The sequence below is a fragment of the Bradyrhizobium sp. AUGA SZCCT0176 genome (assembly GCF_018130145.1).
Taxonomy (GTDB): domain Bacteria; phylum Pseudomonadota; class Alphaproteobacteria; order Rhizobiales; family Xanthobacteraceae; genus Bradyrhizobium.
On record NZ_JAFCMB010000009.1, the window covers coordinates 172650 to 230320 of the forward strand.

50 protein-coding genes (2 of these 50 cut by a window edge) are annotated in these 57671 nt (G+C 62.5%); 24 read left to right on the forward strand and 26 right to left on the reverse strand.

Going from position 1 to position 57671, the window contains the following annotated elements; translation table 11 throughout:
* Positions 1-569, reverse strand: partial view of a histidine phosphatase family protein gene (locus JQ600_RS22120; protein ID WP_212385875.1) — the 5' portion only. Its footprint begins 31 nt before the window's first position; the window shows 569 of its 600 coding nt (coding positions 1-569); it begins with the start codon at positions 567-569; its stop codon lies beyond the left edge, outside the window.
* A gap of 255 nt (positions 570-824) precedes the next feature.
* On the opposite strand from JQ600_RS22120, the gene JQ600_RS22125 reads away from it, so the two are divergent.
* Together JQ600_RS22125 and JQ600_RS22130 are read left to right on the forward strand one after the other, a co-directional pair.
* Complete coding sequence (locus JQ600_RS22125; protein ID WP_209846728.1) at positions 825-1313, forward strand: RNA polymerase sigma factor; 489 nt, start codon at positions 825-827, stop codon at positions 1311-1313.
* Between the two features lie 76 nt (positions 1314-1389).
* Positions 1390-2163 (forward strand): anti-sigma factor, encoded by a 774-nt coding sequence (locus JQ600_RS22130; RefSeq protein WP_212385874.1) that lies wholly within the window; start codon positions 1390-1392, stop codon positions 2161-2163.
* A 359-nt stretch (positions 2164-2522) separates the two neighbouring features.
* Here the strand turns inward: JQ600_RS22130 and JQ600_RS22135 are convergent, their stop codons facing one another.
* Positions 2523-3479: a DnaJ C-terminal domain-containing protein gene (locus JQ600_RS22135; RefSeq protein WP_212490094.1), complete on the reverse strand. Its 957-nt coding sequence runs from the start codon at positions 3477-3479 to the stop codon at positions 2523-2525.
* 149 nt (positions 3480-3628) lie between these two features.
* Positions 3629-4027, reverse strand: coding sequence for an RT0821/Lpp0805 family surface protein (locus JQ600_RS22140; protein ID WP_409363250.1), 399 nt, complete (start codon positions 4025-4027; stop codon positions 3629-3631).
* 128 nt (positions 4028-4155) lie between these two features.
* On the opposite strand from JQ600_RS22140, the gene pdxH reads away from it, so the two are divergent.
* Together pdxH and JQ600_RS22150 are read left to right on the forward strand one after the other, a co-directional pair.
* The gene (gene pdxH, locus JQ600_RS22145; RefSeq protein ID WP_212269680.1) at positions 4156-4797 is read left to right on the forward strand and encodes a pyridoxamine 5'-phosphate oxidase; all 642 of its coding nucleotides are present in this window, start codon (positions 4156-4158) and stop codon (positions 4795-4797) included.
* Between the two features lie 19 nt (positions 4798-4816).
* The gene (locus tag JQ600_RS22150; protein WP_212035354.1) at positions 4817-5569 is read left to right on the forward strand and encodes an SDR family NAD(P)-dependent oxidoreductase; all 753 of its coding nucleotides are present in this window, start codon (positions 4817-4819) and stop codon (positions 5567-5569) included.
* Between the two features lie 120 nt (positions 5570-5689).
* On the opposite strand, the gene JQ600_RS22155 is transcribed toward JQ600_RS22150, so the two are convergent.
* Together JQ600_RS22155 and JQ600_RS22160 are read right to left on the reverse strand one after the other, a co-directional pair.
* Positions 5690-5920 (reverse strand): hypothetical protein, encoded by a 231-nt coding sequence (locus tag JQ600_RS22155; protein ID WP_212269681.1) that lies wholly within the window; start codon positions 5918-5920, stop codon positions 5690-5692.
* A gap of 230 nt (positions 5921-6150) precedes the next feature.
* The gene (locus tag JQ600_RS22160) at positions 6151-7128 is read right to left on the reverse strand and encodes a magnesium transporter CorA family protein (RefSeq protein WP_192735137.1); all 978 of its coding nucleotides are present in this window, start codon (positions 7126-7128) and stop codon (positions 6151-6153) included.
* A 389-nt stretch (positions 7129-7517) separates the two neighbouring features.
* Here JQ600_RS22160 and JQ600_RS22165 point away from each other — a divergent pair, with 389 nt between their 5' ends.
* Positions 7518-8201 carry a L,D-transpeptidase gene (locus tag JQ600_RS22165; RefSeq protein WP_192735138.1) on the forward strand — a complete coding sequence of 228 codons (684 nt, stop codon included), beginning with the start codon at positions 7518-7520 and terminating at the stop codon, positions 8199-8201.
* Positions 8202-8639: 438 nt separating this feature from the next.
* Here JQ600_RS22165 and JQ600_RS22170 read toward each other — a convergent pair whose 3' ends face one another.
* On the reverse strand, positions 8640-9791 hold the full coding sequence (locus JQ600_RS22170; RefSeq protein ID WP_212385871.1) for an extensin family protein: 1152 nt from the start codon (positions 9789-9791) through the stop codon (positions 8640-8642).
* Between the two features lie 82 nt (positions 9792-9873).
* Here JQ600_RS22170 and JQ600_RS22175 point away from each other — a divergent pair, with 82 nt between their 5' ends.
* The 3 genes from JQ600_RS22175 (at position 9874) to JQ600_RS22185 (ending at position 13916) form a co-directional block, all read left to right on the forward strand.
* On the forward strand, positions 9874-11502 hold the full coding sequence (locus tag JQ600_RS22175; RefSeq protein WP_212385870.1) for a fatty-acid--CoA ligase: 1629 nt from the start codon (positions 9874-9876) through the stop codon (positions 11500-11502).
* Between the two features lie 520 nt (positions 11503-12022).
* On the forward strand, positions 12023-12922 hold the full coding sequence (locus JQ600_RS22180; RefSeq protein ID WP_249133411.1) for a LysR family transcriptional regulator: 900 nt from the start codon (positions 12023-12025) through the stop codon (positions 12920-12922).
* Positions 12923-13070: 148 nt separating this feature from the next.
* Complete coding sequence (locus tag JQ600_RS22185) at positions 13071-13916, forward strand: DUF1499 domain-containing protein (RefSeq protein WP_212269685.1); 846 nt, start codon at positions 13071-13073, stop codon at positions 13914-13916.
* A gap of 165 nt (positions 13917-14081) precedes the next feature.
* On the opposite strand, the gene JQ600_RS22190 is transcribed toward JQ600_RS22185, so the two are convergent.
* The 7 genes from JQ600_RS22190 to JQ600_RS22220 all read right to left on the reverse strand — a co-directional run bounded on the left by JQ600_RS22190 (position 14082) and on the right by JQ600_RS22220 (position 23984).
* Positions 14082-15884, reverse strand: a complete 1803-nt coding sequence (locus JQ600_RS22190; protein ID WP_212269686.1) for a sulfatase-like hydrolase/transferase — start codon at positions 15882-15884, stop codon at positions 14082-14084.
* A gap of 952 nt (positions 15885-16836) precedes the next feature.
* Positions 16837-17766 (reverse strand): MBL fold metallo-hydrolase, encoded by a 930-nt coding sequence (locus tag JQ600_RS22195; protein ID WP_212385869.1) that lies wholly within the window; start codon positions 17764-17766, stop codon positions 16837-16839.
* A gap of 195 nt (positions 17767-17961) precedes the next feature.
* A complete protein-coding gene (locus JQ600_RS22200) occupies positions 17962-19176 on the reverse strand; it encodes an acyl-CoA dehydrogenase (RefSeq protein WP_212269688.1) in 1215 nt (404 codons plus the stop codon).
* 157 nt (positions 19177-19333) lie between these two features.
* The gene (gene ribB, locus JQ600_RS22205; RefSeq protein WP_212035364.1) at positions 19334-20410 is read right to left on the reverse strand and encodes a 3,4-dihydroxy-2-butanone-4-phosphate synthase; all 1077 of its coding nucleotides are present in this window, start codon (positions 20408-20410) and stop codon (positions 19334-19336) included.
* Positions 20411-20742: 332 nt separating this feature from the next.
* Positions 20743-21582, reverse strand: a complete 840-nt coding sequence (locus tag JQ600_RS22210; RefSeq protein WP_212385868.1) for a hypothetical protein — start codon at positions 21580-21582, stop codon at positions 20743-20745.
* 9 nt (positions 21583-21591) lie between these two features.
* Positions 21592-22080 carry a hypothetical protein gene (locus tag JQ600_RS22215; RefSeq protein WP_212269690.1) on the reverse strand — a complete coding sequence of 163 codons (489 nt, stop codon included), beginning with the start codon at positions 22078-22080 and terminating at the stop codon, positions 21592-21594.
* Positions 22081-22262: 182 nt separating this feature from the next.
* On the reverse strand, positions 22263-23984 hold the full coding sequence (locus JQ600_RS22220; RefSeq protein ID WP_212269691.1) for a cation:proton antiporter: 1722 nt from the start codon (positions 23982-23984) through the stop codon (positions 22263-22265).
* 351 nt (positions 23985-24335) lie between these two features.
* Between JQ600_RS22220 and JQ600_RS22225 the strand changes: the two genes are divergently transcribed.
* Both JQ600_RS22225 and JQ600_RS22230 read left to right on the forward strand, forming a co-directional pair.
* Positions 24336-25580, forward strand: coding sequence for a PLP-dependent aminotransferase family protein (locus tag JQ600_RS22225; RefSeq protein ID WP_212385867.1), 1245 nt, complete (start codon positions 24336-24338; stop codon positions 25578-25580).
* Between the two features lies 1 nt (position 25581).
* A complete protein-coding gene (locus JQ600_RS22230) occupies positions 25582-26481 on the forward strand; it encodes a DMT family transporter (RefSeq protein WP_312010853.1) in 900 nt (299 codons plus the stop codon).
* 23 nt (positions 26482-26504) lie between these two features.
* On the opposite strand, the gene JQ600_RS22235 is transcribed toward JQ600_RS22230, so the two are convergent.
* Both JQ600_RS22235 and JQ600_RS22240 read right to left on the reverse strand, forming a co-directional pair.
* The gene (locus JQ600_RS22235; RefSeq protein ID WP_212490095.1) at positions 26505-27548 is read right to left on the reverse strand and encodes a beta-propeller fold lactonase family protein; all 1044 of its coding nucleotides are present in this window, start codon (positions 27546-27548) and stop codon (positions 26505-26507) included.
* A gap of 124 nt (positions 27549-27672) precedes the next feature.
* On the reverse strand, positions 27673-28953 hold the full coding sequence (locus JQ600_RS22240) for an amidohydrolase family protein (RefSeq protein WP_212269695.1): 1281 nt from the start codon (positions 28951-28953) through the stop codon (positions 27673-27675).
* A 336-nt stretch (positions 28954-29289) separates the two neighbouring features.
* Between JQ600_RS22240 and JQ600_RS22245 the strand changes: the two genes are divergently transcribed.
* Positions 29290-29526, forward strand: coding sequence for a hypothetical protein (locus JQ600_RS22245; RefSeq protein WP_212385863.1), 237 nt, complete (start codon positions 29290-29292; stop codon positions 29524-29526).
* Between the two features lie 88 nt (positions 29527-29614).
* Here JQ600_RS22245 and JQ600_RS22250 read toward each other — a convergent pair whose 3' ends face one another.
* Positions 29615-30787 carry an acetyl-CoA C-acyltransferase gene (locus JQ600_RS22250; protein ID WP_212385862.1) on the reverse strand — a complete coding sequence of 391 codons (1173 nt, stop codon included), beginning with the start codon at positions 30785-30787 and terminating at the stop codon, positions 29615-29617.
* A gap of 101 nt (positions 30788-30888) precedes the next feature.
* Entirely contained in the window at positions 30889-31707 is an 819-nt protein-coding gene (locus tag JQ600_RS22255; protein WP_212385861.1) for an aldo/keto reductase, read from the reverse strand.
* Positions 31708-31843: 136 nt separating this feature from the next.
* Between JQ600_RS22255 and JQ600_RS37260 the strand changes: the two genes are divergently transcribed.
* The gene (locus JQ600_RS37260; protein WP_283813476.1) at positions 31844-31972 is read left to right on the forward strand and encodes a hypothetical protein; all 129 of its coding nucleotides are present in this window, start codon (positions 31844-31846) and stop codon (positions 31970-31972) included.
* 10 nt (positions 31973-31982) lie between these two features.
* On the opposite strand, the gene JQ600_RS22260 is transcribed toward JQ600_RS37260, so the two are convergent.
* Together JQ600_RS22260 and JQ600_RS22265 are read right to left on the reverse strand one after the other, a co-directional pair.
* Positions 31983-32396: a hypothetical protein gene (locus JQ600_RS22260; RefSeq protein ID WP_212385860.1), complete on the reverse strand. Its 414-nt coding sequence runs from the start codon at positions 32394-32396 to the stop codon at positions 31983-31985.
* 145 nt (positions 32397-32541) lie between these two features.
* A complete protein-coding gene (locus JQ600_RS22265) occupies positions 32542-36015 on the reverse strand; it encodes an indolepyruvate ferredoxin oxidoreductase family protein (protein WP_212385859.1) in 3474 nt (1157 codons plus the stop codon).
* A gap of 211 nt (positions 36016-36226) precedes the next feature.
* Between JQ600_RS22265 and JQ600_RS22270 the strand changes: the two genes are divergently transcribed.
* The 4 genes from JQ600_RS22270 (at position 36227) to JQ600_RS22285 (ending at position 38980) form a co-directional block, all read left to right on the forward strand.
* Positions 36227-37171: a hypothetical protein gene (locus JQ600_RS22270; protein WP_212385858.1), complete on the forward strand. Its 945-nt coding sequence runs from the start codon at positions 36227-36229 to the stop codon at positions 37169-37171.
* Positions 37172-37215: 44 nt separating this feature from the next.
* Positions 37216-37770 carry a carboxymuconolactone decarboxylase family protein gene (locus JQ600_RS22275; protein WP_212385857.1) on the forward strand — a complete coding sequence of 185 codons (555 nt, stop codon included), beginning with the start codon at positions 37216-37218 and terminating at the stop codon, positions 37768-37770.
* A 1-nt stretch (position 37771) separates the two neighbouring features.
* Positions 37772-38572 (forward strand): SDR family NAD(P)-dependent oxidoreductase, encoded by an 801-nt coding sequence (locus JQ600_RS22280; protein WP_212385856.1) that lies wholly within the window; start codon positions 37772-37774, stop codon positions 38570-38572.
* A 183-nt stretch (positions 38573-38755) separates the two neighbouring features.
* Positions 38756-38980 carry a hypothetical protein gene (locus tag JQ600_RS22285; RefSeq protein WP_212269704.1) on the forward strand — a complete coding sequence of 75 codons (225 nt, stop codon included), beginning with the start codon at positions 38756-38758 and terminating at the stop codon, positions 38978-38980.
* A gap of 13 nt (positions 38981-38993) precedes the next feature.
* Here JQ600_RS22285 and JQ600_RS22290 read toward each other — a convergent pair whose 3' ends face one another.
* Genes JQ600_RS22290 through JQ600_RS22300 form a run of 3 tightly spaced genes read right to left on the reverse strand, consistent with a single transcriptional unit; the run spans position 38994 to position 41928 of the window.
* Positions 38994-39377, reverse strand: coding sequence for a cupin domain-containing protein (locus JQ600_RS22290; RefSeq protein ID WP_212385855.1), 384 nt, complete (start codon positions 39375-39377; stop codon positions 38994-38996).
* 27 nt (positions 39378-39404) lie between these two features.
* Positions 39405-40109 carry an SDR family oxidoreductase gene (locus JQ600_RS22295; protein WP_212385854.1) on the reverse strand — a complete coding sequence of 235 codons (705 nt, stop codon included), beginning with the start codon at positions 40107-40109 and terminating at the stop codon, positions 39405-39407.
* 19 nt (positions 40110-40128) lie between these two features.
* Positions 40129-41928 (reverse strand): thiamine pyrophosphate-binding protein, encoded by a 1800-nt coding sequence (locus JQ600_RS22300; RefSeq protein WP_212269707.1) that lies wholly within the window; start codon positions 41926-41928, stop codon positions 40129-40131.
* 203 nt (positions 41929-42131) lie between these two features.
* Between JQ600_RS22300 and JQ600_RS22305 the strand changes: the two genes are divergently transcribed.
* The 5 genes from JQ600_RS22305 (at position 42132) to JQ600_RS22325 (ending at position 49003) form a co-directional block, all read left to right on the forward strand.
* Positions 42132-43025, forward strand: coding sequence for an IclR family transcriptional regulator (locus tag JQ600_RS22305; RefSeq protein WP_212214214.1), 894 nt, complete (start codon positions 42132-42134; stop codon positions 43023-43025).
* A 165-nt stretch (positions 43026-43190) separates the two neighbouring features.
* Entirely contained in the window at positions 43191-44435 is a 1245-nt protein-coding gene (locus JQ600_RS22310) for an ABC transporter substrate-binding protein (protein ID WP_212035385.1), read from the forward strand.
* Between the two features lie 84 nt (positions 44436-44519).
* Positions 44520-45395, forward strand: coding sequence for a branched-chain amino acid ABC transporter permease (locus tag JQ600_RS22315; RefSeq protein ID WP_212385853.1), 876 nt, complete (start codon positions 44520-44522; stop codon positions 45393-45395).
* Positions 45392-47929, forward strand: a complete 2538-nt coding sequence (locus tag JQ600_RS22320) for a branched-chain amino acid ABC transporter ATP-binding protein/permease (protein WP_212385852.1) — start codon at positions 45392-45394, stop codon at positions 47927-47929. Before JQ600_RS22315 ends, JQ600_RS22320 begins: the two co-directional genes overlap by 4 nt.
* Before the next feature lie 114 nt (positions 47930-48043).
* Positions 48044-49003 (forward strand): sugar ABC transporter substrate-binding protein, encoded by a 960-nt coding sequence (locus tag JQ600_RS22325; RefSeq protein ID WP_212385851.1) that lies wholly within the window; start codon positions 48044-48046, stop codon positions 49001-49003.
* A 58-nt stretch (positions 49004-49061) separates the two neighbouring features.
* Here JQ600_RS22325 and hemC read toward each other — a convergent pair whose 3' ends face one another.
* Entirely contained in the window at positions 49062-50051 is a 990-nt protein-coding gene (hemC, locus tag JQ600_RS22330) for a hydroxymethylbilane synthase (RefSeq protein ID WP_212466795.1), read from the reverse strand.
* Positions 50052-51042: 991 nt separating this feature from the next.
* Between hemC and JQ600_RS22335 the strand changes: the two genes are divergently transcribed.
* The 3 genes from JQ600_RS22335 (at position 51043) to JQ600_RS22345 (ending at position 55402) form a co-directional block, all read left to right on the forward strand.
* Positions 51043-52293 (forward strand): multidrug effflux MFS transporter, encoded by a 1251-nt coding sequence (locus tag JQ600_RS22335; protein WP_312010852.1) that lies wholly within the window; start codon positions 51043-51045, stop codon positions 52291-52293.
* Positions 52294-52469: 176 nt separating this feature from the next.
* The gene (locus tag JQ600_RS22340) at positions 52470-52622 is read left to right on the forward strand and encodes a hypothetical protein (RefSeq protein ID WP_212490096.1); all 153 of its coding nucleotides are present in this window, start codon (positions 52470-52472) and stop codon (positions 52620-52622) included.
* 785 nt (positions 52623-53407) lie between these two features.
* Complete coding sequence (locus JQ600_RS22345; RefSeq protein ID WP_212385848.1) at positions 53408-55402, forward strand: AI-2E family transporter; 1995 nt, start codon at positions 53408-53410, stop codon at positions 55400-55402.
* On the opposite strand, the gene JQ600_RS22350 is transcribed toward JQ600_RS22345, so the two are convergent.
* The 3 genes from JQ600_RS22350 to JQ600_RS22360 all read right to left on the reverse strand — a co-directional run.
* Positions 55389-56261 carry an alpha/beta fold hydrolase gene (locus JQ600_RS22350; protein WP_212385847.1) on the reverse strand — a complete coding sequence of 291 codons (873 nt, stop codon included), beginning with the start codon at positions 56259-56261 and terminating at the stop codon, positions 55389-55391. The genes JQ600_RS22345 and JQ600_RS22350 overlap by 14 nt on opposite strands.
* Before the next feature lie 59 nt (positions 56262-56320).
* Positions 56321-56761 (reverse strand): SgcJ/EcaC family oxidoreductase, encoded by a 441-nt coding sequence (locus JQ600_RS22355; protein ID WP_212264174.1) that lies wholly within the window; start codon positions 56759-56761, stop codon positions 56321-56323.
* Between the two features lie 99 nt (positions 56762-56860).
* Positions 56861-57671 carry the 3' portion of a ketopantoate reductase family protein gene (locus tag JQ600_RS22360; RefSeq protein WP_212264175.1) on the reverse strand. 251 nt of this gene lie beyond the right edge of the window, so only the last 811 of its 1062 coding nucleotides appear in the window; its start codon lies off the right edge, out of view; it ends in the stop codon at positions 56861-56863.

The following is a 57671-nucleotide window of genomic DNA, read 5'->3' on the forward strand; positions in this document are numbered from 1 at the left end:
AAGACGTAAACGGCGCCCTGCTCGATGGTCAGGTCGGCGGCGCTGAGCGGCGTCTCGATGCCGAGCGCCACCATCAGGGCCCGCGCCGTGCCGCCATGCGCCACTGCGACGGTGTCGGCCGCCACCGACGCATACCAATCCTGCATCCTCGCCTGCACGTCGACATAGCTCTCGCCGCCCGGCGGCGACACCGTCCATTTCTCGGCCTGGCGCTTGGCATAGAGATCGGGGTCGCGCAGCTGTATCTCTGGCAGCGTCGCGCCTTCCCACTCGCCGTAGCCGATCTCGCGCAAACGGTCGTCGAGCGCGTAGCCGTCGCGCGGCAGCTTCAGTGATCCGCGCACCAGCTCCATCGTCGCGCGGGCGCGGATCAGCGGGCTCGCGACAAACGAAAGCTCGGATCTGTCGCGGCCATGGCGGGCGAAGAGATCGCCGAGGACATTGCCGGCATGGGCCGCCTGCCTGCGGCCGAGATCGTTCAGCGGAATGTCCTGCACACCCTGTAGCCGCCCTTCGGCATTCCACGATGTCTCGCCATGGCGAATGTAATAGATGACAGGCGCAGGCATCGGACTGGCGGCTATTCCTCAGGCAACGAATGGGAGAGCGCGCGGCATGCGGCTTCCAGTCGCGCTTGGCATTACGGTTGGAGGTACACCAGCACTCCAGCGGGGTACAGTCCAGATCCGCTTGAGGGTAATCCTGGGATTACCCTTGGGTTTAACGCTGTCTTGCGCGAGCCTCAATGGGCGGAATAGACGCATCGATTGGGTGTTATGCTGGTTAAGGCGTTCGCGCCGGAATGACCTGAATATCTGGTGACAATGACCGCGTTTCGCCAAAGTGTCGAAGCCATGATCCCGGCGCTGCGCCGCTACGCGCGTGCGCTCGCGCGCGACGCCGATATCGCCGACGATCTGGTGCAGGACACGCTGGTGCGCGCGTTGCGTTCGGAACGGTTGTTTCTCGGCGGCGACGTCAGGAGCTGGCTCTATACGATCCTGACCAACCTCAACAAGAACCGGCGGCGATCGCTGGCGCGGCGGCCGCAATTCATGCCGCTGCTCGACAACAACCCGGACGCCAGCGGGACCGAAGCGGAAGGCCGCGACATCGCCCGTGCGTTGTCGACGCTGGTGGAAGAGCAGCGCTCGGTGCTGCTGCTGGTGATGCTGGAAGGGTTGAGTTACCGCGAGGTCGCCGACATCCAGGGCGTACCGATCGGGACTGTGATGTCCCGGCTTGCCCGGGCGCGCGCGCACGTCAAAGCCTCGCTCGAGGGCGAGCGCACCGCGCTCAGACGGGTGAAGTGATGCAGGCGATGCAAACAGGACGCGTGATAGCAGGCGATAGGCAGATTCAGATCACGAGTAGACAGAGACGACGACGATGACCGACCCCCATATTCCCGTCACCGAAGACGAACTGCATGCTTACGTCGACAACGAGCTGCCGGCGGAGCGCCGCGGCGATGTCGAAGCGTGGCTCGCGGCGCACCCCGACGATGCGGCGCGCGTGCGGTCGTGGCGCACGATGGCGGAAGCGCTGCATGTCCGCTACGACGGCATCGTCGACGAGGCGGTGCCGAGGCGGCTCGAGATCGAGCGGCTGGTGCGCCAGCCGCGCAAATGGTTCTACGGCGCGATTGCCGCAACGCTGGCGGCATTCATTGTCGGCGGCGGTGTCGGCTGGATGGCGCGCGGGGCTGCAGCAGCACCCTCGGCGCTGCAGAGTTTCACGACGGATGCGCTCGATGCGCACCGGCTCTATGTGGTCGAAGTGCGCCATCCCGTCGAAGTACCCGGCAGCGAACGCGCGCATCTGCAGGCATGGCTGACCAAGCGCTGCGGCTGGCTGGTGCGCGCGCCGGAATTGACCGCGGCGGGATTGAAGCTGGTCGGCGGGCGGCTGTTGCCCGGCGCCACCGGGCCTGCCTCGTTCATGATGTATGAGAGCGCATCGGGCGAGCGCTTCACGATCTACACGGCAAAGTCGGAAGCCGAGGCGACGCAGATGCGATTTTCGTCGGAGGGCAAGGAGAGCGCCTTGTTCTGGGCCGATCGCGGCGTGGCCTATGTGGTGGTGAGCAGCGTCGGCGACCGTGGCCGACTGACGCAGATCGCCCAATCGGTGTATGACCAGATGGAAAAGACCGGGGGTTGAGCGCCCTCACCATCCCGGTTGAACAAGCTTGTTGTTTGATGCGCTTTCCGTGCGCGAGCCGGTGTCCGTCCCGCATCAAGTGCGGGGCAGGTCTCGCTCGAAAACGCTATACGTCAAGCCGTTTGTCCCAATTCTGACATCGAAAATCTGGAATCAAGACATCGGCGCGTCTCATTATCGCACTGGGTGATCACGCGAAAATGAGCGGCGCTCGATCCGCCGATCGGCGCAAGCGGCCTCGATCGGGGTTTGGTACCGCGCTGGTCCCCCTTTCGAGGCCGCCCTTTTTAAGGGAAGCACCTGAATTGTATCGGGAAATGGCCTGCCGCACTCCGCTGTTTTATTAGACCTGTTTTTGGTCAGCCGAAATCGCTGCGCGGATTGTAAGGGTGGCCGTCGCGCCACTTTTGCATCAATGCTTCAAGCTCGGCATCGTTCCCGTCAGGAAGAATAATCCTTGTCGTGACGAACAGGTCGCCGGTCGCGCCTGCCTTCGGCAGCCCCTTGCCCTTGAGACGGAAGGTGCGACCGCTGGAGGTGTTCTTCGGGATCGGAAACTCGACCGCGCCGCCGAGGGTCGGCACCCGAATCTTCGCCCCGAGCACCGCCTCATAGAGCGTGATCGGCAGATCGAGCCGCAAGTCGCTGCCGTCGATCTTGAAGAAGGGATGCGGCGCAATGCTGACGGTGATCAGGAGGTCGCCCGGCGGATGGCCTTGCGCGGTCTCGCCCTGGCCTTTCAGCCGGATTTGCTGACCGGCGGCGACGCCTGCCGGAATTTTGACGTTGAGCTCCTTGCCGTTCGGCAAGCGGACGCGCTTCTCGGCCCCCTTGACCGACTCCTCCAGCGACACCGTCATGGCGACGCTGAGATCGAGATCGAGGCCGATCCCGCCGGTATCGAATTCAAATCCTCTGCCACTGCCGGGACGTTGCCCGTGGGCCGCGCCGCCGAACATGCTGTTGAGGATGTCCTCGAAGCCGCCACCGCCGCCGGGGCCGCCGCCGCTGCGGAAAGTGTGGCTTTCAAAGCCGCCGCCCGGACCGCCGGCACGGCCGCGCGGGCCGCCGCCGGGAAAGCCCTGAAAGCGCGGCTTGCCCTCGGCGTCGATCTCACCGCGATCGAACTGCTTGCGCTTGTCCTCGTCGCCGATGATCTCGTTGGCCGAGTTGATCTCGGAAAAACGCGCCGCGGATTTCGGATCGTTGGTGTTGTTGTCGGGGTGATGCTTCTTGGCGAGCTTGCGGTAAGCACTCTTGATCGCCGCAGCGCTGGCGCCCCGCGGCACCCCCAAGACCTCATAGGGGTCGCGCATCCGTCACGTCTCCTTCACGGGAAATCGGTTCTAACCAAAGGGCTATATGCCCGCTTTGCCTTCATCTGGGGAGCCAGTTGCATTTTTGCAACTGCCGATGCCCCTGAAAACGGACCCTCAAAACGGGCCCTCAAGATTCTTGGGCTAGCTTAGCTCCGTTTCCAGGGCTTGAGGGTACGAATTTCCCATCGACCTTGTTCACCCCTGCAGGCGGCGCCCTGCAGCCAGCTTTCGGCCCGATCCTTGACGTAGCTGGCCAGGAAATCCCGGCAGGTACGGCCATCGTCCGAGGCATAGGCTTGGGACAGCGGCGTTACCGAACCCCGCGCGCCGGTTTCGGGGTTTTCCCAGGGCTGGCTGGAATCCTTGCCGCCCTTGGTCAATACATCGGAGGCGGCCGTGCGGGCAAAGGCGAGATCGCTCTCGGTCGGTACCGGAGGGGCGGCCTGGGGCGTCACCGACCCAGTCACGTCTTTTTCTTCCAGCTTGGCGAGAGCGTCGGAGCGGGACAGGCTGCAACCGCCCGCGCCGAGGCCGATCAAAATCATGGTCATCACCGCGCCAGCCGGCCGGATCGCGGATAGGCCAACGCGTCCCCATGTCCTATATAGGGCGAACCTATACTGGGGCTGTAGCGCGCTCTCTAACGCGAACGGACGCAACTGGAACTCCTGGCATGACCGACACAACCTCCATCAAACACCCGACACCGTTAACATCGGGTGATTTTACCGCCGCCGAGGAACCATTTGCGTTGTTCGGTGCGTGGTTCGCCGAAGCCGTGAAGGCAGAGCCGAACGATCCCAACGCGATGTCGCTCGCAACCGTCGATGCCGACGGACTTCCCGATGTCCGCATGGTGCTGATGAAAGGCTATGATGCGGATGGTTTCGTGTTCTACAGCCACATCGCCAGCCAGAAGGGCCGCGAACTCGCCGCAAATCCTAAAGCGGCTTTACTATTTCACTGGAAATCGCTGCGCCGTCAGGTGCGCATCCGCGGCAACGTGTCGCCCGTGACGCCGGAAGAAGCCGACGCCTATTTCGCCACCCGCCCGAAGCAGGCGCAGATCGGCGCCTGGGCCAGCAAGCAGTCGCAGCCGCTGGAAAGCCGCTTTGCCTTCGAACAGGCGATCGCGCTGGTTGCCGCCAGGCACGTCATCGGCGAGGTGCCGCGTCCGCCAGGCTGGAGCGGCTGGCGCATTGAACCGGTCCGTTTCGAATTCTGGCACGACCGTCCGTTCCGCCTCCACGACCGCATTGAATTCCGCCGCGACGCGCCGGTCCAGCCATGGACTAAAATGCGGCTCTACCCCTGACGCCGAAAGCCTGAAAGACATGTCGACTTCCACCAATGCGCCGCGACGCACGCTGCTCCTGACCGGAGCGAGCCGCGGCATCGGCCATGCCACGGTGATCCGCTTTTCATCGGCGGGCTGGCGCGTCATCACCTGCTCGCGGCATCCCTTCCCCGACAACTGCCCGTGGGACGCCGGGCCTGAGGATCACATCCAGGTCGATCTTGCCGACCATGCCGATACCACGCGGGCAATTTCGGAAATCCGCGAACGCCTCGAAGGCGGCGCGCTGCACGCGCTGGTCAACAATGCCGCGATTTCGCCGAAGACCGCTGAAGGCACGCGGATGGGCACCATGGATACCGACATCGAGACCTGGAGCCATGTTTTCCGGGTGAATTTCTTCGCGCCCATCATGATGGCGCGCGGGCTGATCGAGGAATTGAAGGCCACCAAGGGCTCGGTGGTGAACGTCACCTCGATTGCGGGCTCGCGCGTGCATCCGTTCGCGGGCGTGGCCTATGCGACGTCCAAGGCGGCACTTGCGTCACTCACACGTGAAATGGCCTCCGATTTCGGCCGCGTCGGCGTCCGCGTCAATTCGATCGCGCCGGGCGAGATCGACACCTCGATCCTGTCGCCGGGCACCGAGAAGATCGTCGACCAGCAGATCCCGATGCATCGGCTCGGAACGCCGGACGAGGTGGCCAAGATCATCTACGTGCTGTGCACCGAAACCAGCTCGTACGTGAACGGCGCCGAGATCCACATCAACGGCGGCCAGCACGTCTAGAGCAATCGGTTCTGATTGAATCAGAACCGAAGCTCTAACTCCTTGGCGCGTTTTCTTTGCGCGAACCGGTATGCACCCGGATCAAGTCCGAGGGCATGCTTCGCGAAAACGCTGGCGCCTTCACTCCGCGTAAAACTTGCTCCGCGTTTTCCTTGGCGCGGTTCGCACATCATGCGTCTCGACGTTGAAGGCGCTGGAGCATTCGTCTTCGTTCTCGCCATCGGCAAGCGAAGCGCCGCAATGCCGGCAGAGCCGCGCCGCGATCGCCTGCGCCTTGCCAACGATGCGGCCCTGCTGGTAGCGCGCAAAATCGATGACGTTGCGGGGTGACGTTATGAATTTTTCAACCATTGCTGTCCTCGCGGCTTATGACTGCGTTATCGCAGAAAGCCGTCGCGCAAAGGTTCATCGCGACGCTCAAATTTTACTCGTACAATTGGGGCAGCTTCCTGTTTTTTTTGAAGGTGCATGAATGCCCCCGAGATCATGCGCGCGCCTTAACATCTCGGTTACTACGGCCACCTCGGTGACAACAGTCACCTCGGTGACGACAGTCACCGTGGCGAACAATCAGGTTGTGCCTACAGCCACTTCTTCCATCTGAAAAGAAAGTAAGGCAGCACAGCTGCCATGAGCATCATCACCAGCGCCATCGGATAGCCGTGCGCCCATTCGAGCTCCGGCATCGCCTTGAAATTCATGCCGTAGATCGAGGCGATCAGCGTCGGCGGCATCAAGACCACGGCCATCACCGAGAACAGCTTGATGATGTTGTTCTGCTCGAGATTGACGACGCCCAGCATGGCGTCGAGCACGAAGGTGATCTTGTTGGAGAGGTAGGACGCGTGGTCGGTCAGCGAGGCGACGTCGCGCTGCATGGTCTTGAGCTGCTCGCGCATGTCCTTGGACCATTTGACGCCTTCCATGACAGCCGAGAGGAAAGTGACGACGCGGCCGACCGAGACCAGGCTCTCGCGGACCTTCGAGGTCAAATCCCCCTTGCGCCCGATCGCGATCAGGATCTGCGAATATCGCTTGGCCTGGCCGTGACGCTCGCTTTCGGGTTCGAAGATATCATGGGAAACCTGATCGACGTCGGCGCCGACCTTCTCCAGAATGTCGGCGCAACGGTCGATCACCGCGTCGACAAGTTCCATCAGCACCATTTCGCCTGTTATGCCCGGCATGCACGACCGCCCCAGCTTGTTCTCCACCAGCGCAAACGGCTTCGGCATGTCGTAGCGCACGGTTACCAAGCGGTGACCGGCCATGATGAAGGTGACGGCCGTCGTCCGCGGCATATCGGTGTCGGAATGGCACATCAGCGTCGCGGTCATGTAGCGCGCGCCGTTCTCGATATAGAGCCGGCTGGAAATCTCGATCTCCTGCATGTCCTCCCGGGTCGGCACCGCGATCCCGGTCAGCCGCTCCACGGCGCGGTCTTCCTCGCTCGTCGGTTTCACCATGTCGATCCAGACCGCGGCTTCCGGCAAAGTCGCCGGTTCTGGCACCTCGACTTTCTTCAGGGTGGATTCAGAGGGGACATACACTGACAACATGGGAAACTCCGGAACAGGGCAGTCTTTTGGTCCTGACGTGTCGTCACGCGAACCCGGGACCCGCTCCCGCGCGACACCGCCACCCAGCGGACTAAACGCGATTCTGGCAAGCGCTTGATGACTGGCGTATTAACCCCCCATCCACATTTATGGCGGTGGGGTGGCGGTAGCGTGGCCACGATTCGGCAAGGACGCCAGCGTTGCCTATAAATCAACCGGAAATCGAAAAACTTGCGGCAAAAAAGCCACAGCCAGGCTCTCGCAGCGCCGAACAAGCGTCTAAGCACTGGAATAATTACCGGTTTTTGCCAATAATGGGATTATTGGAATCGTGGCGTTTGCGACGCAATTTGGCGCGTAACCGCAGTATTGTCGATTGGAAGTGCGCAATGACGTCGCTGAAGGCAAAGTTGGGAATTCTGGCTGCAGGGCTGATGTTGTCAGGCTGCATGCAGACCACGAGCTATCAGGCTGCGCCGGAGGCGACGCTCAAGCCGAATGACAAGGCCCAGCTTGCAAAGGCGCGTTACGCCAAGGTTGCCGTGGCCGAACCGTTCCGCCGCGCCATCGTCGACTATCACCGCCGCGAACTGCCCGGCACGATCGTGGTCGATTCCGACAACCACTATCTTTACCTGGTGCAGGACGGCGGCAAGGCGATCCGTTACGGCATCACCGTCGGCGAAGAAGCCTTGGCCTTCTCCGGCATTGCCAAGGTCGGCAACATGGCGGAATGGCCGAAATGGACGCCGACCGCTGATATCCACAAGCGCATTGAAGGCCTGCCCGCGTCGGTGCCTGGCGGCGTCGACAATCCGCTCGGCGCCCGCGCGCTCTATCTTTACCAGGGCGGCCGCGACACGCTGTTCCGGATTCACGGCACCAACCAGCCGGAATATATCGGCGCATCGATTTCCTCGGGCTGCATTCGCATGACCAATGAGGACGTCATCGACCTTTACAGCAAGGTCAAGCAAGGCACGATCGTGGTGGTGCTGGACCCCAAGCAGGGTGACTCGCCGTACAATTCGAAGATGGCGCTCCAGGGCGGCGGCAGCTCGATAACGCAATAGCGGACTGCATCCGATCGCAACAAGATCAAAACGCCGGCCTTGCCGGCGTTTTTTTATTTGTCGGTCGGTGTCGCGGAGAACACGCGGCTGGCGGGGCTGAAACCTATGGGCGTGGCCAAAATGTCGGCCAAAATCCACGGGGGCCGCGGCCATGCGGCCAGAAAGACACAGCCGTCTCCCGCAGCAAGCCCAGCTGGCACGTAAACGCTGGAATTACGGCCGATTGCAACAGTAATGCGGCCAATGAATCGTCACGTGTAGGGCACGACTGGCGCGCTAGAGTCTTATCGGTTCTGATGGAATCAGAACCGAAGCTCTAGACTCTTGTTTTGACGCGTTTTCTTCACGCGAACCGGTATCCACCCCCGGATCAAGTCCGAGGGCATGCTTCGCTCGAAAACGCTCTAACCGACGACAAATGACGCCGCACAAGGACAATCAAGAGCGCCTGTTTTGCCGGCGTTTTTTTGTTGCGGGCTTTGGCTTGGGCTCCACTTCCACCGCATCGGATTTCTCATCCGCCGGGGCCGCGCTGGATTTCCCCGCAGCGGGTTTGGCAGCGTCCGATTTGGCCGCATCGGATTTGGCGGCAACCTCGCGCGGCGGCGCCTCTTCCGGCCGCTCGGCCGGCATCAGCGGGGCTCTCTGCGGCAGCGGGTCCCACACGTTCCACTGGCAGATCCGGTAGTTATTCCGCCGTTCCATGAGGTCGAGATGGATGTGGTCCTCGTGGTACCAGTCCGACCCCGGTCCCAGCACCGTCGAGAACCGCGCGCACGCCGAATGCAGCACGGCTTCGCGCAGCTCGCGCGGCACATTGCGATCGGTGAGCGAGATTGAGCGGCCATTGGCGAGCTTGAGGGCGCGGACGTCGAGCGCATTGGCGCGGCCGTGTTCGGAGAGTCTTGCGCCGACGATACGGTTGCGGCCGCGGCATTCGAACGAGTCGAAATTGTCGAGATCACTGATCGTGCTGCCGAGGCGCCCCGCCAGCGGCGCGATGTCGGTCCGGATCCAGTCCACCAAAGCAGAGGCCATCGCGCAGCGCAGGATCGCCGCCGGCTTCACCGAGACCTGACGCTTGTCCGGCAGCACGATCGCCTCGAGCCGCACCAGATCCTCGCCCCCGCAGCCGCCGGCGCCACGGATGTCGGGAATGCTGGGAGCGATGGCGATGGCCTCCGTCAGTGCCAGCCGGCAGGCCGAGGGCGGAGGTGGCTGGGGCGCGGCCTGTTCGGTGGGCTTGCCTTCCTTTGTGGTCTCCTTGGCCGTTTCCTTGGCAGCTTCCTTGGAGGACTCGTCAGCCGTCGGCTTGGCGGGCTCAGCGGTTGGTGCATCGGTCGGGCGCGGTCGCGGCAGCGGTACCGCCGCACGGTGGACCTTTCCACGCTGCCTCGGCGGATGGATCCCGAACAGATCGCCCCAAGGCGACTGCCACGCCGGCTGCCGGGACGTTTTCGCGGCCAGGGCCAGGTCGGAGAGCAGACCGAGCAAAAGCAGGCCCGCCGCAACGGTAACCATTGCCGCCGCCGTGCGACCAAAGGCGCCATAAGCCCATTTTCGGCTTGCTTTCTCCGCGCTACAGTTCATGTCAATTCCATGATCGCACGCCAAAACACCAGCACTTTGGCGGATCATGCGCGAGACAATAACCTTTGGGAGGGACGTGCGTATGCTCGGATTGATGCAAGACTGGCCTTTGCTTTGCCACCGGATTATCGAACACGCGGCGCAGTATCACGGTACGCAAGAGGTCGTCACGCGGTCGGTCGAAGGGCCCATTCATCGCACCAATTACGCCGAAATTCGCGATCGTGCGCTGAAAGTCTCGCAGCGCCTCGACCGCGACGGCATCAAGCTCGGCGACCGCGTCGCCACCATCGCATGGAACACCTGGCGCCACCTTGAAGCCTGGTACGGCATCATGGGCATCGGCGCGATCTGCCATACCGTCAACCCGCGGCTGTTCCCCGACCAGATCGCCTGGATCATCAACCATGCGCAAGACCGCGTGGTGATGACCGATCTCACCTTCATTCCGATCCTGGAAAAGATCGCCGACAACCTGCCGAGCGTCGAACGCTATATCGTGTTCACCGACAAGGCCCACATGCCGCAGACCACGCTGAAGAACGCGGTCGCCTATGAGGACTGGATCGCGGAAGCCGACGGCAAGTTCGAGTGGAAGACCTTCGACGAGAATACCGCAGCCGCGATGTGCTACACCTCGGGTACCACGGGCGATCCAAAAGGCGTGTTGTATTCGCACCGCTCCAACGTGCTGCACGGGTTGATGGCCAACAATGTCGACGCGCTCGGCACCAGCGCCGCCGAGACAATGCTGCCGGTGGTGCCGTTGTTCCACGCCAACAGCTGGGGCATCGCGTTCTCCGCGCCCTCGATGGGCACCAAACTCGTGATGCCGGGCGCCAAGCTCGACGGTGCTTCAGTTTATGAGCTTCTCGACACCGAGAAGGTCACGCACACCGCCGGCGTGCCGACGGTGTGGCTGATGCTGCTCAATCACATGGCCGCCGGAAACCTGAAGCTGCCCCACCTGAAGAGCGTGGTGTGCGGCGGCTCGGCGATGCCGCGCTCGATGATCAAGTCCTTCGTCGACATGGGCATTCGCGTGCGCCACGCCTGGGGCATGACCGAGATGAGCCCGATCGGCACCGTGGCGGCGCAGAAGCCGCCGTTTGCCGAACTCGCCGGCGAGGAGCGGCTCGATATCCTGCAGACCCAAGGTTATCCGCCGTTCGGCGTGCAGATGAAGATCACCGACGATGCCAACAAGGAGTTGCCGTGGGACGGCAAGACCTTTGGCCGGCTCAAGGTCGCAGGACCTGCGGTCGCGAAGGCCTACTTCAAGGTCGATAGCGAGATTCTCGACGAGCACGGCTATTTCGACACCGGCGACGTCGCGACCATCGACCAGCACGGCTACATGCGGATCACCGATCGCTCCAAGGACGTTATCAAGTCTGGCGGCGAGTGGATTTCATCGATCGATCTGGAGAACCTCGCGGTCGGCCATCCCGCGGTGGCGGAGGCCGCCGTGATCGGCATCTATCATCCCAAATGGGACGAGCGCCCGCTCCTGATCGTGCAACTGAAGGCCGGCCAGCAGGCAAGCCGCGAGGACATCCTGAAATTCATGGATGGCAAGATCGCGAAATGGTGGATGCCGGACGACGTGGCTTTCGTCGAGGGCATTCCGCACACTGCGACCGGCAAGATCCTGAAGACCGCGCTGCGCGACCAGTTCAAGAGCTACCGTTTCCCGAACGCTGCGGCCTAAAACATTGGTGCACCTCTCCCGCTTGCGGGGGAGGTCGACGCGCGAAGCGCGGCGGGTGGGGGTCTATCCACCTGGAAAGCTCGTCGTGTGGATAGACCCCCACCCCGCCCTCCCCCGCAAGCGGGAGAGGGAGCGCAGTTCCTTCGCGGCTGCCTATTCGACCTAATCTTATCCCACCCTATCCTCGGAGGGGCGCATTCGACCGGATGCGCCCCGACCGGCCCAGGGACCCACCCAAGACACGCCAGATCGACGACCACATCGCCCGCAGGCTGCGGGCTGTGTCCTGCACGGCGGCAACGACGGCCGCGTCCCGCTCGTGGTGAGCGATCCTGCCGTAAGCGGCGATATCGGGGCTGCCGTCCGGATGGCGCAGCGCACCTTCAACAGCCCTTACGTGACCGTGCAGCTTCTTCTCCCAAGACATAGCGACCGCTCCTTCATTGACTGCGACCACTATTATTACGTTTCCAACGTGATATAATCGGCTAGTATTTATATTCACTCGTGAAACAAATTCATGAATATCAATGCAGCCTCGGCCGAGATGAATGGGTTCGTGCGGGTGGTCGAGCGGGGCAGCTTTGCGGCCGCGGCAGACGATCTCGGCCTGACCCCCTCTGCCTTGTCCAAGCTGGTCACGCGCATCGAAGACCGGCTGGGTGTGCGCCTGTTGACCAGGACCACGCGCAGGCTCGCCCTGACTGCCGAGGGCGATCTGTTTCTGGCCCGGAGCCGGGACATCCTCGCATCGATCGAAGCCGCCGAAGCCGAGGTAACGGCGGCAAGCCGGCTGCCACGTGGTCATTTGCGGATCAGCGTCGGGACAGCCCTCGCCAAACAGATACTCGGGCCCGCCCTTCCTGTTTTCCTTAGCCATTATCCAGACATCAGCGTCGAGCTTCATGTTTCGGACCACCAGGTCGATCTGGTTGCCGAGCAAGTCGATGTCGCCATCCGCTCCGGCGCACTCGGCGATTCAACCCTCATGGCGCGCAAGCTCGGTGACGCGACAAGGGTCGTTTGCGCCAGTCCGCTCTATTTGAAGCAACACGGATCGCCGCGCGTGCCGGCCGATCTGCTGCAGCATAATTGCCTGACGCTACCCGGGCCGGCGTGGTCGCAATGGCCCTTCCACACCCATGAAGGCATCAATCGCCTCGCCGTGTCAGGCACATTTACCAGCGACAGTGCCGACCTGCTGCTCGATATGGCGGTAGCCGGGCTCGGCATCGCCAGGTTGGCGGATTTCATGGTCGCGCGGGCGATACAGCAAGGCACCCTCGTTCCGCTGCTCGGAGACAGCCACATCCCCGAGACGTTTCCGATCCACGCGCTGACGGTCCCGGGCCGCCACCGCGCTCCGCGCATCAAGGCCTTTATCGACTTTGTGGCCACGCAGTTCGGGCGCCCGGCATGATGCGCCATGACGCTCCTTGCACCACCATTTGGACTGATTTTCCGGCGCAAGCTGCTTTCCACAGGTGCGGAAAATGCGCTAGTTCAGGGCGCCGGGTCTCCAGTATTGCGACCGGAACGGCAGCTGAATTCATGATGGAAGTTTGAGGATGGCCCGCAGGTTTTCCGCTCCCTACCAGACGGAGCCCGTGTCCAGCCTCGCCACATGGGCGCGCAACCTCGCACTGTTCTCACTGATTGCGGTGGTGGTCTCGATCATGATCGTCCGCTTCGGCTTCCTCGAGATGAAGCCGGCGCTGGCGACGTTCTTCGGCGCGCTGGCCTTGGCCGGCCTTTCCATCCTGGTCGGCCTGGCCGCGTTTGCCGCGATCTGGCAGAACGGTTCGCGCGGCATGGGCCGCATCCTGCTGGCGCTATTGCTCGACGCCGCCATCCTCGCCTACCCCGCCTATCTGGCCCTGCAATACCGCAAGTTGCCGCGGATCTACGACATCACCACCGATTCGATCGACCCACCGCGGTTCGAGGCGTTGGCGCGGCTGCGCGCCGGCGAAGGCACCAATCCGGCCGTCTATGCCGGGCTCTATTCAGCCGAGCAGCAGGCGATCGCCTACCCTGATATCGAGACCGTGGAGCTGGAGGTCCCGCCGCAGCGCGCCTACGAGATCACGCTCGCGCTGATCAACAAGCGCAAATGGCGCGTGGTCGACGAACGCCCGCCGCAGGCGCGCCGCGAAGGACGCATCGAGGCGATCGCGCAAACGATGATCATGGGATTTCGCGAAGACGTCTCGATCCGGATCAAGGCCGACGGCGAGGATTCCCGCGTCGATATCCGCTCCGCATCGCGCTATTTCGACAGCGACCTCGGCAGCAACGCCTCACGCATCACCAAGCTGATCGCGGACATCAACACCGTGGCCGACACCAAGCCGGCCGCGAAGAAACCGGCGGCGCCGGCGAAGGTGCAGGCCAAGACGGTGAAGAAACAGTAGCTCGCTGGCCGCGCTCCCTCGCCCCCGTGCGTGCGATGGGCGCAGAACGGGTCTCCGAGATTATCCCCTAACCGGACATGACGCAGTCAGATTCTCGTGCGGGAATGCACCTTGCCAAGGTGATCGCCATCGGCTTGCAGCCCGGCGTAAATTCATCTCCCAGGTTCAGGCGCCTGACATTGTTTCCGCCGTGACCTCCCAACCGGCATCTATGCCACCGGGAAGCATCTGCCCGCGATCCTCACCAACCTCTGCGTCGATCAACCGATTGAGCTTCTCGTTCATGGCGACAACGAGTTCCCGGTGTTGCTTGCTATTCATCGCGAGATTGTTCATTTCGTAAGGATCGGCTCTCACATCGAACAGCTCTACGTCGTTCATCAGGTAAAGGTCTTCGAAAGTCGTGGGGCGGTTGTGTTGCTTCGGCGAAAAATAGCGCGTGAATTGGTACCGCCCATCGAACACCGACCGTACCGCGCCACGCTTCATCATGTCGGGGCGGATGCCCGCACTTTTGAGATCGCTCGATTTGCCTCCCTGTTGCATGTAGGTAACGGCTTTGTTGAGAAAATCCCCGTCGAGGTAAGCGAACATGTTGTAGTTGAAGAGCGCGCCGTCGCGAACGGCCGTGAACTCGGCGCGCTGAGGAGCCGCGAGGAGTCCGGACAAGTCCTTTCCGGGAAGGTCTTTGACAATCCTGGCCCGTTTGTCCGGTGCGACCGCACTAAGCCCTATCAGCGTCGGCGCGATATCCACGTGCGACGTGACGGCCCGACACTGCTGCCCGCCGGCGTGCGCGGGGTGAGCGATGATCAACGGTACGTTGTTTTGCTCGCGGTACGAGACTGCACCCTTGGCGTGAAGTTGATGCGCGCCGTCCATGTCGCCATGATCGGCGGTCAGGATCACGATCGTCTTGTCGGCAAGACCCGAGGCGTCCAACGCGGCGAGAACGGTCTCGATGTTGCGATCCACATCGCGCATGCAATTCAGATAATAGTTGTGGCGCCGGCGCCAGCGAGCATCCTCGTTCGGGATGTGGCCGACCAGCGCGTCGTGGGCCCTCAGGAAATCACGATGCGCCGGAGGGCGGCCCGGCGCGTCAAGTGCCTGAAAGTGGCTCGCCGGGAGCTTGAAGTCCCACTGCTTGGCATAGAGCGGATCGACCGGGTCGCGCGCGACGCGCTTGATGCCGCTTTTTGTCTGGACAACCGTGCCGGGGGCATCGGTGTTGTAGTACATTACATCATGCGGGTTGACGAGGTTGACGGCGAGAAACCAAGGCTTGTTTTCCTGTGAGAGATCGCGTGCCTTGCCGCGCAGCCAGTTGACGCCCATTGCAGCGATGATCGCGTCGTGCAGGTATCCGCCCCGCGTGTGTGCGATGATGTCGCCCACGCCGAAATAATCGGCGAAACCGTACGCCTCCATCTCCTCCGTGAAAATCTTGGTCAGATGGCCATGTTCGTTGACCGTCTCAAATTCCCTGGTCAGATGCCACTTGCCCTTGTAGGCCGTGTAGTAGCCGGCGTCGCGCATCATATCGCCAAGGGTCGGAATCTCGGTCGACATGCTCTCGATCCAGGGGAAATTCGTGTTGTCGAACATTTTCGTGTGCTGGATGTGCCGCCCGGTATAGAGCACCGAGCGGGAAGGCGTGCACACGCATGAACCGATGCGGTGATTGACGAACGTTGTGCCTCGTTTCATCAATCGTTCGTGTGCAGGCAACCGATAACCCGCCGGGAGTTCTCCTGGCCGGAACAATCGCTCCTGGTCGACCAGGAGGAACAGGATGTTGTAGGGCTGCGCGCTCTCGCGGGCTGCCTTGGTCGAGCCAACGGCCGCGTGGACTTGCCCGCTCGTATCGGCCGCGGCGCCGAGTCCCAGAGCCACCGCACCCATTCCAGCCGTGCGCAGGAAGCCTCGACGCGAGTCAGCCGGGCCCTGCGGATGATCGTTACTCATGTCCTCTCCTTTTCTTGGTCAGGAGGCTTGCGGTAGAGTTGATCTTCAGTCGGTCGATCTTGCCCATTGAACTTGAAGGGAGCGCGGTCTTGGGCCGCCTAGCAAAGTCCAGGCACACGCAAGTTGTTCGCCAAGATCGTTCAATTTACCGCGCGGCAGCAATCGGAATGAGGTGCCTGGCCCCACCTGGACGGAGCACTCACCAGTCTGGCGCAAGGATCGAGCGGTAGCTATGCAAAAAGCAGCCAAGCCTGCGGCATCATGTCCGTAGTTGGGCACTTTCCGGACATGGCGAGATGTCCGACTTGAGTCTGTTATGCACAGCAAAGCGGACGTCGCCGGCCCACCAAGAAACCGGCCAGCCGGCCAAGGCGCAAGCCAACCCTAGTGTCCTAAATGCAAGATGATAGAGTGTCGTAATTCGCAGTATGACCGGTGAGGACACCATGGGATGGTTTGACCGGCTGTTTGGAAGAACCCCGGGGCCTACTAGCCAACTCTTTGCCAGATTCAGAAAGAAATCACGGGCACCAACTGATCCTGATCTTCTGAAGATTGCCAAAGACCGAAAAGGGCATGTTTCACGGAGAGCTGTGAGAGATGAGTATAATCGGCTGCTCTTGGAGAAGTACTCGCACGATAAGGATTGATTTCTAGTTCCATCTAGTGGCGCAAGCTTTTGTAAGCCCGCCTCAGCGGGCAGCCCCTATCTTGACGTCGCTTGCTAGCCCGTAGCAGGAAATGACGAGATGTCCGACTTGAGTCTGTTATGCGCAGCAAAGCGGACGTCGCCAGCCAAGGCGCGGGCCAAGACAGTGAAGAAGTGAGGCACTACCGTCATTCCGGGGCGACACGAAGTGTCGAACCACAGATGCGCAATTGCGCATCGGGGAATCTCGAGATTCCGGGTTCGTGCTTCGCACGCCCCGGAATGACGGACGGATGGATGGCCCTACGAAGAAGCCATCCGATAGGTCCCGCCGATCACGGGATCGCCGTCGGTCGCCACGATGCCGCGCGACACCAGATCTTCCAGGTGCGCCAGCACCGAATAGCCGGCTGCACCGCTCAGCCGCGGATCGAGGCCGATATAGATCGCGCGCACCATGGTCGGGATGTCGGTCTCGCCCTTGACAAGGCGATGCAGGATCGAGGCTTCGCGCGCGCGGCGGTGCCGGGTCAGGAAACGCACAAAGCGCGGGCCTTCCGGAATTTCCGGCCCATGGCCTGAGAAATACAGATCCTCAGGGCGGCTTTCCAGCCGCGCCAGCGAATCCATGTAGTCGATCATCGAGCCATCCGGCGGGGCCACGATCGAGGTCGACCAGCCCATCACGTGGTCGCCGACGAAACTGATCTTTCGCTCGGGCCAGGCGAACGCCAGATGATTGGCGGTGTGGCCGGGGGTCGCCACCGCTTCCAGCGCCCAGCCGGAGCCTTCGATGGTGTCACCGTCCTTGACCTCGATGTCCGGCCGGAAGTTGCGATCGGCCCCCGATTCCGGATTGTGCTTCTCGCTCTCGAAGCGCGGCCGCGAGGCGCGGTGCGGTCCCTCGGCGTAGACAGGCGCGCCGGTCGCGGCCTTGATCCGCGCGGTGTTCGGCGAATGGTCGTTGTGGGTATGGGTGACCAGGATATGTGTCACGGTTTCGCCGCGCACGGCGTCCAGCAGCGCGTTCGCGTGCGCCTCGTTGTTTGGCCCGGGATCGATGATCGCGACCTTGCCCTTGCCCACGATGTAACTGACCGTGCCGGTGAAGGTGAAGGGGCTCGGATTGTTGCAGAGCACCCGACGTACGCCGGGCCGGGCTTCGTCGACGACGCCCGGCAGGAGCGGAAAGTCGCGGTTGAACGGGATGGTTTCGTTGTCGGTTTCGGCCATGGGAGTTCCTGCACGCTGTCACCAAGCTACAGTCGTCATACCCCGCGAAGGCGGGGTATCCAGTAAACGCCGGCGTTCGAGACTAAACGGGAGGTCTCTGGGATACTGGATCGTCCGCCCCCCGTGCGCAATTGCGCACTCGGGCGGACGATGACAGCTAAGTTTGACGCCACCTCGGGTGCCCTGTCCAAGGCCTTACGAAAACGCCTGGATGCCCGTGATCGCGCGGCCCAAAATCAGGGCGTGGACGTCGTGGGCGCCTTCATAGGTGTTGACGGTTTCCAGGTTCGAAGAGTGACGCATCACGTGATATTCGATCTGGATGCCGTTGCCGCCGTGCATGTCGCGGGCGACGCGGGCGATGTCGAGCGCCTTGCCGCAATTGTTGCGCTTGACGATCGAGATCATCTCCGGCGCCACCTTGCCTTCGTCCATCAGACGGCCGACGCGCAACGAGGCCTGCAGGCCCAGCGAGATCTCGGTCTGCATGTCGGCGAGCTTCTTCTGCACCAGCTGGGTTGCCGCCAGCGGCCGGCCAAACTGCTTGCGCTCGAGCGTGTATTGCCGCGCGCGCGCCATGCAGTCTTCGGCGGCGCCCATCACGCCCCAGGAGATGCCGTAGCGGGCGCGGTTGAGGCAGCCGAACGGCCCCTTCAGGCCGGATACGTTGGGCAACAGCGCGCTCTCCGGCACCACCACGCCGTCCATCACGATCTCGCCGGTGATCGAGGCGCGCAATGAAAGCTTGCCGCCAATTTTCGGCGCCGACAGGCCCTTCATGCCTTTTTCCAGGATAAAGCCGCGGATCTGGTTGTCATGCGCGGCCGATTTCGCCCAGACGACAAAGACGTCGGCGATCGGCGCGTTGGAAATCCACATCTTGCTGCCGGTCAGCCGGTAGCCGTCGGAGACCTTCTCGGCGCGCGTCTTCATGCCGCCGGGATCGGAGCCGGCATCCGGCTCGGTCAGGCCGAAGCAGCCGACCCATTCGCCGGTCGCGAGCTTGGGCAGATATTTCTTGCGCTGGCTGTCGTCGCCGTAGGCGTAGATCGGGTGCATCACCAGCGAGGACTGCACGGAGTTCATCGAGCGATAGCCGGAATCGACGCGCTCGATTTCGCGCGCCACCAGGCCATAGGCGACATAGCTTGCACTGGCGCAGCCATATTCTTCCGGCAGCGTGATGCCGATCAGGCCGAGTTCGCCCATCTCGTTGAAGATCTCGCGATCGGTCTTTTCCTCGAGATAGGCCTTGGTGACGCGCGGCAGCAGCTTGTCCTGCGCATAGGCACGCGCGGTGTCGCGGATCATGCGTTCGTCTTCGGTAAGCTGCTCGTCGAGCAGGAACGGATCGTCCCACTGGAAACCCGCGGATGTCGGTTTGTCCTTGGACTGAGGGCGCACGCTCATAAAAATCCCTTTCGCATCACTGTCCTCATTGGAATTGGCGGCCAAATTAGTGCGCTATCGTCCGAAGCGCAATTGAATTGGGCATCGCCGTCATTCCCCGATGCGCAATTGCGCATCTGGGGGCGCGCGGCAGCGCGCCCCGGAATGACGACTGGAGTTACCCCTCGAGCCGTTCGTTGGAGACGATCTCGATCCCGAAACCGGACAGTCCCTTGTAGTCGTGGACCGACGACGTCAGATGCCGGATCGAAGTGATGCCGAGATCGCGCAATATTTGCGCACCGACGCCGACTTCACGCCATTGCCGGTTACGATCGGCCTCGGCGGATTTCTGTTCGCCGACCGGCTCGACCGGAACGCCGGCGGCGCCGTCGCGCAAATACACCAGCACGCCGCGGCCGGCCTGCTTGAAATGGTTCAGCACGATCTGCATGCGCGCCTGGCCGGTGAACAGATCCTTGACGATGTTGGGCTTGTGCAGCCGCGTCAGCACGTTCTTGCCGTCGCCGATGCCGTTATAGACGAAGGCGGCGTGCGCGATCTCATCGAACGGCGAACGGTAGGCGTAGCCCTGCAGCGGCCCGATCGGGCTATCCGTCGTAAAGGTCGCGACCCGCTCGATCAGCTTCTCGCGCGCCTGACGGTAGGCGATCATGTCAGCGATCGTGACGTGCTTGAGCTTGTGGGTGGCGGCGAATTTTGCGACCTGCACGCCCTTCATCACGGTGCCGTCGTCGTTCATCAACTCGGAGATGACGCCGACCGGCGGCAGGCCGGAGAGCTTGCAGAGATCGACCGCGGCCTCGGTATGACCGGAACGCAGCAGCACGCCGCCGTCGCGGGCGATCAGCGGAAAGATATGACCGGGCCGGGCAAAATCACTGGCGCCGGCATTCGGGTTGGCCAGCGCCCGGCAGCAGGAGGCGCGCTCGTCCGCCGAAATCCCGGTGCCGCCATCGGGCTTGTAGTCGATCGAGACGGTGAAGGCGGTGGTGTGGTTGGAATCATTATGCGCGACCATCGGATCGAGCCGGAACCGGCGCGCGTCTTCCTGCGTGATCGGCGCGCAGACGATGCCCGAGGTATGGCGGATGATGAACGCCATTTTCTCGGCGGTGCAGAGCGAGGCCGCGACGATCAAATCGCCCTCACCCTCCCGGTCGTCATCATCGGTGACGACGACGAGTTCGCCGTTGGCAAAGGCTTGCAGAACTTCCTGGATCGTATCGGCCATTTTCTCAAATTCTCGCTTTGGACAGGGAGTGCATTAGCCGGACTCATGGGCCCGCGCCAGCATCAATACGCAGGGCAGAACGTCGCCTGCGACGTTTCGCTGTACGAAATCGGCATGCAGGAAACCATTGACCGGGTCCGGCTTCAATCGCCATGGTCGCACCCATAAAAACAAGAAGCACCATTCGGGGAGGAGACATATGCGTTTTCGGTTGAATTTCCACCTGATGGCATGGGCGGGGTTCGCCCTGATGGCAGGGGTCGCGGGCCTATCGCACCCCGCTCCCGCCGCTGGCGTACCAGCCGCTGAGAGCAGCCTGTAGCCCTACCAGTTCACCGCCGCCGCTGCTCGCGCCGTTTGGCGAAGCCTGCAGCAAGGAGGATGCAGAAGGCCCACCCCAGCAAGGGCACAGCTGCGGTGCGCGCAATGGCCCGGTATTGCTCTGCGAGGGCGCCTGCAACCGAGGGAGCGCGCGTCACGATGAGCGGCTCATCCAGTGTCTTGAGGCCGAGTTTCCTGGCCGCATCGCGCGCGATGATCTGCGCGCCGGATACGGCAACGCCCACGAGCCGGACATATTCACCGCCGGATTCGTTCCAGAATTGCGGATGCGAGGCGAGAACGCGTCCGGAATCCCTGACTTCGCCCGCGACCCAGACTTCAACGGGAAGCTCGGGTCTCCAGCCCTCGCCGACCAGCGGCGCAAGACGGCGGGTGCCGTAACCCTTGCTGCCGCGGCCGCCGCTCATGCGGGCCTCCCCTGCGAACTCGGTGGCAATGCGCCAGCGCGGCGCGGCGTAGCCGGCGACGCCGACACCTTCAGGAATATCGTCGACCAGACGCAGATTGACGGTGCGGCCCCACAACGGTGCATCCACGACAAAGGCCGGCGACACGCCCGTCAATGTCATGATCGCAACCGCAGGCATGCACAGGCCGGGCCGGGATCGCGTGACGCCTATAGCCAGCGGCAAACCGAGCAGGAACACCCCCATGATCCACGGCACAACCGGCGTGTATGCAACGACAAGCGTGCCGAGCGTCAGCTGAAACAGGATCGCAGCCGTTCCCGCCATCAGGCAACCGAACAGCGTGGACGACGCGGCCAGCGACGGGCCCGAACCGCGCGTCCTGTTTGATGACGAGAACGATATCCGCATGCTGATGGGCATTTCCGTGCTTCAATCCGGCTGGCGCATCGCCAAACCCAGGACGGCCCCGCACAGGGCGCCCGCCGCTCCGCCGACGCCCATGGTGCCAAGCGCGCGGGCCGCGTAAACGGTCTCGTGCGGCTTCAATGTCAGCAGCACCAGGAGCATCATGCTCAGCGCTCCCGCGGTGAAGCCGACGGCAGTCAGTCCCGGTACGCGCCTGCCTTGCCATCCCGCGGACGAATAGGCCGCGACCGGCAGGGCGATCAGTGTGGTCGGCGCCGCGAGTAGCGCGCCGAACGAAATACCGGCGAGAGCGAGGAACCTCAGAAAGTCGGGAAACGGAAAATCGATTCCGTCGATCAGATACATCGGCACGACCAGCATCAGTGCTCCCGCCAGGCCGCCGAGCGGAGCGAGCAGCAATCCGATGGCGAGCGCCTTGGCTGCATCGCTCCCGCCCGTCCGCGCGAAAGGCCGAGCCTTCCGGGCCGGCGCTTCACGATCGGACCGGATCATTTCGACGCTTTCCTTCGGTTGAGAGACGAGTGTTCGCAGCCGCCAAAAGAATGGCTGCTCGCCGTGCAATATTCAGTGTCGGTTGTATTAAGTTCGGTTCAAATGGAGAGTTGGGAGACTCTGATCCCCCGCGGCGCCTGTCCGTCATCTCTCCGCTTACGGAGATAGAGCGACAGACAGCCTTACGGCAGCACTTCCTTGCGCTCGGCGAGCAGTGCATCCATTTCGGCGCGCTTGTCTCCCAGCAGGTCGGCGGCGGCGGCCTCGATCACGGTATAGAGTTCGTGAGCATCGCTGAGCCGGGTCACGGTGACGTAATCGGCGCCGGCTGCGTAAAGGTCGTTGACGTCGGACAAGAGATCCGCGGTCGCGACGATTTTTGCGGTCGGGTTGAGGGTGCGCACGTGCCGGACCAGTTTCTCGTTGTTGGCGCCCTTCAGGAGCGAATCCGGCACGCTCAGGATGATCAGTTCCGACTTGCCGATACCGGCATGGAGCAGCGTATCGACATTGCTGATATCGCCATAGATCACGTGCAGACCCCGATCGGCCAGCGTCCGGAACACATTGGGATTGAAATCGATCACGGTGATCTGTTCGAGCACGAGCGGATTTTGCCGCTCGATTTCGGCGAGCAGCGCGCTCGCCGCGCGGAAGAAGCCAAGAATGACGATACGGCGTGCCTCATGGCCGCCCTCATGTCCGGCCTCGCCCTGGCCGTGATCGAGATCGCGCAGCCCGATCTTCTTCATTGGACCGATCAGAGCCCGCGTGATCTCATCGCTCTTGCCCATCACGAAGGTGCTGATCACGGCCAAAATGACGAAGGCGAACGACGCCGCGCTCGACGTCTCGGTCCCGATATGGTTCGCGACGACACCGGTCTGGATCACGACCAGCGAAAACTCCGAGATCTGCGCCAGATTGATCGCCGGCAACAGGCTGGCGCGCAGACCCTGTTTCATCAGATAGAGCGGCACAAATGTCGTCACCACGCGGCTCACCACGGTGAAGGCCGCAATCAACAGCGCCAGCCCGATCACCGACGGGCCGGGAATGGGAATGGTCATGCCCAAGGCCACGAAGAACAGCGTGATGAAGAAATCGCGCAGCGTCGTCACCTTGGCGGTGACGTCGAGCGCATAGGGGAATGTCGAGAGCGAGACACCGGCGACCAGCGAACCCATCTCGCGCGACAGATGCAGCTTCTCGGCAATCTCGCCGATCAGGAAGCACCAGGCCAGCGCGCCGAGCAGGATCAGCTCAGGGCGGCGCGCGATCTGGTGAAACAGCCGCGGCAGCACGTAGCGGCTCAGCACCAAAGCGGTCGCCACCAGCACGCCGACCCGGCCGATCGAGATCAGGATCACGCTCACTTGAAGATTGTCGAGGCTCGGCTGCACGGCGAGGAACAGGATCGCGAAGATGTCCTGCAGCACCAATACGCCGAGCGTGATGCGGCCGGGCAGCGTATCGAGCTCACGCTTCTCGTACAGCACCTTGACGATGATAACGGTTGAGGAGAGCGCGCAGGCCACGCAGAGATACAGCGCGTCGAAACGGCCCGCCCCCATCGACAGTCCGATCCCCCAAAAGAACAGGATCCCGAGCAGGCAGCCGCCGACCAATTGCCCGCCCGCGGCGAACAGGATGACCTTGCCGGCGCGCACGATCTTTTTCAGGTCGATTTCCAGCCCGATCATGAACAGCATGAAGATCAGGCCGAGTTCGGAGATGACGTGAATCGAATCCTTTGAATGGACCCATTTCATGCCGAATGGACCAATCAAAAACCCGGCGATAAGGTAAGCGAGGATCAGCGGTTGCCGGGTAAAATGCGCCAGCAAACCAAGCACCCAGGCAAACAGGATGCATAAAGTGATATCGCCGATAAGCTCGTGCATATTTCCTGACTTTTCCTCATTGCAACCTAGAGGCCGGGGCGCAATGGTCAAACGAGCAATGTGTCACATCCGCCTAACAGGTCTCTTTCTAGCGATTCTTGCCTGCCTGTCGATCCTTTACTGCCCGGGAGCGCAGGCGCAGGCGGCCGGCAGTATCCGGCAAAATTTGGAAGGGTTCCTGACGGCGAACCCCGCACGCACCCCCGCTATATCGGGCAGCATCGATAGCAGACATTCCGCTTTCATCCCCCGGCGGCGACCGATTAAGATCATCGGCAAGAACTAACCAAACTACCGGAGGGCCGCGCCAGCGGCCTTCTCAACGAAAAACAAAACGGGAGTGAATGTCCAATGTCTACCGCATCAATCTTTGATTTCGCACCATTGCTGCCGGCCGGATTGCCGGCGCCGGCGGCGCGGTGGACGGGTCTGGCCAAATACAGTTTCGTCGGCGGCAACAATGATCCCGACCAGGTGCCGGTCGATGGCCTGATCGCGGCGATGACTGCCGTGCTCCAGCGCGAGGGCAAGACGCTTGCGACCTACGGCCTCGCCAGCGGCCCGCAGGGTTACCGCCCCCTGCGCGAATTCCTCACCAAGAAACTCAAGCGCGATGCCGGCATCGGCTGCACCACCGACGACGTCATGATCGTCTCCGGTTCGCTGCAGGCGCTCGACCTCGTCAACGCGACGCTGCTGGCGCGCGGCGATACCGTGCTGATCGAACAGGAGACCTATCAGGGCTCGCTGAGCCGGCTGACCCGGCTCGGCGTCAAGACGGTCGGCATTCCCCTCGACGACGAGGGCATGCGGATGGATGCGCTGGCGGCTGTTCTGGCCGACCACAAGCGCCGCGGCATCATGCCGAAATACATCTACACCATCCCGACCGTGCAGAACCCGACCGGCTCGATCCTGCCGGAGGCGCGGCGCGCCGAAATGATAAAACTGTCGCAGGAATACGGCGTGCCGATCTTCGAGGATGATTGCTACGCCGACCTGATCTGGAACGGCCAGCGCCCGCCCGCGATCTATGCGATGAGCAAGCAAGGCGGCGTCATCCATATCGGCTCGTTCTCCAAATCGATTGCGCCGGCGCTGCGGGTCGGATTCATCGTCGCGCCCTGGGAGATGATGTCGCGGATGCTGGCGCTGAAAACCGATGCCGGCTCCGGCGCGCTGGAGCAGATGGTGCTGGCGGAATATTGCACGCCGCATTTCGAAACCCACGTGCCGAAGCTGACACGCGGCCTGCGCGCCAAGCTCGATACGCTGATGGAGGCGCTCAACGAGCAGTTCGGCACATCAGCCGAGTTCGAGGATCCCAAGGGTGGCATCTTCCTGTGGGTCAAACTTCCCGACAATGTCGATACGTTGAAGCTGTATCAGGCAGCGCTGGCCGCCGGCGTCGCCATCAACCCGGGGCCGGAATGGTCGACCGACAAGTCCTATGCCGGCAGCCGCCTGCGGCTGTGCTTTGCCAGCCCCTCCCACGAGCAGATCCGCGAAGGCGTCGCCGTGCTCGCGGACGTCTGCCGCAAGGAGTTCGGTGTGCCCGAGCGAAGCGCCAATGTGGAGAAGCGGGCGCGCAGTTAAGGTGCGCGAGCGCACACCTGAGGTGACCGGCGCCGCCTCCCAGCATCGCCTCGGCATTGCCCTCGTCGTCGCTGCCGCCATCGCCTGGAGCACGGCGCCGTTCTTCACGCGGCTGCTTGCCTATGATTCCTGGACCATCCTGTTCTGGCGGGGGTTGTTCGGCGGCGGCCTGATCGCGGCCATGATGGTGTTGCTGCAGGGTCGCGCCGGCCTGCAGGAGCTGACCAGGATGGGAAAAAGCGGCTGGCTGGTCGCGTCGTATTCGACAGCAGCCATGATCGCCTTCATCCCTGCCCTGCAGCTGACCAGCGTATCCAATGTCGCAATCATCATCGCCACGGGGCCCTTCCTCGCCGCAGCGCTGGCGTGGGCATGGCTGCGAGAAATCCCGAGATTGCGAACCATGCTGGCGAGTGTCGTGGCGCTCTGCGGCGTTGCGATCATCCTCGGCAACGCGCGCGCCGGTTCCGATATCCTCGGAATCGCACTGGCCTGCTTCATGGCACTGGCGATCGCCGCGATGACAGTCATGGTGCGGCGGCACAAAGGCACCTCGATGGTCGCCGCGGCCGCGATCTCGAACATCCTGGGCAGCGTGGTCAGTATTCCCTTTGCTCACGGCATCGCCGGCGTCACCGGGTACGACCTGTTCATTCTTGCGATGTTCGGGTTCTTCCAGGTCGCGATCGGCCTCACGCTGTTCTTCCTCGGCTCACGCCTGTTGCCATCCAGCCAGGCGGCGCTGATCTCGACGCTGGAGACACCGCTGATGCCGTTTTGGGTGTGGCTGGCGTTCGCCGAGGTTCCCGGAATCCGGGTCCTCATCGGCGGCGCCCTTGTCATGGGCGCGGTCATTGCCGACATTATCGGCGACAACCGCGCGCAGCGGCAATCAGGCTGATCTGGCCGACCTGCCCCTCCGCTCTACCGCGACATGGCGACGATCTCGACCCAGTTCGGGTTCTTGCCCACGGCATACTCCTTGAGTTTGGTGAGTTTGCCGGTCGCCTTGTCGATGGCGTAACTCGTCATGCTGTTGGACGATTGGCCGACCGACAACAAATAGCGGCCGGTCGGATCGATGTTGAAACCGCGCGGCTGCTTTTCGGTCGGGTAGGAATCGATCGGTGTCAGCATTCCCGTCTTGGGATCGACCTTGAATGCCGCAAGCGTGCTGGTGGTGCGTTCGGAGGCGTAGAGAAATTTGCCGTCCGGCGTGAGATGGATATCCGCAGCCCACGGCTTGCCCTCGAACCCCCTGGGCAATGACGTCGCGACCTGAATTTCCTTACCCAGGGTACCGGCCTTGGCATTCCATGGGAAAACGTAGATCGACGCGTCGAGTTCATTGAGCAGATAGACGAACCGGTTGCCCGGCGCGAACACCAGGTGACGCGGACCGGCCTTGGCCTTGACGCTAACGGTCGGTGGATCGTTGGGTACAAGTTTGCCGGTCTTGGCGTCGAATTTTTCCTGGTACACGACGTCGCCGCCGAGGCTGGTGTGCAGCACGTAGCGGTTCGACGGATCGACCACGATGCAATGCGCATTCGGCTGCGTCGCCATGATCTGCTGCGCCGGCTGCACGACGCCGTCGAGGCCGATCGGATTGACCGTGACCTTGTTGCCGCCATAGGAGGCGCTGAGCAGGAACTTTCCGCTCCGGTCGGTGGCGACATAGGCCATCGAATCGGCCAGCGGACCGGGGCCCAACGGCTTCAATTTGCCGGTCTTGGAATCGATCGAAAAGCTCACCACCGAATATGGCTCGTTGCGCAAGCCCGCAAAGAGACGTTTCTTGTCGGGACTGACCGCCAACGGCAGCGAGCCTCCGGGTTTGGCAGGGCCCGGCACCGCGGTCGTTTCGACCGGTGTCAGTTCGCCGTTCGGCTTGAGTTCCAACACGTGGACGTCCTGGCTGTCGGCATTTCCGACATACACAAACGTCGCAGCACCCGCAGATGACATGAAAACCCCAGCTCCCAGCAAAGCAGCCACGCTGAATATCGCATTAAGACTCGCTCGTGCTCGCACGTTGCCTCCTCATTTCCGGTTGATCGAACAGCGGTTGCCGACGTGATGGATGCGCACCCTATCGCACCGCGAACGGCGCCTGATACGGCCTCCCGAACGGCACGCCGTTGATCACGGTCTGCACCGGTTTCAGCAGCAGCTTGCCCTCGCGCTTGTTGTTGCGGGTGTCGACGAACGAGACCTGCGCCTCCATCAGTTCCATGATCGCGACGTCGCCGGGCGCGCCGACCTGCAGCGTGCCGATTTTCGGTGCGCGGTTGATGATCTTGGCCGGCGCCGAGGTTGCCATCGCCACCACCTGCTCCACCGTAAATCCGAGCGGGATGAACTTGCTCATCACGTTCGGCAGATACGGCATGCCGGGCGAATTGCCGGAGAAGACGTGGATGTCGGACGAGATCGTGTCGGGCGGGCAGCCGCCCGCGATCGCAGGCTCCGCCACCGTGAAATCGAAACTGCCGCCGCCGTGCCCGACGTCGAACATCACGCCGCGCTGCTTGGCGGCAAGCGCTGCCGGCAGCAGCTTGCCGTCCTGCACGATGTTGGTGAACACGCCGCCGACGTTCGGTGCGCCGGAATAGGCATGGGTCAGCACATCGCCCGGCCGCAGCAGATCGAGAATCTGCGACATCAACTCCTTGGTCTCGACGCCGCCGATATGCACCATCATCTTGGCCGGCCAGCCGCACATCTCGCAGGCCTTTATGGCCCGCTTCAGTGGTTCGAGGCCGTGCTTGGCGATGACATTCTCCGACATCCGGACTTTGACGCCGAGCAGGAAATCCGGATTCTCGGCCAGCGCCATGGCGCAGGCGTCGAGCTGCGCGTGGTCGATATTGTATAGTTCGGCGACCGGGAAACCCGACAGTCCATGATTGGCGATATGGACGAAGGCGTAAATCCGCGCGCGGGATTGCGCCACGATGTAGCGGCGCAGCGCGGCGATATTGTTGACGCCGGCGTCCCCCGCCGACACGACTGTCGTCGTTGCCTGGGCCTGCACCAATTCGTCGGCGGGAATGCCGATCGCCGAACCATAGGGGTAGACATGGGAGTGCAGGTCGATCAATCCCGGCGTCACCAGTTTGCCGGCAGCGTCGATGGTCTTCGAGGCGCGTGCGGCCGGAATATCGGCCTCAACTGCCTCGATCATGCCCCAGCGAATGCCGATATCACGTTTTCCCCGCAACGACTGGCTGGGATCGAGCACATCGCCGCCCTTGATCACGAGGTCGAACTTGTCGTTCGGGCCCATCGCGGCATTGGCCGGTGCGGACATCGCAGCGACCGCGGCCGATCCTGACAGGCTTAGAAAATCACGGCGTGAAAACCCGCTCATGGCATCGCTCCCCCAGATGATTTTTATGGCGCGATGATGCGCCGGGACCGGGCTTTCCGCAAGCCGGCGCGTGCCTACGCTCAACCCACACGGGTATCAATGACCGTGCGGCCGGACGGTCCGTGGGATCGCGGTTGTCCAGAACGGCCGCGTGTAAACGCAACGTTTCGAGCGTGGGTTATTGGACTAAAGAAACTTGCTCGTGCACGGAACCAACGCACGCATTGCATCCGCAGATCCTTGCTGAACAGACATTCAGAATTCTCTTCAAGTTTCGTCGGAACGTTCCCGTCGATGCGCTGTTCTATCCTCGCTCAATTGAGAAGAGGACAAGTAATGAAGAAGTTTGGATTAGTTTTGGCCGCGCTTGGCGCGATCATCATCGGGGTGCCGTCGATTGCAAGCGCACAGACTGTTGTGATCAAGCGTGGCAGCGGTTATCACCAAGGCCATCACCACTCTCACGGTGCACGCGCCGAATACCGCGGGCATCGTGACCGCGGCTACCATCGCGGACATCGTGGTCATGGTCACCACAACAAGGTCGTGATCATCAAGAAGCATCGTTACTGAGGTTGATGCCTCAGACTTAGGCCTCAACGGAAAATGGCTCCTCGCGGAGCCATTTTCTTTGTTGGTATCGCCGGCTGATTGCTTCGGCTCAGCTGTAGATTTCAAACAGGCCTGCGCCACCCTGGCCGCCACCGATGCACATGGTGACGACGCCCCACTTCGCCTTGCGACGACGGCCTTCCTGCAGGATGTGGCCGGTGAGCCGCGCGCCGGTCATGCCGAAGGGATGGCCGATCGCGATCGAGCCGCCGTTGACATTGTACTTCTCGGGGTCGATGCCGAGCTTGTCGCGAGAATACAGACACTGGCTGGCGAAGGCTTCGTTCAGTTCCCAGATGTCGATGTCGTCGATCTTGAGGCCATGGCGCTTCAACAGCTTCGGCACGGCGAAGATCGGGCCGATGCCCATCTCATCCGGCTCGCAGCCCGCCGCCGCCCAGGCAACGAAACGGCCGAGCGGCTGCAGGCCGCGCTTTTCGGCATCCTTGGCTTCCATCAGCACGACAGCCGCCGCGCCATCCGAAAGCTGGCTGGCATTGCCGGCGGTAACGTATTTGCCGGCACCCTTGACCGGCTCGAGCTTGGCAAGGCCTTCCATGGTGGTCTCGGGACGGTTGCACTCGTCGCGATCGACCGTGTAGTCGACGATGCTTTCCGCTTTCGTCGCCTTGTCGACCACCTTCATCCTGGTCTTCATCGGGACGATTTCGTCCTTGAACTTGTTGGCCTGCTGGGCGGCGGCCATGCGACGCTGCGATTCCAGCGAATACTCGTCCTGGTATTCGCGGCTGAGCTTGTAGCGCTCGGCGACGATGTCGGCGGTATCGATCATCGCCATGAAGATGTCGGGCGCGGTCTTGAGCAAATCCGGATCGATCGATTCCTTGGGCGAGCCGCCGCCGGGAATCGAGATGCTTTCAACGCCGCCAGCCACGATGCAATCGGCGCCGTCCGAGCGGATCGAGTTGGCGGCCATCGCGATGGTCTGCAGCCCCGAGGAGCAGAAGCGGTTGACCGAAACGCCGGCCGTCGACTTTGGCATGCCAGCGAGCAGCGCAGCCTGGCGGCCGATATTGGGCGCGCCATGCGCGCAATTGCCGAGATAGCAGTCCTCGACGTAGTCCTTCTCGACGCCGGCGCGCTCGACCGCGTGCTTGATGGCGTGAGCCGCCATCGACATCGGAGGGGTGATATTGAACCCGCCGCGGCCGGACTTCGCCAGCCCCGTACGTGCATAGGAAACGATAACAGCTTCACGCATTTTCTAGACCTCCCTTTGATGCCACCCAGTATGGACTGGACCTCAGCCCGTGTGTAGCGAAAAACCTTGAATTCCGGCGGACGGAAAAGGAGGAATCGCCTTCAATCCCACGCCGGCCCGAAGGCGGGATTTACACAACGTTTGTCCTTCGGCAAGGCCGCGATTGCCTTTCGATCGTCGTCATCAAGCCGCAGCTTCAGCGCGTCGAGATTGGCCTTTTGGCTTTCGGCGCGCGAGGCCTTCGGGATCGCGGCGACGCCGTCCTGGTCGAGCAACCATTTCAGCGCCACCTGTGCGGCGCTGGCATCATGCTTGCGCCCGATTGCGGTCAAAACTTCGTCCGACGCCACGCGGCCCTGCGCCAGCGGGCAATAGGCAACCAGCGGAATCGATTTGGCGGTGAGATATTGGCGCAGCTTTGTCTGATCCAGCATCGCGTGGTATTCGACCTGGTTGCAGGCAATCGGAGCCTTGATCTCCTCGACCACGGTTTTCAAGAGCGCGATGTTGAAATTGGCGACCCCGATGGCGCGGGTGCGGCCTTCCTGCTTCAGCTTCATCAGCGTTTCGAAGATCGCCGGCAGGTTAATATCTCGTGACGGCCAGTGCACCAGATAGAGATCGACCTGATCGAGCCGCAGCTTCTTCAGGGAAGCATCGAAAGCCCGGCGGATCGCGTCCGGCGCCAGGTTTTCGTTCCAGACCTTGGTGGTGACATGCAGGTCCTTGCGGGCGATGCGCGAGGCCGCGATTGCAGCGCCAATCGGCTCCTCATTGCCATACATTTCCGCGGTGTCGAGATGCCGGTAGCCCAGCGCAATCGCGCTTTCGACCGCGGCGCGGCAGCCATCGCCCTGCAGGCGAAAGGTGCCAAGTCCAAGCCTCGGCAGGGCAATGCCCTGCGTTTGCAGATTTTCCATTGAATGCTCCCGAAGGCGTAAAGTGTCGCGGGGAAGACGAAAGCCGCATGGACGGCATTGGATTGCGTGGGATAGATCGCTATAAATAGACTGCCCGCAAGGCGCTGGGCAAATCAAGATCAGGTCAGGGAGAGCGATGGGCAACGCGTTGCAACGATGGCTGGATTCGCATCAATTGCCGGCGATCGCCGCCGCCGTACTCGGCGTGATCACGACGCTCTCCGTGCTGATCGTGGCTGTCTTCTTTCTGATCGGAAAACCCTGAGCGACCGCCGCTATCGCTGCCAGTTGCAGATGCCGCCGGACCTGCACGGCCAGGTTTGAATCCGGGTATCGCGCGCCTGCGCATCGAGCGGATTGTGGCGCGGCTTCGCCAGCTTCGCACGCGCTGCGGCACGCGGCGCCTCAGTGCTAGTCTTCTCGGCCTGAGATTTGGCGACATGCGCCTTGCGTGGCGGCAGCTTGGGCCAGATCGTCGAATCCAGATCCGCCTCCGTGTCCTCCGACCTTGCCTCGATCCGAACGGGCCCGAACCGCGCCTCCGGCCCGATCCGCTTGGACGACAATACGGCCCTGGGAAGATCAAGGCTGAGCAACTCACCCGGACGATACTCGGCCGCCGTCGCGGCGCCGGCCAATGCCAAAAACCCCGTGCAAACCGCTGCAGCTAAAGCGCTTTTCAGGACCATTATGGGCCTCCTGAAATGAATAAAAATAAAGGTAACTGAGACCATCATGTAGGAAGCCGGCAGGGCCTTTTCCAGCCGAAATTTTCGGCAAGGTTACCCGCTAACTACGCCGGCCGCGAAAAATCCGCGGCCGGTCGCCCGGAACCTATTCCGCGGCTTGCGCAACCGGCTGACCGATCGTGCCCTCCAGCCGCGCGCATTCCTGGCGGTAGCGCGCGACATTGGCCTCCTTGATGTGGCCGTAGCCGCGCACGAGGTCAGCCATTTTCGCCAGCGCCACCAGCCGCGGCCAGTCCTGCGGTTTGGCCGTGTCGAGGTGGCGGAGGATCATGTCAGAATATTCGCCCGGCAGTGCCCGCTCCATCCGGCGCTCGGAGGTATAACCGAACGGATCGAACGCGGTGCCGCGCAGGAATTTGAAGCGCGTCAGGACATCGAACGCCTTGAGGATCCAGCCACCGAATTCACGCTTGCGCAAATGCCCGGTGACCTTGTCGCGGCGCGCCAGCAAGGGCGGCGCCAGGCTGACTTTGACGCTCGCGTCGCTGTCGAACTGCTCCTTCAGCGCTCTGGCAAATTCGCCGTCGGAATAAAGCCGGGCAACTTCGTATTCATCCTTGTAGGCCATCAGCTTGAACAGGCCCTTTGCAAAGGCTTCGGTGAGGTCCTGCGCTGCAGGAGAAGCCTTGGCTTCGGCGCCACGCACCCGCGCGACCTCGGCAAGGTAGCGCTTCGAATAGGCCTCGTTCTGGTAGTCGGTCAGGAAGCCAGCACGGTGAGCGATGGTCTCGTCCAGCGTCCGCTTGACCGGCGCTGTGCCCTGCGCCTTGAAGCGCGCGGCGCTGACCACACGTTGCAGGTCGTGCGCGGCAAGCCGGCCCCAGGAGAACGCGAGTTTGTTCATCTCGATCGCCGCGCCGTTGAGGTCGATCGCCTTCATGATCGCTTCCAGCGACAGCGGAATCGCGCCGCGCTGGAATGCAAAACCGAGCATGAAGGAGTTGGTCGCGATGCTGTCGCCCATCAGGGACGAGGCGAGACCGGTCGCGTCCAGAATATCGAGATCGCTGGCGCTGACGGCCTCGTTGAGCGAGTCCCGCATCGCGCCGGCCTGGAAGTCGATATCGGGATCAATGACAAAACTTGCGGTCGGCAGCAGATCGGCGTTGACGATCGCGCGCGTCAGGCCGCGCTCGGCCCGGCTCAGCGCCGGGATGCTGGTGGCGACGACGATGTCGCAGCCGAGAATGAGGTTGGCGGTGCCGGGCCCGATCCGGACATTGGCGAGATCGTCAGCCGACGGCGCGATGCGGACGTGGCTCATGACCGCGCCGTTCTTCTGCGACAATCCCGTGAAGTCGAGCGTCGAGCAGGCCCTGCCGTCGACATGCGCGGCCATGCCGAGCAATGCACCGATAGTGATGACGCCGGTGCCGCCGATGCCGGTGACGAGAATGTTGAACGCGCCGTCCAGCGCCGGCAGTTTCGGTAGCGGCAGGTCGGCGAACAATGCTGACGGATCGGCCGCGGTGCGATCGGCCTTCCGCAGCTTGCCGCCATGCACGGTGACGAAACTCGGGCAAAAACCTTCGATGCAGGAGAAATCCTTGTTGCAGTTCGATTGGTCGATCCGGCGCTTGCGGCCGAGTTCCGTTTCCAGCGGCTGCACCGAGACGCAGTTGGAAACAGCCGAGCAGTCGCCGCAGCCTTCGCAGACGCGCTCGTTGATGAAGACACGCTTCGGCGGATCCGGATAAAGCCCGCGCTTGCGGCGACGGCGCTTTTCGGCGGCGCAGGTCTGGTCGTAGATCAGGACCGAGAGGCCCTTGACGTCGCGCAGCTCCTTCTGCACGGCGTCGAGCTCACGGCGGTGATGAACGGTGGCGCCCGCGGGGAAATAATTGCTGGGATATTTCTCGGGCTCGTCCGAGACAATCGCAAGCCGCTTGGCGCCTTCGGCGGAAACCTGATGCGCGATCTGCGACACGGTCAGGCCGCCCTCGGCCGGCTGGCCGCCGGTCATCGCGACTGCGTCGTTGTAGAGGATCTTGTAGGTGATGTTGACACCGGCGGCGGAAGCCGCGCGCAGCGCCAGTAGCCCCGAATGGGTGTAGGTGCCGTCGCCGAGATTCTGGAACACGTGCTGTTCGCTGGTGAACGGCGCCTGCCCGATCCAGGTGACGCCTTCGGCGCCCATATGCGAGATCGTCGCGGTGCGGCGGTTCGGCACCGAGAGCGCCATGCCGTGACAGCCAATGCCGGCCATCGCGCGGCTGCCCTCAGGCACTTTGGTGGAGGTGTTGTGCGGGCAGCCCGAGCAGAAATACGGCGTCCGCTGCAGCTTTGCAGCACCAATGCCCTCCGCGGGCCGGTCGAACGCTTCGAGCTTGGCGAGGCGCTGTTCCAACGCCGGGCTGCGATGGCCGAGCCGGCGCAACCGCGCCACCACGGCCGCGGCGACCATGGTGGGCGTGAGTTCGCCTTCGCTTGGCAGCAGCATCGCGCCGGTCTCGTCGCGCTTGCCTACCACCGAGGGGCGCCTCATAGCATCGACATTGTAGAGGATGCGCAGCAGCTGATCCTCGATGAAGCCGCGCTTCTCCTCGACCACAAGCACGTCCTGCAAGCCTTCGGCGAACGCGCGTGCGCCGTGCTCCTCCAGCGGCCAGGTCAGCGCGACCTTGTAGATGCGCAGTCCCAGCGCCTGCGCTTCGGCGTCGGTAATACCAAGATCGGCCAGCGCCTGGCGCAGGTCGAGATAGGCCTTGCCGGTCGCCATGATGCCGAGCCGCGCCGGCTTGGAATCCAGCACGATACGGTCGAAGCGATTGACGCGGGTGAAGGCGGCGACCGCCTGCATCTTCGGGCCGTGAAGCCTGCGCTCCTGCTCCAGCGGCGCGTCCGGCCAGCGGATGCCAAGCCCGCCCGGCGGCATTTCGAAATCGGTAGGGATGATGATCTTGATGCGATCGGGATCGCTGACGATCGAGGCCGAACTTTCGACCGTCTCGGAAATCGCCTTGAAGCCGACCCAGCAGCTCGAGTAACGCGAAAGCGCAAACCCAAGAATCCCGAGGTCGAGATAATCCTGCAGCGTCGCAGGGTTGACGACCGGCATCAATGCCGCCGCAAATACCTGTTCGCTCTGATGGGCTAGCGTCGAGGACTGGCAACCATGATCGTCGCCGGCCAGCGCAATCACACCGCCATTGGGCGAAGTGCCGGCCGAGTTGGCATGCTTGAGCGCGTCCATCGAGCGATCGACGCCGGGACCCTTGCCATACCAGATGCCGAACACGCCATCGACCTTGGCACCCGGAAACATTCCGACCTGCTGGCTGCCCCACACCGCCGTCGCCGCCAGATCCTCGTTGAGGCCGGGCGCAAACTCTATGTTGTGTTCCCTCAGGAAGGATTTCGCACGCCACAGAGCATGATCGTACATGCCGAGCGGTGAACCGCGATAACCCGAGATGAAGCCCGCGGTGTTGAGTCCCTGCGCGCGGTCGCGTTCGCGCTGCAACATGGGCAACCGGACCAGTGCCTGCGTACCGGAAAGAAAGATGCGTTTCGCATCCAGCCGGTACTTGTCGTCCAGCCCAACTTCCATCAACGCCATTTTTCGCTCCCCGTCGCGCTTTTCTGTGCCGGCTGTTTTGAACCGGTCTAATTGGAGCCAGAATGCACCGGTTTTGCTATGCGTGCCCAGCCTGAATGCATGGCGGCAGGACATATCTCGGCTGCGATGTGGATTACGGTCGCACCCTTGCCGAAACCTGTCTTCTTTGAAACGCTGGACGGCAAACGGAAGAGTCAAGGAAACCTCAGAGATGACAGAAGCGGCATTCACGACCGAGATACTGGAGAGCGGCGAAGTGCTCGTCGGGCCGTGGCGAGGCCCAAAGCAGATGCTGCAGGCGCAGGTCTACGATTCCCACGCCTCGATCCATGACGACGCGACGGCGCAAAAGCTCGGCTTCAAGGGCGGCACCATCGAAGGCCCGACTCATTTCAGCCAGTTCGCGCCGCTGTGCGAACGGATCTGGGGCCAGGCCTGGTTCGAGACCGGCTGCCTTTCGGCGCATTATCGCAATCCTGCTTTCGAAGGCGAGGAGGTCCAGGCCAACATCGAAAAGCCGAAACCGGGCCAGACCGTTTGCGCCATCGGCATGACCAAACGCGACGGCACCGAGATTTTGCGCGGCACTGCGTCCGTCGGCGGCGATGGGACGGAAACCGCACTTCACCGGCGGCTCGGCGAATTGAAGCCGCTCACTGAGCCCGTAGTTCTCGCCGACCTCAAGGTCGGCATGAAGACCGGCCGGCAAACCGTGAAAATGGATTTCGACCAGAACATGGGCGATCTCTATCCGTTTTCGCTGGCCGAGAAGCTGAAGGTCATCACCGAACCTTCGGCGTATTATTCGCAGGAATTGAATCCCTGGGGCCGGGCCATCATCCCCATGGAGATGCTGAGCGTGCTGTTTCAATACCGCGCGCGCGAGGACCGGCTGCCGATCCGCGGCCCCGCCGTTGGACTGTTCGCGGACCAGGAAATCCGTCTGCTGCGCGGGCCGCTTTTCGCCGGCGAGAATTACACGACCGAACGCGAGGTCGTCGCCTTGAGCGGCAGCCGCCGCACCGAGAGCGTGTGGGTGCGCACCACCGTATTCGGCGCCGACGACAAGCCGGTCGCCACCATGCTGCTCAATCATGCGAGCATGAAGGATTCATACGCCAATTACGCGAGCGAGCATAAAGCGCTCTATGGCTGAGGTGGCGGTGCCGGACGATCTTGCCAGATAAGGAAAAGAAGAAAATGGCCCGCCTGCCCTATCTCGAAGCCGACCAGGTCGCGCCTGAGTATCGCGACATGCTCAAGCGCAACACCAATTTGCACAAGCTCCTGGTCAATTCGCCCGACATGGCGCGCGCCTTCAACGGCATCGGCGGCTACATCCGCTTCCAGAGCAAGCTCGATCCGCGCCTGCGCGAGCTTGCGATCCTGCAGGTCGGCTGGATGGAGAAATCGGAATATGAATTCACCCATCATGTGAAGATCGGCAAGGAGTTCGGCGTCACCGACGACGACATCAAGGCGATGATGGCGGAGACCGAGGGCAAGCCCTCGAACCTCGAACCGCTGGCGAAAGCCATCCTGCGCGGTGCCCGCGAGATGGTGCGCGAGCTCGCGATGTCGGACGCGACCTTCGCCAAGATCAAGAACGAACTCTCCAACGAGCACATGACCGATCTGGTGCTCACCATCGCGTTCTACTGCGCCGTGGTCCGCGTGCTGGCGACGATGAAGATGGACAACGAGCCCTATTACAAAGAGGTACTGCAACAGTACCCGATCCCGGGAGTGGAGTGAAATGCGCCTGAAAGATCGTGTCGCCATCGTCGTCGGCGCCGGCCAGAGCCCCGGCGAAGGCATCGGCAACGGCCGCGCCACCGCGCTCACCTTCGCACGCGAGGGCGCCAGGGTGCTGTGCGTCGATCACCATCTCGAATCGGCGCAGGAGACCGTCGACTTGATCGCGGCCAAACAAGGTACGGCGATCGCCTTCAAGGCCGACGTCACCAGGAATGCCGACATCAAGGCGATGGTGGCGGATGCGCATGGCCGCTGGGGCCGCATCGATATCCTGCACAACAATGTCGGCGTCAGCCTGTCCGGCGGCGACGCCGAACTGCTTGATATCACCGAGGAGGCGTTCGATCGTTGCGTCGCGATCAATCTGAAGAGCTGCATCCTCGCCGCCAAGCATGTGATCCCGATCATGCGCCAGCAAAACAGCGGCAGCATCATCAACATCTCCTCGATGGCTGCGATCACCACTTATCCATACGTCGCCTACAAGGCGACCAAGTCCGCGATGATCGCTTTCACCGAACAGCTCGCCTACCAGAACGCGCAATATGGCATTCGCGCCAATGTCATCCTGCCCGGCCTGATGAACACGCCGATGGCGGTCGATACCCGCGCGCGCGAATTCAAGAAAACCCGCGCCGAGGTCGAAGCCGAACGCGACAGCAAGGTTCCGCTGCGCCAGAAGATGGGCACCGGCTGGGACGTCGCCAATGCCGCGCTGTTTCTCGCATCCGACGAAGCGAGTTTCATCACCGGCGTGACGTTACCGGTCGATGGCGGCGCGAGCGTGCGCCGCGGTTAAGGATTGTGGCGCTTTGACGCAATGCAGCACGTCACGATTCGAGACAGTTGAAATATTCCAGTGACACGATGATGTGACGGCGCATCATCATCGCACGTCCAAATCCTGACTCGTTGTGGTCGCATGAATTTCATGAGCGGCGGCTATCACGCGCCTTGAGAACGTGAGGAGTCTTTGGACGCCATGAACGATGAAATCGACTACGATCTGACGCCCGACCAGTGGGAAGTGTTGAAGAATCTGCGCAACTCCGCATCCCGGCCACAGCGGATGAATCGATTCACAATTCAAGGCCTGATTGCGCTTGGACTCGTTACGATCAACGGCGATGTGCCGGTCCTCACGTCAAGCGGACGCAAGGTGCTGGTTAGAGGCTCATCGTGCCTGCTGCTCGATCTTGCGGCGTAATGTCGCCGTCGTGTCACAGCGGCTTCTCGTCATCCGTCACCGGTGATGTGATGACGAGGAACACCAGATCGACCAAGCCGGAATTCGAGATGGCGTGTTCCACGCCCGGCGGCAGGAAAATAAAATCGTGCTTGCGCACGACGTGGTTCTTGCCGGCGATTTCCATCAGCCCCTCGCCCTCTAGCACGTGATAGATCTGCTCCTGGATCTTGTGCTTGTGGCGCGCGACATGGGCCATCGGCTGGTACATCGAAATCCGGTAGTCGATGTGACGCGAGCCCGCCGTCTCCGGCATGACCAGCGGTTTCGACAGTGCGCCGCCAAAATGATTGGGGAATTCGCGCCAGGACACTTCGGCGATGTTGCGGATGAAAGCGCCGTGATCCTCTGAAGCCATTTGGTGCTCCTTCAGTTACCGCGACGATCAGATCACCAGCGCGCCGCCGTCGATATAGACGATCGATCCCGTCGCAAAGCCGTTCGCCATGAAAGACAATATCTGTCGCGCGATGTCGTCGCCGATCCCGACCCGGCCGACCGGTAACGCAGCGGCGGTTTTGGCCAGCATATCACGGCGCGCCTCCTCCGGCATTGCGGCGCGGATCGGCGTATCGATCACCCCGGGCGAGACGGCGTTGACGCGCACCGGCGCCAGTTCGAGCGCCAGAGCTTTTGCCAACGATTCGAGCGCGCCATTGGCCGCACTGACGATGGCCGAATTCGGCCGCGGGCGAACGCTGAGGAAGCCGGAGACCAGCGTCAGCGATCCGCCGGGGCGAATCTCGGCCGATCGCGCTACCCGCCAGGCGCCCCAGAACTTGCTTTCCATCGTGGACCGCACGTCCTCCATCGCGACCGTCTTGAACGGACCGGTGCGAAGCTGGGCTGCCGTGACCACGACATGATCGACCGGGCCGCAGGCGCGAAACAGCTTTGCGATGCTTTCGTCGCTGGTGACATCGGCCGGGATCGCGATCGCGTTCAGCGTTTCCGCAACCTTGTCGAGGCGCTCGACATTCCGCGACGAAACAATCACATCGGCGCCTTCGCGCTTGGCCATTTCCGCGGTCGAAAGACCGATGCCGGAGGAACCACCGACGACGACGACTTTCTTGCCTGCAAGCAACATGCGCTCTCCTCAGTTCAAATCAGACGGGCTGATAGCGGGTGCCGATGCCCGCCTTGCTTTGGCCCAGGCCGGGCAATTCCCAGACGCCGGCGCCGGTGGGATTGATATCGGCGGCGATATCGACGTCGATCAGATAGGGCTTGTTGGCGGCGATGCCCCTGCGGATGGCCTCGCCGATATCGCCGGCGCGATCGACCCGCACGCCCTCGACGCCGCAGGAGCGCGCCATCGCGGCAAAATCCGGATTGTAGCGCTGGCCGGTCACGGGATCGTGGAAGTCGGTCGCCAGTTCGCGGCCGCCGAGATAACCGCGCTGCAGCCCGCGGATCGAGGCATAGGCGTAATTGTTCCAGACCACCCAGACGACGGGCAGATTATATTCGACCGCGGTTCCCAGCACGTTGGCGTGCATGAAAAAGGCGCCGTCGCCGCACACGGATACGCAGGGCCGGTCGGGCGCTGCGAATTTCGCCCCCATCACGCCGGCGACACCAAAACCCATCGGGCCGAACCCCATCGAACCGATCAACGAGTCCGGCCGCTTCGGCTTGCAGAAGGAGAGCAGCCAATTGTGGTGCACGCCGATGTCGCTGACCAGGATCGCATTCTCGGGCAGCGCCTTGTCGATCTCAAGCGCAGCACGCTGCGGGTTGATGGGCATGGTGTCGTCGGAAAATCCGGGTGCGACGAACTTGTCCCACTCCTTGCGATAGGTATCGATCTGCGCCAGCCATTTTTTGCGGCTGTCGCCCTTCTTGGTCAGATCGGCGCGGCGGTCGAGTTCGGCATGAACCTGCCGCAGGAACGTCCGAACGTCGGCCATCAGCCCGAGCGCGACCGGATAGTTGCGGCCGATCTCTTCGGGGTCGATGTCGACATGGATCAGCCGCGTCGGCGGAATGGTGAAGGAGTAACCGGGAATCCACGAACTCGAGGTACGATCGTCGAACCGCATCCCCATCGCCAGCAGCACGTCGGCCTGACGCGTCGCGTGGTTAGCCTGGTAATGACCGGCACGCGCGACGAGGCCCAGCGCCAGCGGATGGTTGCAGTCGATCGCGCCAAGGCCGCTGGCCGATGCCGCCACCGGAATCTGCAGCCGCTCGGCGAGCTTCAGCAATTCCTCGGCCGCGCCACCATAACGCACGCCCTGCCCGACGATCATCACCGGCCGCTCGGCGCCGAGCAGCATATCGACCGCCTTCACCACGCCCTCGGGATCGGCGCCGCAGCGGCTGGAGATGTTGGCGTTCCAGGCCTGCGCGTTCGGCGCCTCCTCGGCGGCCGACTCCATAAACACGTCAAAGGGAACATCCAGCACGACAGGTCCCGGACGTCCCGACATCATCGTCTTCCAGGCTTGCCGAACCGCGAGCGGCACCATCTCGCCCCGCGTCGGCTGGAACACCTTCTTGCAATAGGAACGCACAGTGGAGGGAAAGTCGGCCTGATAGTGCCGATACAATTCCTGAAACGCCCCGCGATTGAACTGGCTGGTCGGCACATTGCCGGTCACCGCCATGAACGGCACCGAATCGAGGAACGCATTGCCGAGCGAGATCGGCAGATTGGCCGAGCCCGGCCCGCAGGAGGTGAAGGTCGCGGTCGGCCGCCCCGATACGCGGTAATATACGTCCGCCATGAACCCGGCGACGCTCTCATGGTGGACCGAGATGGTCTTGATGTCGTCGGAACGCTCGTACAGCGCATCGATGAACTGGATATTGCCGTGGCCGCACAGGCCGAACACCTGCGGCACCTTCTCCTGGATCAAATAGTCGACGATGACCTGGGCCCCGTTGAGCATATTGCGCGCCATCGGATCACTCTCTCCCTGCTCAACAAGCTTGGACGCCGCGTCTTAATTCGCGCGGCCGGCAAGGGCGGACCCTATTTCTCATAATACTGTACGTCAATTGCTATTGTGGTATAGGGATGGACAGGCCCGCAGCGGAGCATCATGCTATTCATTGACGAGGACAGCCTGATAGAATTCGGCCCAGCCCTCCTGGAGACCCATCCGTGAAATCGCGAACCAAGCCGAAGACGAGCGAGAAGCCCGCCACGCCACGCAAGACGGCGGTCGCCCGGCTGGTGCAATCGAACGCGCCCAACATCGACGACGACGCCGAGGAGCGTCAGCGCGGCGGCGTGCAGTCGCTCGGGCGCGCGTTTTCGATCCTCGAGGAAGTCGCGCGCCACCGCGAGGGCATCAGCCTCGCTGAACTCAGCAAGCTTGTCGGCCTGCATAATTCCACCACGTTCCATCTTGCCAAGACCCTCGTCACGCTGGGCTACATGCGGCAGGAGCGGGATTCCAAGCGCTACCGCGTTGGCCGGCCGTTGTTCGCGCTCGCCGCCAGCGCGCTCGATGAAATCGAGATGGTCAATCTCGCAACACCGGTGCTGGAAGATCTCTCGCGGGAAACCGGCGAGAGCGGGCATTTTGCGGTCCGAATGGGCGATTCCGTCGTGGTTATTGCCCGCACCAGCGGCTCCGGCGCGTTCCAGCTCACCGACCGGGTCGGCGTGGTGCGACCGGCGCACTGCACTGCGCTCGGCAAGATCATCCTGGCCTCGCTGCGCCCCGACCAATTGAAGCGGTTCCTCGAACGTGTCGAACTGAAGCCTTCGACCGGCAAGTCGATCACCGATCCTGCCGTGCTGCTGCGCGAAATTGCCGAAATCCGGCGCAGCGCAATCGCGATCGACGACGGCGAGTACAACGCGGAAGTGCGCTGCATCGCGGTGCCGGTCTACAATTTTACCGGCGACGTGATCGGGGCGCTGGGCATTTCCGGCCCGATCTGGCGGATGTCCGACCAGGTGCTGAAAAGCCGCGCCAAACTGGTGCAGACCGCCGCCGCCCGGCTGTCCGCCGAGTTCGGCGCCCGCGACACCGCGAAGTCCTCCTAACGCCTCTCCCCAATCGCTTGAAGCGAATCTGCGACGCATTTGGCGTTGACAGGCGCGGCTGTGTCCGGAATTATCCTCCAATAATAAAAGATCGTCTCTCACATCCTCGCATAGCGAGAATCGGAGGCAGGACGTCGTGACGCGCCCCCAGGGAGGAGACCCGCCATGTTCAGCTACAGCCGACGTACTTTGTTGAAGACAGGCGCCGCGTTTGCCGGCGCTTCCGCTCTGGGATTTCCGGCGATCGTTCGCGCCCAGGCAACCCGGATCAAGATCGGACATCTCGTGCCGCTGACCGGTTTTCTCGGCGCGATCGGCAGCTACGCCCAGCTCGGCGTCAAGCTCGCCGCGGAAGAGATCAATCAATCCGGCGGCATCATGGGCAAGCAGATCGACCTGATTTCGGAAGACTCGGTCAATCCCGCGACCGCCTCGACCAAGGCCCAGCGCATGATCGAGCAGGACGGCGCCGTGGTGCTGCTCGGCGAAATCTCCTCGGCCTCCTCGCTGACCATCATGCAGGTCGCCGAGCGCAACAAGAAGGTGTTCTTCTCGACCGGCGCGCGCTCCGACGCGCTGCGTGGCAAGAACTGCAACCGCTACTCGTTCCACTGCGACATTCCGAACACGGTGATGGTCAATGCCGTCGGCACCGCGCTCAATCAAAAGGGCATGGTGAAGGGCAAGAAATTCTTCACGCTGACCGCGGACTACATTTTCGGCCACGATCTGCTGAAAGCCGCAAAAACCTTCTTCGACGCCAACGGCGCCACGCTGGCCGGCGACGAACTGATCGCGACCGACGTCACCGATTTCAGCCCCTATCTGCTGAAGGTGCGGCAGGCCAAGCCGGACGTGGTGTGCTGCAACCTCGCGGGCAACCAGGTCACCAATCTGGTGAAGCAATATGCGGAGTTCGGCTTCCCCTACCCGCTGGTCGGCTTCAACCTCAACACCGGCGACGCCTGGGCCGCCGGCGAAGGCAATCTCAGCGGCACCTGGCCGACTGTCTGGTATCACACGCTCGACAACCCGGCCTCCAAGGCATTTGTCGCCGCCTTTACCCAAAAATACGGCAAGCCGCCGGAGAACCACGCCTGGATCGAATACGTCACGCTCAAGCTGCTGGCGCAGGCGATCAACGAGATCAAATCGACCGAGAGCGACGCGCTGATCGCGCATTTCGAAAAGCAGACCGAGTTCGACATCATGAAGGCGCGCAAGGGCTATTTCCGTTCCTGGGATCACCAGCTGGTGCAGGAGGCCTATCCGTTCACGGTGAAGCCGAAGGGCGAGATGAAGGACAAGTGGGACATGCTGGTGCTTGGTGACGCCGTGCCGGTCGCGGCAGAGCCGCTGGAGAAAATCTATCCGACCAAGACGCAGAATCCCTGCGAGATGAAGGCCTAACGCGCCACTTGGCGCGCTAGCCCCGTTTGGCGTGAGCGGCGCCGGCATCGACCAGCCGGCGCCGCTTTTGTTCAAGGTAGACACATGCAATTCGCGTTCTTGCTGGAACAGGTGGTGAATGGCCTCGTGCTCGGGGGCTATTATCTCCTGATCGCGCTCGGGCTGTCGCTGATCTTCAGCGTCGGCGGCGTCGTCAATCTGGCGCATGGCGCGTTCTTCGCGCTGGGGGCCTACGTCTCCGTCGAGATCACCAAGTATCTCGGCTTCGGCTCCGCCGTCGTGCTGTCGCCGATTGCGGTGGCGATGCTGGGCATCCTGTTCGAACGATACATCCTGCGCCGTTTTTACACCGCTGATCCGATCCTGAGCCTGCTGGTGACGTTCGGGCTCGCGATGGTTGCCGAACAGGCGATCCGCATCATCTGGGGCGCGCCGCCTATTTCGGCGGCGATCCCGCCTGCGCTGCGCGGCTCGGTGTTCCTCGGCGACTTCCTGTTTTCGCGATACCGCCTCCTCATTCTCGCCGTCGTGATCGGGGTGCTGGTCGCCGTATGGCTGCTGCTGCACAAAACCTCCTTCGGCCGCGTGGTGCGCGCCGGCATCCAGCGGCCCGAAATGGTCGCCGCCCTCGGCATCCGGCTGCAGCCATACATGACCGCGATCGTGATGCTCGGCGTCGGCATGGCCGCACTCGCCGGCGCGTTCTTCGCGCCGATCACCATCGTGCAGCCGGCGATGGGCGCCGACATCATCACGGTCGCCTTCGTCGTCGTCGTGATCGGCGGCCTCGGCAGTTTCTGGGGCGTGGTGATCGCAGCCCTTCTGGTCGGCGTGGTGCGCGGCATCACCATCCATTTCGAGCCCGCCGCCGGCGAGGCGTCGATGTATGTCCTGATGTTCGTGGTGCTGCTGGTGCGGCCGCGCGGGCTGTTGGGCGAGCGTATCGAGAAATTCGAATGAAGCTGTCGTCCGCCTCGAAATACCGACCGCTGCTGCTGGCGGGCCTTGCACTGATTGCGCTGCCATTCGGCATGCAGGCGCTTGGCCTGTCGCACAACACCGGGACCATGGTGGTGGCACTGGCGATCGCGACCATGGGACTCAATTTGTGCGTCGGCTACACCGGCCTCGTCTCGTTCGGCCACGGCACCTGGTTCGGCATCGGCGCCTATGCGGCGGGCCTGATCCAGCTCAACTGGTTCCCCGGCGCGATCTGGCTGCCGCTGCTGCTGTCGCTGGTCGTGGTGGCGGTCGCCTCCGCAGCCGTCGGTATAGTTATCCTGCGGCGCCGCGGCGTCTACTTCTCGCTGCTGACGCTGGCGCTGGCGGCGCTCGCCTACACCACCGCCTTCCGCTGGACCAGGGTCACCGGCGGCGAAGACGGCCTCGGCGGTCTGAAGCGCGGCAGCATCGGCGCCTTCGATCTCGACAACGCGCTCAATTATTACATCGTGGTCGCGGTGCTCAGCCTCGGCGTGCTGTATCTGTTGCTGCGGCTGGTGCGTTCGCCGTTCGGCCATGTGCTGGTGGCGATCCGCGAGAACCAGCTGCGCGCCACGTTCCAGGGCTATCCGGTCGAGCGCTACAAGCTCGGCGTCTTCGTGATCTCGGCAGTGGTCACAGGTTTTGCCGGCGGGCTGATTGGATTCCAGAATTACCTCGTCTCCGCCGAGGCGGTGTCGGTGCCGTTTTCCGGCGAACTGCTCGCGATCGTCGTGATCGGCGGGATGCGCAGCATGCTGGGGCCGGCGCTCGGCGCGCTGTTCTTCATTCTGTTCCGCGAATTGTTTTCGATCTGGACCTCGGACTGGCTGCTGTGGTTCGGGCTGATCTTCGTCGCCTTCGTGCTGTTCTCGCCGGACGGGCTGGTCGGCATCTGGGCGCGGCTGAGCAAACGCTGGTGGCCGGCGCCGGCGGAATCCGCGGCGATGAGCCGGCGCAAGATCTACGAAGGCCTGCCACTGCCGGCCTTCCTGATGCCGAAGGGGTTTTCCGGCACCGTGCTGGAAGTGAATGGCGTCTCCAGGAGCTTTGGCGGCATCCGCGCCGTCAACAATGCGAGCCTCACGGTCGGCGCCGGTGAAATCCATGCGCTGATCGGCCCGAACGGCGCCGGAAAAACCACGCTGTTCAATCTGGTCTCGGGGCTGTTTCCGACCGACAAGGGCACCATCAAGCTCAACGGCCGCGAGATCCAGGGCGTGCCGTCCGACCTGATCTGCCATCAGGGGCTGGCGCGCTCGTTCCAGATCACCAACCTGTTCAAGGGCCTGTCGATCTACGAGAATTTGCGGCTGTCGCTGCAGGCGCAGAGCGACATGCGCTTCAATTTCTGGCGCGACATCGACAGCTATGAGAGCATTCACGCCGAGACCGCGGAGCTGATCAAGTTCCTCGGCCTCGAAGGCATCGAGACCATCGAAGGCGGCGAACTGTCCTACGGCGGGCAACGGCTGGTCGATCTCGGCATCGCGCTCGGCTCCAAGCCGCAGGTGCTGCTGCTCGACGAGCCGCTGGCTGGCCTTGCCGCTGCCGAACGCGAGCGCGTTTCGAACCTCGTCAAGAACGTCGCCGCCAATATCCCCGTGCTGATCGTCGAGCACGATATCGACCGCGTGCTCGGCTTCTCGCACTCCGTCACCGTGATGAACCAGGGCGAGGTGCTGATGACGGGCCCACCCAGTGCGGTGCGTGCCGACCGCCGGGTGCAGGAAATCTATACCGGCACCGGCGTTCCCGAGGTGGAGCACAGCCGCACCGACGAAGCCAGGGAGAGCGCGGCGCAAGTCCTGCGCTTCGAAGGCGTCAACACCTTCTATGGCAAGAGCCATATCCTGCACGACGCCTCGCTCGACGTGCGCGAAGGCGAGATCGTCGCGCTGCTCGGCCGCAACGGCGCCGGCAAATCGACGCTGCTCAAGACGCTCGCCGGACTGACGCCGCTGTCGTCGGGTAGAATCGAATATGCCGGCGCCGATATCGCCCGCCTGCCCGCGCCCGATATCGCGCGCATGGGCATCGGCTATGTGCCGCAGGGGCGCGGCCTGTTCGCGGGCATGACGGTACGGGAAAATCTCTCGCTCGGACGCCTCGCGCGCAAGACCGACGGCAGCAACGGCGTGGTGTGGGACGAAGCGCAGATCCTGCAGTATTTCCCGCGGCTGGCCGAACGCATGGATGTCGCGGCCGACTATCTCTCCGGCGGCGAGCAGCAGATGGTCGCGGTGGCGCGCGCGATGTCGGGCAATGTCAAGCTGCTGCTGCTCGATGAGCCCTTTGAGGGACTGGCGCCGACCGTGATCCTCGAACTGTTCAGGGTGTTCGACCAATTGCGCCAGCACACCTCCATTGTGATCGTCGAGCACAATCTCGATCTGGTGCTGGCGCTGGCCGACCGCGTCTTCGCGCTGGAGCGCGGCGCTGTGTTCCATCAGGGACCGGCCGCGCCGCTGCTGACTGATCTTGAGTACCGGAAGAAGATTCTTTGGCTCTAACCGGTCGTCATTGCGAGGAGCGAAGCGACGAAGCAATCCATTCTTTCTTTGTCCGGTGAGATGGATTGCTTCGCTTCGTTCGCAATGACGGGGTTGATATTGAGGGAGACAACGATGCGATATCTGATGGCGACAATGCTGGCTGGATCGATGGCCCTGTTCGCGCACCACGCAAGCGCGGCCGACAACCAGATGACCATCGCCGTGTTCACCAAGAATTCGACCAACCCGGCGTATGAAGCCTTCCGCATTGCCGCCGACCAGATCGCGCGGACCAGCGGCACAAAGGTCGTGCACTTCGTGCCGAAGCAGCCTGACAATGTCGACGAACAGAAGGCGATGGTGGAGCAGGTCATCAAGGATCGGCCGGATGCGATCATCTTCATTCCCGTCGATGATGTCGCAATGATCCCTTCGGTGAAGCTGCTCAACGAAGCCAAGATTCCGGTGATATTGGTCTCCAATCCGCTGCCAGGCAGTTTTGTCACCTATGTCGGCGCCGACGATTTCGAGATCGGCTATCGCGAGGCGCGCTATCTGTTCGAGCATCTCGGCGGCAAGGGCAAGATCGTGGTCATCGAGGGCACCCCGGCCGCCCCGACCAACCGCGAGCGGCTGCGCGGTTACCAGCGCGCCTTCGGCGAATTCCCGGGCATCGAGGTGCTGGGTTCGGCGGTCGGCAATTACCAGACACCCGACGCCAGGCGCGGAATGGAGAAGCTGCTCGCCGAGCACAAGCAGATCGATGCGGTGCTGTCGGCCAATGACAGCCTGGCGCTCGGTGTGCTCGACGCGCTCAAGACCGCCAACCGGAGCGCGATCGTGATCGGCATCAACGGCATCCTGCCGGCGGTGAAACAGATCGAAGCCGGCGGCATGCTCGCGAGCGTCGACTTCAACATGTTCAAGATCGGCTGCACCGCGACGCGGGCGGCGGTGCGCCATCTCAAGCGCGAACCGCTGCCGGAAAAGGTGATGCTGCCGGCCGAGGTGATCGACAAGACCAACTACAAGGCATGGCTGGTGCCAGTCGATCAGCGCACCTGCCCGGACTGGAGCGAGGTCGTTCGCTAGATTCTTGTTTGACGCGTTTTCTTCACGCGAACCGGTACCCACTTCGCTCGAAAACGCTTTAGTGCTCTTCGGGGCGGTTGCGCGCGATGATCTCGGCGGCGCCCTTATCGAGCAATTCGAGACCGACCGCGCGGCCGAGTTCGCGGGGCCGGTCCGCTGCCGCCGTTCGCGACGCTTCGATGAAGCGCGCACCGGTTTCATCCAGCACCGCCGCCGTGAGCGTCATGTCGCTGCCGGAAATGGTCGCGTGACCCGCGATCGGCGAGTTGCAATGGCCGTTCAGCACCCACAGCACCTCGCGCTCGGCCTCGGCGCAGAGCCGCGAGGACGTGTCCTCGATGCCAGAAAGATAGCCACGCGTGAGCCAGTCCTTCTCGACGCATTCGACCGCGACGATGCCCTGGCCGACCGACGGCAGCATTTCGGTGACGGAAAAGTCATAGGCAATCCGCGACGTCATGCCGATGCGCTCGAGGCCCGAGCGTGCCATCACGAGCGCATCGGCGGGCCCGACCTCGCCACCATCGGGAAGCCGCTGCATGTCGCCGCGATCGAGTTTTGCGATCCGCGTGTCGGCGGCGCCGCGGTAATGGATCACGGTGACTTCCGGAAACAGCCGGCGCAGATAGGCGGCGCGGCGCACCGCGTTGGTGCCGATCTTGAAGCCCTTGCCGCGCGAGGCCCGAAAAGTTTCCAGCGAAAGTCCCGGACGCAGCACCAGTGAATCATTGGCGGCATCGCGCGGCAGCGTCGCTGCGATGACGAGGCCGGGCGTCTCCTCATTGCCGGGCACGTCCTTCAGCGAATGCATCGCGGCCTGCAATTCGCCGGCGCGCATGGCCTGACGGATTTCGGCGACGAACGCGCCGCCCTTGCCGCCATGGCGCAGCAGCTTGCTGGTCTGGTCCTGATCGCCACGGGTTTCGAATTTTACGATCTCAACGTTCAGCCCCGGATTGGCCGCGCGCAGCAGCCGCGCGACCTCATCCGTCTGCGCCAGCGCCATCACGCTCTTGCGCGTGCCGATGCGTAGGGGTTGGTCTGACACAGGGTCTCCGTTTCGAGGCGATCAATGGGTGGGGGATTAAAGCAAAGGGGCGGGTAAGACAATCCGCCTTCGCTCTTCGAGCTACGGCGCGACAAGTCCGCTCTCGTCGTCCCGGCCTTGAGCCGGGACCCATACGCCGCGGCGTTTGTTTTGAGAGGCGCTGTTCGTCGACCTTCTTTCCATGGCTGGTTTCGGTGGCTATGGGTCCCCCGATGCGCAATTGCGCATCTGAGATCGCGCTTCGCTTGTCCGGGACGACGAGGATATAGTTTCGCGTTCCCGCGGCGCAATGCGCCCGAGGTTTGCATGTAATCTTCACCCTTCAAAGAGAGGGCGCAGGGAATGCCGGATGCGCGCTGCACCCGCGGTCTCGCGTGCGGTTTGCACAAAACAAAGTGCACACGAGCATACAGGGCAGCGGAGAACATCCGACATTCCCTGCGCAGTGGCTTTACGGCTTATGCCGTGCTCTCCCCGGAGACGAGTTCTTGGTTGACTCCGTCGCTGCCGTTCCCGCTTGCGCTTCTCCGACAGCTTGACGCCTGCAACGGGCGCCAGGACCACACGGTTTTGCCGTACGCTCGATCCACGCCGTCGTCAGACGTGAGCCCAGCGTCCACCGCAACCCGTCCAACGTCCGTGACGACGGCCGACGCCCTTCTGAGTAGGACGGGATGAGCAAAGATATGCACCTGATTTGCCTTCTGGTAAACCGAAATATTTTTCATTTCGGGGCTTGACATGATTTCTGCAAAACAGAACTGATTTGCCCGTCGGGTCGTTTTCGTGGAAGCCGGCCACACGAAAGGGTCGGGTCCCTCCCCCTTGCGGGGGAGGGAACGCACTATGTGCTTGGCGCGACTGCGTACCGCAACCCGCAAAACCACTTCCCTACCCATACCCCATCCCTCCCCGACGGGCAGCCATCCCGGATTGGGCATTGTGCGGCGCAACAAAAGGAATAGATTCACGGCCTGAAACGAGGTCGTAAGTGTCTGAAATCAATGCCAATGCCTGGGTTTCCTCAGGCCACCGCCCGATGGGCTTCCCCGAATTCGTTATCATCATCGCCTCGATCATGGCGCTGAATCCGCTGGCGATGGACATGATGCTGCCGGCGCTGCCGAACATCCGCTCCGCGTTCCACCTCACCGACGCCAACCGCCCGCAAATGGTGCTGTCGATCTTCCTGGTCGGCTTCGGTGTCGGCCAGTTCGTGATGGGGCCGTTGTCCGACCGCTTCGGCCGCCGGCCGGTGCTGCTCGGCGGCATGACCGTTTATTTTATCGCGAGCCTGCTGGCGATCGCCGCCCCCTCGTTCGAGACGTTACTGCTGGCGCGCGCGCTGCAGGGCCTCGGTACCTCGGCCACCCGCGTCATCGCCACCTCGATCGTGCGCGACTGCTACGCCGGCCGCCGCATGGCGAGCGTGATGTCGCTGGCGATGATGGTGTTCATCGCGGTGCCCGTCATCGCGCCGTCATTCGGTCAGGCGGTGCTGATGCTGACGCAATGGCGCGGCATCTTCATCGTGCTGATGGTCTATGGCATGGTGACGCTGATCTGGAGCGCGTGGCGCATGCCGGAGACGCTACCGCTTCAGCTGCGCCGGTCGCTCGCCGTCCGCGACATCCTCGACGCCTTCCGCCAGACCGTGACCAACCGCCAGACGCTGGGCTATGCGCTGGTCTCCGGCGGCGTGCTCGGCTCGCTGTTCGCTTACGTGTTCACGTCGCAACAGGTGTTCACCGAGATCTACAAGCTCGGGCATTATTTTCCCATTGCTTTCGCAGGCATCGCGATCGGCACCGCCATCGCCGGCTTCGTCAACTCCCGCTTCGTCAATCGTCTGGGCATGCGCGTGATTTCACACGCCGCATTGCTCGGTTACGTCGCCGTATCCGGCATCATGCTGGCGGCGGTGAAATTGCAGATGCTGCCCTTGCCGCTGTTCATGGCGCTGTCGGCGCTGATGATGTTTTCGTTCGGGCTGATGATCGCCAACTTCACGGCACTGGCGATGGAGCCGCAGGGCCACATCGCCGGCACCGCCTCGTCGCTGTACGGATCGATCACCACCCTGCTCGGCATCGGCATCGGCACCACGATCGGCCAGGATTACGACGGCACGCTGCTGCCGTTCGCGACCGGCTTCTTCCTGTGCACGCTGGCGTCGCTCGGCGTCGTGCTGGTGGTGGAAAAGGGCCGGCTGTTCAGGCCGCATCAGGTGGCGGGGTACTAGCTTCGTAGGCGGGTAGAGCCAACGGATCGCGGATCGGCCGGAACCATCACGAGCCAGGCGGCTTGGTCTCCAGCAAGGGATAGCCAACACCGGTGTTCGACCAACCCGACCTCGATCCGGGGGTCTCGGGCTATCTGCCAATGCCCAGGAAATGCTGGAACAAGCGAAGGAACCGTATGGCCATCAAAAAACACGGCGTCATTATCGAAACGCCAACGGAAGCTCGCCAGGCCGAGCCTGGACCGTCGATACTGTTTTTGCTCCTCATCAGCCTGAGTATTGCCGTGGTCACTCTGGCAATTGTCTATTTCGTGTTTTTCCGATCCTGACGCTTACAATTGCATCAGCATAATTCCGGAACGATACGGAGGAACGGGCTTTACCTCTTCAGATCGAACTCAACCGATGAGATGGCTCAATGCAAACGCTACCCGTTGACCGCGCGCTGAGCATATACGGCGCCCTTGCGGACCGTTCCGAGACGAAGGGCACCCGCGAGCGTCTTTCAAGGCATCTGATGAAATTATACATCGACGGTGAAACGAACGAGCACCGCTTGACCGTGCATGGGCTGTCATACCTTCAAGAGCTGGATCGGGATAACGATTCCAGGAACTGAGGTTTTTCGGGCGTCATCCCTTTTGCGCCAGCCGCTGCTTTCGCAGTGAATTACGCCGCATGATTCTTGCCTTCGCAGCGCGGACGGCATCGGCTCTGGTCAGTTTGGTTTTCGGCAGTGATGCTCTCGAACGATCCGCGTCGTCCGAGCCGGGCATTGCAGGAAGCAACGGTGCCGGCCTCGTCGAACCGTGATCGACGGGCTGCATGTTCATTGGGCCGGCGCAGCGTGGTTTGCCTTTTTGCATACAGGAATAACGCGTTGCTGCCGGATTAGTTCGACGTCGCGGACCGCACCGGGCTGGCAACCTGCTCGCCAGAGTGCCTTCGACGAAGGCTGGTTCGCAGTTCGCAAAATGGTTCCGCGGTCTCCAGTGAATAGGCTGCCCCAACCGGTGCAACCTATGCGCCGGTCGCGCCTTGGTTCACGACTGGATATTCAGACCATTTTTCGTTGCGCCGGCATCTACTTTCCGCCCCGCCTTAGAAAGCTTCAATGAGTTTGATCACCCGAAAAGTCAGCACCGGACGCACGATGGACGAGTTGCTGGCTTTGCTGAGTGCCGTCGCCTGCTCGATCCTCGCCGCATTGTTCATTGCGGCGCTGTATTTCGGCCGAGAAATATTCGTACCCATCGCGCTGGCTATTCTTCTCAGCTTTGTGCTCGGACCGCCGGTCGGATTGCTGCAGCGAGCCCGCGTTCCCCGCGGCCTGGCGGTCGTGGGCATCGTCTTTCTGGCATTCTCCGTGATCTTCGGACTTGGCACCCTCATCGCCAATCAATTGACCCAACTGGCTGGAGACCTGCCGGTTTATCAATCGACGATGCGTGAAAAGATCAAATCAGTGCGCGGCGTCACGGCGAGCAGCGGCACCCTCGAACGTGCGGCGGATATGCTCCAGGAGTTGAGCCGGGAGCTCGACAGGCCGAAGGATGACAAATCGGTCCGCGGGGCGATCCCGCGTCTCGGCACGCCAAATGCTGCCGTCACGGCCTTGCCGATCCCAGTTGAAGTGCGTCAGCCTGACCCGGGAGCCCTGGAGAACCTGCGAACCCTGATCGCACCATTGCTAAACCCGCTTGCGACCACCGGCATCATCATCATCTTCGTCATCTTCATCCTGATCCAGCGCGAGGATCTGCGAAACCGCCTAATTCGATTGGCGGGCTCGCATGATCTGCAACGCACGACAGCGGCGCTGGACGATGCGGCGACGCGCCTCAGCCGGCTGTTTCTGGCTCAGCTGATGATCAACGCCACTTTCGGCGTGATCATCGGGGCGGGACTTACGTTAATAGGTATTCCCAGCGCGATCCTCTGGGGCATTCTGGCGGCCGTGCTTCGGTTCGTCCCCTACATCGGCACAGCCATCTCGGCGGCTTTTCCGCTGGCGTTGGCGGCCGCCGTCGATCCTGGCTGGTCGATGCTGGCATGGACCATCGTGCTTTTTCTGGGAGTCGGACCGATCATCAGCCAGGTGGTGGAGCCTCTCGCCTACGGCCAGAGCACCGGCCTTTCTCCCGTCGCCATCGTCGCTTCGGCGACGTTCTGGACCGCATTGTGGGGGCCCATCGGGCTCGTCCTTGCAACGCCCTTGACCGTTTGCCTCGTCGTCCTCGGACGTCATGTCGAGCGGCTCGAATTTCTCGACGTGATTTTTGGTGACAGGCCTGCATTGTCACCGCCGGAAATGTTCTACCAGCGAATGCTTGCCGGCGATCCGATCGAGGCGGCAGGAAAGGCCGAAGAATTCCTGAAGGAGAAATCGCTGTCTTCCTATTTCGACGAGGTCGCCCTGAGAGGCCTTCAACTGGCGCAGGCAGATGCCAAGCGCGATGCCCTGGACCAGGCGCGCATGATCAAGATTCGCGACGCCGTTACCGAGTTTGCCAGCGACCTTTCCACCCAGGATGATTCGATCCCCGAGGTGACCTCGCCGACCATGGATGCGGAGGCGGCGGCCGCGGTCGAAACCGTCCCGGATGCCGCGATATCAAGCAATTTGCCGGTCGTGCAAAAGGCCGATCTACCGCCCAGCTGGCAGGGAGAAGCGCCGGTGCTCTGCCTGGCCGGACGCACCCCGCTCGACGAAGCCGCAGCGGTGCTGTTTGCGCAGCTTTCCAACGCGCATGGCCTCGGTGCACGGGTCGAGCCTGCGGACGCACTTTCGTCGACCAGGATCGTGCAGCTGGATTTCACCGGTGTCGCGATCGTCTGCCTGTCCTATCTCGACGCCAGCAGTCCCGCCCATATGCGCTACTCGGTTCGGCGCCTGCGTCGCCAATTGCCAAAGGCCACGATCATCATGCTCGGTTGCTGGGCCGAGAACCTCGACAAGGAATCGCTGGAAGAACTGCGGGAGGCGGCTAAGGCCGACATCGCCGCGGGGAACTTGCGTGAAGCGATGATGATCTGCCGGACGGCTGCCGGCGTGGAGGAAATCGATGAACCGCCGGGCCTTGCTACACCAGCCCTCAAGATTGCGTAAGAAACCGCTGGATCAACCCGAGCACCTCATCCGGTCTGTCGTGCTGCAGCCAGTGGCCGGCGCCGGCGATCTTGGCGAGTTCGGCGTGCTTGAAATGCGACATCACACCGGCCTTCTCGGGATCGGGCAGAAAGCTTTCGCTGGCCGCGACCAGCAGCGTCGGGCAGGCGATGCGTGACCACAGCCCGATATTGTCTTCGAGCGACAGCCGGTACGGCGCCCGCGCGCGCAAATAGGGATCGTACTTCCAGCTGAAACTGCCGTCGTCGTTGCGCTTCATGCCGTGGGTGGCCAGATGCATCGCCTGCTCACGCGTCAGCCGCGGGTTGCGGCCGACGATCCGATCGGCGCCGTCGGCCACGGTCTGATAGCGATGGATTTTCCGCTGCGCCAGCTTGTCGAGGTCGCCGGCCCAATCCGATATCCTGACGTCGGCGGGTTTGGGGCGCCGCGCCGGAAAATTGGTCACGCCGTCGAGCACGACCAGCTTTGAAACACGCTCCGGAAAAGCCCCGGCATAGGTCAGGCTGACCATGCCGCCCATCGAATGGCCGACGATGGCGACCTTGTCAAAACCTTCCGCTTTCGCGAGGCCGGTCAGATCGTAGACGTGATCGGCAAGGCTGTAACTGGAGCCGGAAGCCCAGCCGGAATCGCCATGGCCGCGCAAATCGGGCGCCACGACGTGATAATCCGCAGCCAGCGCCCGTGCCAGATAGTCCCAGCTGCGGGAGTGATCGAGGCCGCCATGCACCAGCAGCAGTGGCGGCGCCTGCGCGTTACCCCAATCCGTAAAATGAAGCTTGAGCCCCTGCGACTGAAAATAGCGCGACTGCGGCGCGTCCGATGCGATGTCCATCGGGAATACTTAAAGGCTGGCGCAGCAGAGGTCCAGCGTCGCACCAATACGTGAGCCGCCTATTGAGGCATGGCCGACCGATGGAAATGCACGATCTGCCAATCGGCGCCGCGCTTTGCCACCACGAAAGTGACCCGTCCCGATGCGCTGATCGGGGTTCCGTCTTTGACACGAGTCGTCGTATCGAGACCGGTAACCAGCACGGCGTTGTCAGAGAGCACCATCGAATCATAGCTGTTGAGGGTCGCCCCTCTCGGCCGGTTGTTGAGAAGCGCGGCTTCAAAATAGGTTCTGATACCCTCGGGCTTGGTCACGACTGCCTTGCTTCCGGTCCCCATGAACAGCGCGTCCGGCGCATAAAGTTTGACGATCGCGTCAACGTCCGACGCTGTGAATGCCTTGGCCCATCTATCGATGATCTGAAGCGCATCTGTTTTTGAATCCGCAGCCGCCGTCGAAATCGAAGCCATCAAAATAAACCCATAGAGAAAGAGACGCATGGCACACCTCCCAATATCTCAGGCGATGGAGGTTACGACAACTCAGGGAAAATCATAGCCCCATGATAGGCGGTGGTGTTGATCGCAATGGCGTGGGGCTCAGTTCAACCGCAGCTCGGTGATGTGCCGCGGATCCGGCTTCAGCTCGCCCCGTTCGACGCGCATCACGATGTCGGTCAGCGCGGCATTGGCACGGCACGCAAGCCCGACCTTCTCGCCCTCATCAACCACAAAGCCGTTGATGAATTCGATCTCGGTGCGCCGGCCCTTCTGCATGTCCTGGCCCATCGAGGGACGTTGCCCTGATGCCGTGCGCTTGCCGTCCGCAAAACGCTGCTCGTCGCAGGCGCGCATCGCCGCCTCGTCACCCTCGCCGGCCAGCGCGATGGTCTCCGGCGCCAGATGCAGGATCTCTTCCAGCTGATAGCCATGCGCCTGGCCGACGCGAATGGCTTCGCTGCCGAGCCGGGTGGAGAAGCGGCGGATCGGCTCGCTTTCCAGCATCTGGCCGCCGGTCATGCCGGTGCAGGCGGAAAGCCCGTTGCCCATCGCATTGGCGACCAGCTTGGACCAGCGCTCGCCCCACAGATTGCTGGTCACCTTGGCGCTGTCGGTGTAGCCGACCAGGCGGCAGATTTCCTCCGCCCGTGGCGTGATGCGGCCGTGCACTTCGCCGGCGCGAAATACCGTGTGCGCGGCACCGTGCTTGCCGGCGCCGCGGTGGATGTGGCCGGGCTCCGGCAAATTGACCGTGATGCTGCTGGCGATGCAGCCGAGCGTCTTGCCCCAGCCGACGATGCCGGCGATGGTTTCTTCATTCATGCAGTTCTGCAGTGACACGACATAGCCGTCCGGTGCCAGATATTGCCGAATCAGCATGGTGGCCCAGGCGGTGTCGTAGGATTTCATG

Excerpts from the sequence above, each read along its gene's own strand:
- JQ600_RS22150 (WP_212035354.1), top strand. The coding sequence starts at position 4,817 with ATGTCGACTTCCACCAATGCGCCGCGACGCACGCTGCTCCTGACCGGA.
- JQ600_RS22195 (WP_212385869.1), bottom strand. The coding sequence starts at position 17,766 with ATGGCCGAAACCGACAACGAAACCATCCCGTTCAACCGCGACTTTCCG.
- JQ600_RS22190 (WP_212269686.1), bottom strand. The coding sequence starts at position 15,884 with ATGAGTAACGATCATCCGCAGGGCCCGGCTGACTCGCGTCGAGGCTTC.
- JQ600_RS22135 (WP_212490094.1), bottom strand. The coding sequence starts at position 3,479 with ATGCGCGACCCCTATGAGGTCTTGGGGGTGCCGCGGGGCGCCAGCGCT.
- JQ600_RS22355 (WP_212264174.1), bottom strand. The coding sequence starts at position 56,761 with ATGCGTCTCTTTCTCTATGGGTTTATTTTGATGGCTTCGATTTCGACG.
- JQ600_RS22140 (WP_409363250.1), bottom strand. The coding sequence starts at position 4,027 with ATGATTTTGATCGGCCTCGGCGCGGGCGGTTGCAGCCTGTCCCGCTCC.
- JQ600_RS22325 (WP_212385851.1), top strand. The coding sequence starts at position 48,044 with ATGCGATATCTGATGGCGACAATGCTGGCTGGATCGATGGCCCTGTTC.
- JQ600_RS22250 (WP_212385862.1), bottom strand. The coding sequence starts at position 30,787 with ATGCGTGAAGCTGTTATCGTTTCCTATGCACGTACGGGGCTGGCGAAG.
- JQ600_RS22170 (WP_212385871.1), bottom strand. The coding sequence starts at position 9,791 with ATGAACTGTAGCGCGGAGAAAGCAAGCCGAAAATGGGCTTATGGCGCC.
- JQ600_RS22220 (WP_212269691.1), bottom strand. The coding sequence starts at position 23,984 with ATGCACGAGCTTATCGGCGATATCACTTTATGCATCCTGTTTGCCTGG.
- JQ600_RS22315 (WP_212385853.1), top strand. The coding sequence starts at position 44,520 with ATGCAATTCGCGTTCTTGCTGGAACAGGTGGTGAATGGCCTCGTGCTC.
- JQ600_RS22320 (WP_212385852.1), top strand. The coding sequence starts at position 45,392 with ATGAAGCTGTCGTCCGCCTCGAAATACCGACCGCTGCTGCTGGCGGGC.
- JQ600_RS22310 (WP_212035385.1), top strand. The coding sequence starts at position 43,191 with ATGTTCAGCTACAGCCGACGTACTTTGTTGAAGACAGGCGCCGCGTTT.
- JQ600_RS22215 (WP_212269690.1), bottom strand. The coding sequence starts at position 22,080 with ATGATCCGGTCCGATCGTGAAGCGCCGGCCCGGAAGGCTCGGCCTTTC.
- JQ600_RS22210 (WP_212385868.1), bottom strand. The coding sequence starts at position 21,582 with ATGCCCATCAGCATGCGGATATCGTTCTCGTCATCAAACAGGACGCGC.
- JQ600_RS22255 (WP_212385861.1), bottom strand. The coding sequence starts at position 31,707 with ATGGAAAATCTGCAAACGCAGGGCATTGCCCTGCCGAGGCTTGGACTT.
- JQ600_RS22125 (WP_209846728.1), top strand. The coding sequence starts at position 825 with ATGACCGCGTTTCGCCAAAGTGTCGAAGCCATGATCCCGGCGCTGCGC.
- JQ600_RS22290 (WP_212385855.1), bottom strand. The coding sequence starts at position 39,377 with ATGGCTTCAGAGGATCACGGCGCTTTCATCCGCAACATCGCCGAAGTG.
- JQ600_RS22235 (WP_212490095.1), bottom strand. The coding sequence starts at position 27,548 with ATGTCATCTGCGGGTGCTGCGACGTTTGTGTATGTCGGAAATGCCGAC.
- JQ600_RS22180 (WP_249133411.1), top strand. The coding sequence starts at position 12,023 with ATGAATATCAATGCAGCCTCGGCCGAGATGAATGGGTTCGTGCGGGTG.
- JQ600_RS22295 (WP_212385854.1), bottom strand. The coding sequence starts at position 40,109 with ATGTTGCTTGCAGGCAAGAAAGTCGTCGTCGTCGGTGGTTCCTCCGGC.
- ribB (WP_212035364.1), bottom strand. The coding sequence starts at position 20,410 with ATGGCCGATACGATCCAGGAAGTTCTGCAAGCCTTTGCCAACGGCGAA.
- JQ600_RS22200 (WP_212269688.1), bottom strand. The coding sequence starts at position 19,176 with ATGAGCGTGCGCCCTCAGTCCAAGGACAAACCGACATCCGCGGGTTTC.
- JQ600_RS22280 (WP_212385856.1), top strand. The coding sequence starts at position 37,772 with ATGCGCCTGAAAGATCGTGTCGCCATCGTCGTCGGCGCCGGCCAGAGC.
- JQ600_RS22240 (WP_212269695.1), bottom strand. The coding sequence starts at position 28,953 with ATGAGCGGGTTTTCACGCCGTGATTTTCTAAGCCTGTCAGGATCGGCC.
- pdxH (WP_212269680.1), top strand. The coding sequence starts at position 4,156 with ATGACCGACACAACCTCCATCAAACACCCGACACCGTTAACATCGGGT.
- JQ600_RS22265 (WP_212385859.1), bottom strand. The coding sequence starts at position 36,015 with ATGGCGTTGATGGAAGTTGGGCTGGACGACAAGTACCGGCTGGATGCG.
- JQ600_RS22225 (WP_212385867.1), top strand. The coding sequence starts at position 24,336 with ATGTCTACCGCATCAATCTTTGATTTCGCACCATTGCTGCCGGCCGGA.
- JQ600_RS22340 (WP_212490096.1), top strand. The coding sequence starts at position 52,470 with ATGGCCATCAAAAAACACGGCGTCATTATCGAAACGCCAACGGAAGCT.
- JQ600_RS22160 (WP_192735137.1), bottom strand. The coding sequence starts at position 7,128 with ATGTTGTCAGTGTATGTCCCCTCTGAATCCACCCTGAAGAAAGTCGAG.
- JQ600_RS22175 (WP_212385870.1), top strand. The coding sequence starts at position 9,874 with ATGCTCGGATTGATGCAAGACTGGCCTTTGCTTTGCCACCGGATTATC.
- JQ600_RS22155 (WP_212269681.1), bottom strand. The coding sequence starts at position 5,920 with ATGGTTGAAAAATTCATAACGTCACCCCGCAACGTCATCGATTTTGCG.
- JQ600_RS22185 (WP_212269685.1), top strand. The coding sequence starts at position 13,071 with ATGGCCCGCAGGTTTTCCGCTCCCTACCAGACGGAGCCCGTGTCCAGC.
- JQ600_RS22345 (WP_212385848.1), top strand. The coding sequence starts at position 53,408 with ATGAGTTTGATCACCCGAAAAGTCAGCACCGGACGCACGATGGACGAG.
- JQ600_RS22300 (WP_212269707.1), bottom strand. The coding sequence starts at position 41,928 with ATGGCGCGCAATATGCTCAACGGGGCCCAGGTCATCGTCGACTATTTG.
- JQ600_RS22275 (WP_212385857.1), top strand. The coding sequence starts at position 37,216 with ATGGCCCGCCTGCCCTATCTCGAAGCCGACCAGGTCGCGCCTGAGTAT.
- JQ600_RS37260 (WP_283813476.1), top strand. The coding sequence starts at position 31,844 with ATGGGCAACGCGTTGCAACGATGGCTGGATTCGCATCAATTGCCGGCG.
- JQ600_RS22260 (WP_212385860.1), bottom strand. The coding sequence starts at position 32,396 with ATGGTCCTGAAAAGCGCTTTAGCTGCAGCGGTTTGCACGGGGTTTTTG.
- JQ600_RS22165 (WP_192735138.1), top strand. The coding sequence starts at position 7,518 with ATGACGTCGCTGAAGGCAAAGTTGGGAATTCTGGCTGCAGGGCTGATG.
- JQ600_RS22285 (WP_212269704.1), top strand. The coding sequence starts at position 38,756 with ATGAACGATGAAATCGACTACGATCTGACGCCCGACCAGTGGGAAGTG.
- JQ600_RS22350 (WP_212385847.1), bottom strand. The coding sequence starts at position 56,261 with ATGGACATCGCATCGGACGCGCCGCAGTCGCGCTATTTTCAGTCGCAG.
- JQ600_RS22245 (WP_212385863.1), top strand. The coding sequence starts at position 29,290 with ATGAAGAAGTTTGGATTAGTTTTGGCCGCGCTTGGCGCGATCATCATC.
- JQ600_RS22130 (WP_212385874.1), top strand. The coding sequence starts at position 1,390 with ATGACCGACCCCCATATTCCCGTCACCGAAGACGAACTGCATGCTTAC.
- JQ600_RS22270 (WP_212385858.1), top strand. The coding sequence starts at position 36,227 with ATGACAGAAGCGGCATTCACGACCGAGATACTGGAGAGCGGCGAAGTG.